The organism is Archangium sp. (assembly GCF_036277355.1).
GTDB lineage: Bacteria > Myxococcota > Myxococcia > Myxococcales > Myxococcaceae > Archangium.
The window spans coordinates 1-55,643 of record NZ_DASUNC010000009.1 but is presented as its reverse complement, the minus strand read 5'-3'; the positions used below and the strand labels follow the sequence as shown (position 1 = coordinate 55,643).

53 protein-coding genes are annotated in these 55,643 nt (G+C 68.8%); 28 read left to right on the top strand and 25 right to left on the bottom strand.

Annotation, left to right across the window (positions count from 1 at the left end; genetic code table 11):
* The first annotated feature begins 61 nt into the window (after positions 1-61).
* Positions 62-409 carry a hypothetical protein gene (locus tag VFZ09_RS01955; protein ID WP_329725727.1) on the top strand — a complete coding sequence of 116 codons (348 nt, stop codon included), beginning with the start codon at positions 62-64 and terminating at the stop codon, positions 407-409.
* A gap of 55 nt (positions 410-464) precedes the next feature.
* Positions 465-1,835, top strand: a complete 1,371-nt coding sequence (locus tag VFZ09_RS01950) for an FAD-binding oxidoreductase (protein ID WP_329725726.1) — start codon at positions 465-467, stop codon at positions 1,833-1,835.
* 6 nt (positions 1,836-1,841) lie between these two features.
* Here VFZ09_RS01950 and VFZ09_RS01945 read toward each other — a convergent pair whose 3' ends face one another.
* The 6 genes from VFZ09_RS01945 to fusA form a co-directional block, all read right to left on the bottom strand.
* Positions 1,842-2,210 (bottom strand): hypothetical protein, encoded by a 369-nt coding sequence (locus tag VFZ09_RS01945; RefSeq protein ID WP_329725725.1) that lies wholly within the window; start codon positions 2,208-2,210, stop codon positions 1,842-1,844.
* A gap of 149 nt (positions 2,211-2,359) precedes the next feature.
* On the bottom strand, positions 2,360-3,067 hold the full coding sequence (locus tag VFZ09_RS01940) for a glutathione S-transferase family protein (RefSeq protein ID WP_329725724.1): 708 nt from the start codon (positions 3,065-3,067) through the stop codon (positions 2,360-2,362).
* A gap of 48 nt (positions 3,068-3,115) precedes the next feature.
* Entirely contained in the window at positions 3,116-4,738 is a 1,623-nt protein-coding gene (locus tag VFZ09_RS01935) for an ABC-F family ATP-binding cassette domain-containing protein (RefSeq protein WP_329725723.1), read from the bottom strand.
* Positions 4,739-4,744: 6 nt separating this feature from the next.
* Complete coding sequence (locus tag VFZ09_RS01930; protein ID WP_329725722.1) at positions 4,745-6,670, bottom strand: ABC-F family ATP-binding cassette domain-containing protein; 1,926 nt, start codon at positions 6,668-6,670, stop codon at positions 4,745-4,747.
* Positions 6,671-6,716: 46 nt separating this feature from the next.
* Positions 6,717-8,171, bottom strand: a complete 1,455-nt coding sequence (locus VFZ09_RS01925) for a DEAD/DEAH box helicase (protein ID WP_329725721.1) — start codon at positions 8,169-8,171, stop codon at positions 6,717-6,719.
* 136 nt (positions 8,172-8,307) lie between these two features.
* Complete coding sequence (fusA, locus tag VFZ09_RS01920) at positions 8,308-10,422, bottom strand: elongation factor G (protein ID WP_329725720.1); 2,115 nt, start codon at positions 10,420-10,422, stop codon at positions 8,308-8,310.
* Between the two features lie 324 nt (positions 10,423-10,746).
* On the opposite strand from fusA, the gene VFZ09_RS01915 reads away from it, so the two are divergent.
* The gene (locus VFZ09_RS01915; RefSeq protein WP_329725719.1) at positions 10,747-11,070 is read left to right on the top strand and encodes a hypothetical protein; all 324 of its coding nucleotides are present in this window, start codon (positions 10,747-10,749) and stop codon (positions 11,068-11,070) included.
* A 12-nt stretch (positions 11,071-11,082) separates the two neighbouring features.
* Here VFZ09_RS01915 and VFZ09_RS01910 read toward each other — a convergent pair whose 3' ends face one another.
* Together VFZ09_RS01910 and VFZ09_RS01905 are read right to left on the bottom strand one after the other, a co-directional pair.
* On the bottom strand, positions 11,083-11,898 hold the full coding sequence (locus tag VFZ09_RS01910) for a pseudouridine synthase (RefSeq protein ID WP_329725718.1): 816 nt from the start codon (positions 11,896-11,898) through the stop codon (positions 11,083-11,085).
* Between the two features lie 28 nt (positions 11,899-11,926).
* A complete protein-coding gene (locus VFZ09_RS01905) occupies positions 11,927-12,151 on the bottom strand; it encodes a hypothetical protein (RefSeq protein WP_329725717.1) in 225 nt (74 codons plus the stop codon).
* A 165-nt stretch (positions 12,152-12,316) separates the two neighbouring features.
* Here VFZ09_RS01905 and VFZ09_RS01900 point away from each other — a divergent pair, with 165 nt between their 5' ends.
* A complete protein-coding gene (locus VFZ09_RS01900) occupies positions 12,317-13,300 on the top strand; it encodes a DUF1028 domain-containing protein (protein ID WP_329725716.1) in 984 nt (327 codons plus the stop codon).
* Between the two features lie 6 nt (positions 13,301-13,306).
* Here the strand turns inward: VFZ09_RS01900 and VFZ09_RS01895 are convergent, their stop codons facing one another.
* The 3 genes from VFZ09_RS01895 to VFZ09_RS01885 form a co-directional block, all read right to left on the bottom strand.
* Entirely contained in the window at positions 13,307-14,044 is a 738-nt protein-coding gene (locus VFZ09_RS01895; RefSeq protein ID WP_329725715.1) for an RNA methyltransferase, read from the bottom strand.
* Between the two features lie 12 nt (positions 14,045-14,056).
* The gene (locus VFZ09_RS01890; protein ID WP_329725714.1) at positions 14,057-15,127 is read right to left on the bottom strand and encodes a tetratricopeptide repeat protein; all 1,071 of its coding nucleotides are present in this window, start codon (positions 15,125-15,127) and stop codon (positions 14,057-14,059) included.
* Positions 15,128-15,193: 66 nt separating this feature from the next.
* A complete protein-coding gene (locus VFZ09_RS01885; protein ID WP_329725713.1) occupies positions 15,194-16,123 on the bottom strand; it encodes a type VI immunity family protein in 930 nt (309 codons plus the stop codon).
* 980 nt (positions 16,124-17,103) lie between these two features.
* Between VFZ09_RS01885 and VFZ09_RS01880 the strand changes: the two genes are divergently transcribed.
* The gene (locus tag VFZ09_RS01880; protein ID WP_329725712.1) at positions 17,104-17,433 is read left to right on the top strand and encodes a hypothetical protein; all 330 of its coding nucleotides are present in this window, start codon (positions 17,104-17,106) and stop codon (positions 17,431-17,433) included.
* A 33-nt stretch (positions 17,434-17,466) separates the two neighbouring features.
* Here the strand turns inward: VFZ09_RS01880 and VFZ09_RS01875 are convergent, their stop codons facing one another.
* Together VFZ09_RS01875 and VFZ09_RS01870 are read right to left on the bottom strand one after the other, a co-directional pair.
* Positions 17,467-18,783, bottom strand: a complete 1,317-nt coding sequence (locus VFZ09_RS01875) for a porin (protein WP_329725711.1) — start codon at positions 18,781-18,783, stop codon at positions 17,467-17,469.
* A 294-nt stretch (positions 18,784-19,077) separates the two neighbouring features.
* Complete coding sequence (locus VFZ09_RS01870) at positions 19,078-20,196, bottom strand: CDP-alcohol phosphatidyltransferase family protein (protein WP_329725710.1); 1,119 nt, start codon at positions 20,194-20,196, stop codon at positions 19,078-19,080.
* Positions 20,197-20,417: 221 nt separating this feature from the next.
* Between VFZ09_RS01870 and VFZ09_RS01865 the strand changes: the two genes are divergently transcribed.
* Positions 20,418-21,845 (top strand): hypothetical protein, encoded by a 1,428-nt coding sequence (locus VFZ09_RS01865; protein ID WP_329725709.1) that lies wholly within the window; start codon positions 20,418-20,420, stop codon positions 21,843-21,845.
* 75 nt (positions 21,846-21,920) lie between these two features.
* Complete coding sequence (locus VFZ09_RS01860) at positions 21,921-23,555, top strand: DUF5722 domain-containing protein (RefSeq protein ID WP_329725708.1); 1,635 nt, start codon at positions 21,921-21,923, stop codon at positions 23,553-23,555.
* Between the two features lie 263 nt (positions 23,556-23,818).
* Here VFZ09_RS01860 and VFZ09_RS01855 read toward each other — a convergent pair whose 3' ends face one another.
* Together VFZ09_RS01855 and VFZ09_RS01850 are read right to left on the bottom strand one after the other, a co-directional pair.
* Positions 23,819-24,013 carry a hypothetical protein gene (locus tag VFZ09_RS01855; protein ID WP_329725707.1) on the bottom strand — a complete coding sequence of 65 codons (195 nt, stop codon included), beginning with the start codon at positions 24,011-24,013 and terminating at the stop codon, positions 23,819-23,821.
* A gap of 110 nt (positions 24,014-24,123) precedes the next feature.
* Positions 24,124-25,374, bottom strand: a complete 1,251-nt coding sequence (locus tag VFZ09_RS01850) for a phosphatidylserine/phosphatidylglycerophosphate/cardiolipin synthase family protein (RefSeq protein ID WP_329725706.1) — start codon at positions 25,372-25,374, stop codon at positions 24,124-24,126.
* A 142-nt stretch (positions 25,375-25,516) separates the two neighbouring features.
* Here VFZ09_RS01850 and VFZ09_RS01845 point away from each other — a divergent pair, with 142 nt between their 5' ends.
* Positions 25,517-25,987: a hypothetical protein gene (locus VFZ09_RS01845; protein ID WP_329725705.1), complete on the top strand. Its 471-nt coding sequence runs from the start codon at positions 25,517-25,519 to the stop codon at positions 25,985-25,987.
* A 56-nt stretch (positions 25,988-26,043) separates the two neighbouring features.
* Here the strand turns inward: VFZ09_RS01845 and VFZ09_RS01840 are convergent, their stop codons facing one another.
* Positions 26,044-29,559 carry a tolB protein precursor protein gene (locus VFZ09_RS01840; RefSeq protein ID WP_329725704.1) on the bottom strand — a complete coding sequence of 1,172 codons (3,516 nt, stop codon included), beginning with the start codon at positions 29,557-29,559 and terminating at the stop codon, positions 26,044-26,046.
* Positions 29,560-29,739: 180 nt separating this feature from the next.
* On the opposite strand from VFZ09_RS01840, the gene VFZ09_RS01835 reads away from it, so the two are divergent.
* Together VFZ09_RS01835 and VFZ09_RS01830 are read left to right on the top strand one after the other, a co-directional pair.
* Positions 29,740-31,212: a hypothetical protein gene (locus VFZ09_RS01835; RefSeq protein ID WP_329725703.1), complete on the top strand. Its 1,473-nt coding sequence runs from the start codon at positions 29,740-29,742 to the stop codon at positions 31,210-31,212.
* Positions 31,213-31,221: 9 nt separating this feature from the next.
* Complete coding sequence (locus VFZ09_RS01830) at positions 31,222-32,319, top strand: EAL domain-containing protein (protein WP_329725702.1); 1,098 nt, start codon at positions 31,222-31,224, stop codon at positions 32,317-32,319.
* Here VFZ09_RS01830 and VFZ09_RS01825 read toward each other — a convergent pair.
* The 9 genes from VFZ09_RS01825 to VFZ09_RS01785 all read right to left on the bottom strand — a co-directional run bounded on the left by VFZ09_RS01825 (position 32,310) and on the right by VFZ09_RS01785 (position 41,398).
* Positions 32,310-32,888: a hypothetical protein gene (locus VFZ09_RS01825; protein ID WP_329725701.1), complete on the bottom strand. Its 579-nt coding sequence runs from the start codon at positions 32,886-32,888 to the stop codon at positions 32,310-32,312. The genes VFZ09_RS01830 and VFZ09_RS01825 overlap by 10 nt on opposite strands.
* A gap of 115 nt (positions 32,889-33,003) precedes the next feature.
* Positions 33,004-33,462, bottom strand: coding sequence for a hypothetical protein (locus tag VFZ09_RS01820; RefSeq protein WP_329725700.1), 459 nt, complete (start codon positions 33,460-33,462; stop codon positions 33,004-33,006).
* A 136-nt stretch (positions 33,463-33,598) separates the two neighbouring features.
* A complete protein-coding gene (locus tag VFZ09_RS01815; RefSeq protein ID WP_329725699.1) occupies positions 33,599-35,155 on the bottom strand; it encodes a hypothetical protein in 1,557 nt (518 codons plus the stop codon).
* A complete protein-coding gene (locus VFZ09_RS01810) occupies positions 35,152-35,940 on the bottom strand; it encodes an outer membrane lipoprotein-sorting protein (protein ID WP_329725698.1) in 789 nt (262 codons plus the stop codon). The genes VFZ09_RS01815 and VFZ09_RS01810 overlap by 4 nt, the downstream gene beginning before the upstream one ends.
* A gap of 5 nt (positions 35,941-35,945) precedes the next feature.
* Positions 35,946-37,247, bottom strand: coding sequence for an ABC transporter permease (locus tag VFZ09_RS01805; RefSeq protein WP_329725697.1), 1,302 nt, complete (start codon positions 37,245-37,247; stop codon positions 35,946-35,948).
* 4 nt (positions 37,248-37,251) lie between these two features.
* Positions 37,252-39,351 (bottom strand): ABC transporter permease, encoded by a 2,100-nt coding sequence (locus tag VFZ09_RS01800; protein WP_329725696.1) that lies wholly within the window; start codon positions 39,349-39,351, stop codon positions 37,252-37,254.
* Positions 39,352-40,113: an ABC transporter ATP-binding protein gene (locus VFZ09_RS01795; protein WP_329725695.1), complete on the bottom strand. Its 762-nt coding sequence runs from the start codon at positions 40,111-40,113 to the stop codon at positions 39,352-39,354.
* A 44-nt stretch (positions 40,114-40,157) separates the two neighbouring features.
* Entirely contained in the window at positions 40,158-40,682 is a 525-nt protein-coding gene (locus tag VFZ09_RS01790; RefSeq protein WP_329725694.1) for a GbsR/MarR family transcriptional regulator, read from the bottom strand.
* A gap of 149 nt (positions 40,683-40,831) precedes the next feature.
* Positions 40,832-41,398: a hypothetical protein gene (locus tag VFZ09_RS01785; protein ID WP_329725693.1), complete on the bottom strand. Its 567-nt coding sequence runs from the start codon at positions 41,396-41,398 to the stop codon at positions 40,832-40,834.
* A gap of 206 nt (positions 41,399-41,604) precedes the next feature.
* Here VFZ09_RS01785 and VFZ09_RS01780 point away from each other — a divergent pair, with 206 nt between their 5' ends.
* The 18 genes from VFZ09_RS01780 to VFZ09_RS01695 all read left to right on the top strand — a co-directional run.
* The gene (locus tag VFZ09_RS01780) at positions 41,605-41,883 is read left to right on the top strand and encodes a hypothetical protein (protein WP_329725692.1); all 279 of its coding nucleotides are present in this window, start codon (positions 41,605-41,607) and stop codon (positions 41,881-41,883) included.
* A gap of 141 nt (positions 41,884-42,024) precedes the next feature.
* Positions 42,025-42,579, top strand: coding sequence for a hypothetical protein (locus tag VFZ09_RS01775; RefSeq protein ID WP_329725691.1), 555 nt, complete (start codon positions 42,025-42,027; stop codon positions 42,577-42,579).
* Positions 42,580-42,673: 94 nt separating this feature from the next.
* Positions 42,674-43,111, top strand: coding sequence for a tetratricopeptide repeat protein (locus tag VFZ09_RS01770; RefSeq protein WP_329725690.1), 438 nt, complete (start codon positions 42,674-42,676; stop codon positions 43,109-43,111).
* A 25-nt stretch (positions 43,112-43,136) separates the two neighbouring features.
* Positions 43,137-43,541, top strand: a complete 405-nt coding sequence (locus VFZ09_RS01765) for a hypothetical protein (protein ID WP_329725689.1) — start codon at positions 43,137-43,139, stop codon at positions 43,539-43,541.
* Positions 43,542-43,550: 9 nt separating this feature from the next.
* Positions 43,551-44,381, top strand: a complete 831-nt coding sequence (locus VFZ09_RS01760; protein WP_329725688.1) for a sigma-70 family RNA polymerase sigma factor — start codon at positions 43,551-43,553, stop codon at positions 44,379-44,381.
* Positions 44,263-44,805, top strand: a complete 543-nt coding sequence (locus VFZ09_RS01755; protein ID WP_329725687.1) for an ATP-dependent helicase HrpB — start codon at positions 44,263-44,265, stop codon at positions 44,803-44,805. Before VFZ09_RS01760 ends, VFZ09_RS01755 begins: the two co-directional genes overlap by 119 nt.
* Before the next feature lie 138 nt (positions 44,806-44,943).
* A complete protein-coding gene (locus VFZ09_RS01750; RefSeq protein WP_329725686.1) occupies positions 44,944-45,726 on the top strand; it encodes a type III secretion protein in 783 nt (260 codons plus the stop codon).
* 58 nt (positions 45,727-45,784) lie between these two features.
* Positions 45,785-47,362, top strand: coding sequence for a hypothetical protein (locus tag VFZ09_RS01745; RefSeq protein WP_329725685.1), 1,578 nt, complete (start codon positions 45,785-45,787; stop codon positions 47,360-47,362).
* Positions 47,363-47,386: 24 nt separating this feature from the next.
* Positions 47,387-48,058: a FliH/SctL family protein gene (locus VFZ09_RS01740; protein ID WP_329725684.1), complete on the top strand. Its 672-nt coding sequence runs from the start codon at positions 47,387-47,389 to the stop codon at positions 48,056-48,058.
* A 3-nt stretch (positions 48,059-48,061) separates the two neighbouring features.
* Complete coding sequence (sctN, locus tag VFZ09_RS01735; protein ID WP_329725683.1) at positions 48,062-49,378, top strand: type III secretion system ATPase SctN; 1,317 nt, start codon at positions 48,062-48,064, stop codon at positions 49,376-49,378.
* Positions 49,379-49,437: 59 nt separating this feature from the next.
* Entirely contained in the window at positions 49,438-49,929 is a 492-nt protein-coding gene (locus VFZ09_RS01730; RefSeq protein WP_329725682.1) for a flagellar assembly protein FliH, read from the top strand.
* Positions 49,930-49,957: 28 nt separating this feature from the next.
* Complete coding sequence (locus tag VFZ09_RS01725) at positions 49,958-50,860, top strand: flagellar hook-length control protein FliK (protein ID WP_329725681.1); 903 nt, start codon at positions 49,958-49,960, stop codon at positions 50,858-50,860.
* A complete protein-coding gene (gene sctQ / locus VFZ09_RS01720; protein ID WP_329725680.1) occupies positions 50,857-52,239 on the top strand; it encodes a type III secretion system cytoplasmic ring protein SctQ in 1,383 nt (460 codons plus the stop codon). Before VFZ09_RS01725 ends, sctQ begins: the two co-directional genes overlap by 4 nt.
* Before the next feature lie 110 nt (positions 52,240-52,349).
* Complete coding sequence (locus VFZ09_RS01715) at positions 52,350-52,976, top strand: flagellar biosynthetic protein FliO (protein WP_329725679.1); 627 nt, start codon at positions 52,350-52,352, stop codon at positions 52,974-52,976.
* Between the two features lie 12 nt (positions 52,977-52,988).
* Complete coding sequence (sctR, locus tag VFZ09_RS01710; protein WP_329725678.1) at positions 52,989-53,831, top strand: type III secretion system export apparatus subunit SctR; 843 nt, start codon at positions 52,989-52,991, stop codon at positions 53,829-53,831.
* Between the two features lie 7 nt (positions 53,832-53,838).
* On the top strand, positions 53,839-54,102 hold the full coding sequence (fliQ, locus tag VFZ09_RS01705; protein ID WP_329725677.1) for a flagellar biosynthesis protein FliQ: 264 nt from the start codon (positions 53,839-53,841) through the stop codon (positions 54,100-54,102).
* Positions 54,099-54,917, top strand: coding sequence for a flagellar biosynthetic protein FliR (locus tag VFZ09_RS01700; RefSeq protein WP_329725676.1), 819 nt, complete (start codon positions 54,099-54,101; stop codon positions 54,915-54,917). Before fliQ ends, VFZ09_RS01700 begins: the two co-directional genes overlap by 4 nt.
* Before the next feature lie 15 nt (positions 54,918-54,932).
* Positions 54,933-55,643: EscU/YscU/HrcU family type III secretion system export apparatus switch protein (locus VFZ09_RS01695; protein ID WP_329725675.1), on the top strand; the 711-nt coding region annotated here is incomplete at its 3' end.

Genomic DNA, 55,643 nt, shown 5'->3' with positions numbered 1-55,643 from the left:
CTTCTGGAGTCAACCCCGGGCTTGACAGCGATGTGACTCATGGAGTCACATCCGCTGTCGCATGCCCTCCCTCCGTCACGAGGCCTTCGTGGTGAACGACGCGGCACGCACCGCCCTGGAGGCACTGATGCGCAGTGGCACCTACGAGTACCAGAGCGAGTTCGCCCGGCGGTACCTCGCCCAAGGCCGGCAGGAAGGCCGGCAGGAAGGCCGTCAGGAAGGCCGTCAGGAGGGCCGTCAGGAGGGAGAAGTGATCGCCCTGCTGGAGGTCCTCGAAGCCCGCGGCTTCCAGGTGGATGAGCAGGACCGCCAGCGCATTGCCGCCTGCACCGACCTCGAGCAGCTCAAGCGTTGGCTCCGCAAGGCCGTGTCCGTGCAGTCCGTGCGGGAGCTCTTCGTGCCCGCGTGAGCGGCGACTCCGAGAACATGGTCCGCCTGGCGTTCACTCGATAGCATCAGCGCCCATGAGCGTGGACCTGTTGCGTGAGCTCGCGGCCGTCCTGCCGCCCGAGGCACTCGTCACCGACCCGGATGTGCTCGAGTCTCACCGCCGGGACCAGGCAGGGTGGGCTTCGGCGGGCTCTCCGCGCGTCCTCGTCCGTCCTGGTTCGACCGCCGAGGTCCAGGCCGTGCTCCGGGTGGCCTCGGCCCTGCGTGTCCCCGTGGTCCCCCGTGGGGCAGGCTCGGGGCTGTCGGGTGGTGCCAACGCCGTGGACGGGTGCATCGTGCTCTCGCTCACGCGGATGAACCGCATCCTGGAGATCGACCGGCGAGGTCTGTGTGCCGTCGTCCAGCCCGGAGTCATCAACGGGGCGCTCAAGGCGGCCGCGGCGGAACTGGGGCTCTGGTACGCGCCGGACCCCGCGAGCTGGGAGTTCTCGACCCTGGGCGGCAACCTCGCGACCAACGCGGGCGGCCTGTGCTGCGTGAAGTACGGCGTGACCGGAGATGCCGTGCTCGGGCTCGAGGCCGTGCTCGCGGATGGCTCCGTCGTCCGGACGGGCGGCCGCATGATGAAGAACGTCGCCGGTTATGACCTCACCCGGCTGTTCGTCGGCTCCGAGGGCACGCTCGGCGTCATCACCGAGGCCACGTTGAAGCTCCGGCCACGTCCGCCCCGGGCCACGACGCTGGTGGCCTCGTTCCCGACGCTCGTGGGCGCGGGTGCGGCGGTCACGGAGATCATGGCCGAGCTCCGGCCCTCGCTCCTGGAGTTGATGGACCGCACGACCGTCCGCGCCGTCGAGGCCGCCCGGCCCATGGGCCTGGACATCGACGCCGCGGCGCTCCTGCTGGCGCGCTCGGATGCCGGGGGAGAGCAGGGCGTGGCCGAGAGCACGCGGATGGCGGCCATCTGCGAGGCGGTGGGGGCGACCTTCATCGCGAACTCCTCCGACGAGGCCGAGGGCGAGCTGTTGATGGGGGCGCGCCGCTTCGCCTTTCCCGCGTTGGAGCGGCAGGGCTCGACGCTGCTCGATGACGTGGGGGTGCCGCTCTCACGCATCCCGGACCTGCTCGCGGTGGTCGAGCGCATCGCCGAGCAGCGGGGAGTGCTCATCGGTACGTTTGGCCACGCGGGCGACGGGAACATGCATCCCACGATCGTCTTCGACCCGAACGACACCAGCGCGGTGGCACGGGCGCGGGCGGCGTTCGACGACATCCTGCACGCGGTGCTCGAGCTGGGGGGAACCATCACCGGCGAGCACGGAGTCGGCTCGCTCAAGCGGCCATTCATCGCCCGGCAGCTCGGACCCGAGACCCACCGGCTCCACCTCACCATCAAGAGCGCGATGGACCCGCTCGGCATCCTCAACCCCGGCAAGCTGCTCTGAGCGCGGCTAACGCGGCACCAGGACGCACTGCCCGAGCTCCGTGTCGCACACGGGGATGAGCTCTCTGGGGTCCAGACAGTCGGCGGTGACGCACTCTCCCGGCTGGCAGACGATGGAGGCCTGCTGGGCCAGGGTTCGCGCTCGCCGCTGGAACTCGGTGAGGTTGGCCCTCGTGTTGACGGCGCCGAAGCACTGGAACGCGCCCAGGCAGTTCTGCCCACCCGCCAGGGCGAGCAGATCGATCTTCTGACAGGTGTCGCCAGCGCCGCACCGGGCGTAGTGGGAGACCAGCTCCGTGGCGCCCTCCTGGAGTTGCTCGCAGTTGGCGCACCCCGACAGCCACACCGCCCCCGCCGCCATGCACGAAACGAGCATCCGTCTCATTCCCACACCCCCGCGTGCCTCGGTTCAACCGCCCGTGGAACGGACGGACCCTGGACACGCGGGAGCCCTCGCGCATCGCCCCAAGGGGATGTCGGCAGCGCGCTGTTCCTCGGTGTACAGACGGAGCCCGCCGAGGGGGTCTACTTCTGTCCGTTCGCGAAGTAGCGCTTCTGGATGCGCTCGCAGTAGCGGACCAGGTTCTGCTGCTGCTGCGTGTACTTCCGGAGCGGCGAGTCCACCGGGAACAGCAGGATGCTCGCGATGAAGGCGTAGAGCGCCGCGTCGAACGAGGTGGGGTTGTCCCCCAGGAGGAACGGCTTGTCGCCGAGCACCGCCGCCACCGCGGAGACGTCCGCCTTGCCCATCTCCAGGATCTCCTCGGGGCGGTGGCGGCCCATGCCATGGGCGTGCATCGCCTTTCCGACTCCCCGGCGGATCAGCGGCACGATGGCCTTGCCGACGACGGGCGGGAAGAGGGCCTCGAAGAGGGGTTTGTAGAGCCGCCAGCCCTCGTCGGAGATCCAACGCTCCTGGAGGATGTTCCAGTAGAGGCTGTCCTCCAGCGCGCGCCGGACCAGGTGGCCCTTGGCGACATCCTCCGCGCCGAGCTTCCCGTCGAGCGTGTCGCCGTGCTTGCGCTTGAGGTGCTCGATGATGAGCTGGGAGTCACCCAGGTACGAGCCATCCTCCTCGATGAAGGGGATCTTCCCCTTGGGAGCCTTCCCCCCGGCGGCCGGCTTCGCCGTGTAGGGGATGCCGGCCATGCGGAGATAGGTCTCCAGCTTCAAGCAGAAGGGGCTGATGTCGCTGAGGCCGAACGCGGACGGGCCTTTGTGCAGGGTGAGCATGGAGGGGAATCCTCCATGCCCGGGTGCGGCCCGTCCAGAACCCAGCGGTCAGCTGCGCAGGCCGGGGGCCTCGTGGCCGGTGCGGGCCACGTACTCCGTGTAGCCGCCGCCGTACTGGTGGATGCCCTCGGGCGTCAGCTCCAGCACCCGGTTGGACAGCGCGCCGAGGAAGTGCCGGTCGTGGCTCACGAAGAGCATGGTGCCCTCGTAGTTGGCCAGCGCGGCGATGAGCATCTGCTTCGTCGCCATGTCCAGGTGGTTGGTGGGCTCGTCGAGGATCAGGAAGTTGGGCGGATCGTAGAGCATCTGCGCCAGCACCAGCCGCGCCTTCTCGCCACCGGAGAGCACCTTGCACTTCTTCTCGATCTCATCGCCCGAGAAGCCGAAGCACCCGGCCAGCGCGCGCAGCGAGCCCTGCGAGGCCCGCGGGAACCTGTCCACCAGCGAGTCGAACACCGTCTGGTCCGGCTTGAGCAACTCCATGGCGTGCTGGGCGAAGTAGCCCATCTTCACGCTGCCGCCCACGCTCACCGCGCCGTCGTCCGGCTTGGACTCCCCGGCGATCAGCTTGAGCAGGGTGGACTTGCCCGCGCCGTTCACGCCCATCACGCACCAGCGCTCGCCGCGGCGCACGAGGAAGTCCAGGCCGTTGTAGATGCGGCGCTTGCCGTAGCCCTTCACCACCCGCTCCAGCTTGGCCACGTCGTCGCCCGAGCGCGGCGCCTGCTGGAACTCGAACACCAGCGTCTGCCGGCGCTTCGGGGGCTCCACCTTCTCGATCTTCTCCAGCTTCTTCACCCGGCTCTGCACCTGGGCCGCGTGCGAGGCGCGGGCCTTGAAACGCTCGATGAACTTCAGCTCCTTGGCGAGCATGGCCTGCTGGCGCTCGTACTGCGCCTGCTGGTGCTTCTCGTTGAGCGCCCGCTGCTGCTCGTAGAACTCGTAGTTGCCCGAGTACGTCGTCAGCTCGCCGCCGTCGATCTCGATGATCTTCGTCACGATGCGGTTCATGAACTCGCGATCGTGGCTCGTCATCAGCAACGCGCCCTCGAAGCCCTTGAGGAAGTTCTCCAGCCAGATGAGCGACTCGATGTCGAGGTGGTTGCTCGGCTCGTCCAGGAGCATCACGTCCGGGCTCATCAGGAGGATGCGGGCCAGGGCCACGCGCATCTTCCATCCGCCGGACAGGGCGCCCACGTCCCCGTCCATCATCTCCTCGGAGAAGCCGAGGCCCGCCAGAATCTCCCGCGCCCGGCCCTCCAGCGCGTAGCCGCCGAGCTCCTCGTAGCGTCCCTGCACCACGCCGAAGCGCTCCACGAGCTTGTCCATCTCGTCCATGCGCTCGGGGTCCGCCATGGCCGCCTCGAGCTGCTTGAGCTCGGCGGCCACCTCGGACACGGGGCCCGCGCCGTCCATCACCGCCGCCACCGCGCTCTGCCCGGACATCTCGCCCACGTCCTGATCGAAATAGCCGACCGTGACGCCGCGATCCACGGACACCTGCCCCTCGTCCGGGTGCTCCCGCTGGACCACCATCCGGAACAGGGTGGATTTGCCCGCTCCGTTCGGGCCCACCAGACCCACCTTCTCGCCCTTGTTGAGCTGCGCAGACGCCTCCACGAAGAGGATCTGCTGTCCGTGCTGCTTGCCGATGTTGTCGAGACGAATCATGGGACCTCAGACTCCGGAAACCAGGTTCTGCAACTCCTGCCAGCGCGCGTAGAGGCGTTCGACTTCCGCCGCCGTCGCGTCCAGCTCCTTCTGCACCTCGGCCGCCTTCGAGCCGCTGGAGTAGATGGTGGGATCCACGAGCTTCGCTTCCAGCTCCGCCTTGCGTGTCTCCGCGGCCTCGATGGCCGCCTCCATTCCGTCCAGCTCGCGCTGCTCCTTGTACGAGAGCTTGCCCGGCTTGCGCGCCTGCTTCGATTCGGCCACGGGGGCGGGCTCGGCCTTCTTCGCCGCGGGGGCAGGGGCGGCCGCGGCGCGGGCCTGGGCCTGCTCCTTGAGCCGCCGGTACATCGCGAAGTTGCCCTCGTAGCGCACCACCTTGCCATCGCCCTCGAAGGCGAGGATGGAGGTGGCCACCTTGTCGAGGAAGTACCGGTCGTGCGTCACCAGCAGCACGCTGCCGGTGAAGTTGAGCAGCAGCCCCTCGAGGATGTTCAGCGTGACGATGTCCAGGTCGTTCGTCGGCTCGTCCAGCACGAGGACGTTGGCGCCCTCCAGGAAGAGCCGCGCGAGCAGCAGGCGGTTGCGCTCGCCACCCGACAGCGCCTTCACCTTCATGCGCTGCATGGGCACGGGGAAGAGCAGGTCATCCAGGTAGTCGCGCAGCGCCACGCGCTGGTCGCCCAGCTCCACCCAATCGTCCCCGCGAGGCGAGGCCGCCTCGTACACCGTCTGCTCCGGGTCCAGCGAGGCGCGGGTCTGGTCGTAGTAGGCGACCTTCGTGTTCTTGCCGATGACCACCTTGCCGGAGTCCGGAGGCAGCTCGCCGAGCAGCACGCGCAGGAAGGTCGTCTTCCCCACGCCGTTGGGCCCCACGAGGCCCACGCGCTCGCCGCGCTGGAGCATCAGGTTGACGCCCTTGAGCACTTTGCGCTCGCCGTAGGACTTGTGGACGCCCTCGGCCTCGATGACGGTGTGGCCCAGCCGGGGCGCCTGCATCACCTGCAGCCCCGCCACCTTCGGCCGCTGGAAGCCCTTCTCCTCCATCAGCTTGCGCGCCCGCTCGATGCGCGCCTTGCTCTTGGTGCGCCGCGCCTCCGGGCCCTTGCGCAGCCACGCCACTTCCTGGGCAATCCAGCGCTCGCGCTTGTGCTGGGCGGTGGCCGCGTTCTCCTGGGCCACCAGCTTCTGCTCCACGTACGCCTCGTAGTTGCCCGGGTACGAGACGACGCCCTCTCCAGGCTGGATCTCCACCATCCGATCCACCAGCCCGTCCAGGAAGTAGCGGTCGTGCGTCACCAGCAGCAGCGAGCCGGGAAGCTTGTCCAGCTCCTCTTCCAGCCAGTCCACCGTGTCCGCGTCCAGGTGGTTGGTGGGCTCGTCCAGCATCAGCATGTCCGGCCGCGTCAGCAGCGCACGGGCGATGGCCACCCGCTTGCGCAGGCCGCCGGACAGCTCGGCCACGGGCCGGTCCCAGTCCTTCACGCCGAGCCGGTCCAGCAACGTCTTCGCGTGGTGCTCGGTGTCCCAGCCGCCCAGCTGCTCGATCTTGTCCGACAGCGCCGAGAGCTGCTCCATGAGCTTGCCCTGCGCGTCGGCGGGGGTGGACTCCATGCGGCGGATGAGCTCGGCGTGTGTGGCCAGCGCATCCCTGAGGGGACCCTGGGCCACGCTCAGCTCCGAGGCCACCGTGGCGCCGGGAGCGAACTCGGGCTCCTGCGGCAGGTAGGTGACGCGAGCGCCCCGGCGCAGCTGCAACTCCCCCGCGTCCGCGCGCGCCACCCCCGCCAATATCTTCATCAGCGAGGACTTGCCGGAGCCGTTCACTCCCACCAGGCCCACGCGCTCACCTTCTTCGATGGTGAGCGTCAGGCCCTGGAAGACGGTACGGCTGCCGAAGGACAGTTGGACGTCGGCGGCGCGGAGCAGGGTCAAGGGTTCCTCTTATCCGGTGTGCGGAGGTTCTCGTCGCGAGCGCTTCTTACAGCCACTTGGGCGCGCGAGGCCTCTGGGAAACGGCGGCCGGTGCGGCAGGGGCCGGCGCCGAGGGGCGCTGGGCCTGCTGCTGGCTGGCCGGACGGTCGCTCCGGGGCGGACGCGCCGACTCCGAGCTCCGGGAGCCTCCCGCGTTCGCACCCCGGCCACCCCCACCGCCACCACCCCCCCGGCGGCCGCGTCCACCGCCGTTGCCGTCGCGGCGCCCGCCGTCACGGCGCTGTCCCTGCGGCGGACGGGGGCTCTGCTGCGCCCGGGCCGGTGCCGCATCGAGCGCGCCCTCGGCGGGGGGCGGCAGGTTCGAGCGGTACGCCTGGGCCTCCATCACCGGCACGCGCCGGCGGATGGTGCGCTCGATGTCCTTCAGGTACGCGCGCTCCTCGGAGTCGCAGAAGGAGAGGGCGATGCCCGCCGCACCCGCGCGGCCCGTGCGGCCGATGCGGTGCACGTACGTCTCCGGCACGTTGGGCAGGTCGAAGTTGATGACGTGGGTGATGCCGTCGATGTCGATGCCTCGCGCGGCGATGTCCGTGGCCACCAGCACCCGGCAGGTGCCGGACTTGAAGGCAGCCAGCGCCCGCTCGCGCGCGTTCTGGCTCTTGTTGCCGTGGATGGGCTCGGCGCCGATGCCCGCGGCCTCCAACTGCTTGGCCACGCGGTTCGCCCCGTGCTTGGTGCGCGTGAAGACGAGCACGCGCTGGATGGCCTTGTCCGTCTGCAGCAGGTGCACCAGCAGGCCGCGCTTCTGCTCCTTCTCCACGAAGTACAGGCGCTGGTCGATCGTCTCCGCGGTGGTGGCCACCGGCGCCACCTCCACCCGCACCGGGTTCGTCAGGATGCTGTTGGCCAGCCCCTGGATCTCCGGCGGCATGGTGGCCGAGAAGAAGAGCGTCTGCCGCTTCTTGGGCAGCGCGGCGATGACGCGCTTCACGTCATGGATGAAGCCCATGTCCAGCATCCGGTCCGCCTCGTCGAGGACGAAGACCTCGAGCGACTTGTAGGTCACGAAGCCCTGCTGCATGAGATCCAGCAGACGGCCGGGGGTGGCCACGAGGATGTCCACGCCCTGCTTGAGGGACTGCTCCTGGGCGTTCTGGCCCACGCCGCCGAAGATGACGGCGGAGGTGATGCCGGTGAAGCGCCCGTAGGCGCGGATGCTCTCACCGATCTGCGCGGCCAGCTCCCGGGTGGGGCTGAGCACGAGCGCGCGGATGGGGCGGCCGCGGGCGGGCGGCGTCGGGCGGCCCACGGACAGCCGCTGGAGGATGGGCAGCGTGAACGCCGCCGTCTTGCCGGTACCCGTCTGCGCGCAGCCGAGCACGTCCTTGCCCTCCAGCACGTGGGGGATGGCCTGCTGCTGGATGGGCGTGGGGGTGGTGTAGCCCTCGCCCTTCACGGCGCGCTGCAGGGGCTCGGCAAGCTTCAGGTCTTCGAAAGTCATGGATTCTCTTGAGTGGGGGATGGTCCCCGGGGGGCCCGCGACGCGAATCGCCAGCGGGCCCGAAAACAAAGAAGGCGCCCCCGGGGGAGGCGCCTTCCTTCAACAGCCTGGAACTGTCAGGCCGTGCAGCGCGGGACTACTTGCGCGCGGCCTGCTCGGCGGCCAGCTTCTCCTTGTACTGCGCCATCAGGGCCTCGGCCTCGTTGCGCGGCACCGGCGAGTACTTGGCGAACTCCATGGTGAACTCGCCCTTGCCCTGGGTGGCCGAGCGGAGGTCCGTGGAGTAGCCGAACATGGTGTTCAGCGGCACCTCGGCCACCACCGTCACGTAACCCTCGGCCGTTCCGGACTCGAGGATGGTGCCACGGCGCTGGTTGATCTGTCCCACCACCGAGCCCTGGAAGTCCTCGGGAGCCTGGACCTCCACCTTCATCATCGGCTCGAGGATGATCGGCTTGGCGGCCGCGTAGCCCTCGCGGAAGCCCATGATGGCGGCCGTCTTGAAGGCCTGCTCGGACGAGTCCACCGCGTGGAAGGCGCCGTCGTTGATGACCACGCGCACACCCACCACGGGGAAGCCGATGAGCGAGCCCTTCTTGATGGCCTCCTGGAAGCCCTTGTCGCACGCGGGGATGAACTCGCGGGGGATGGAGCCGCCCACGATGTCGTCCACGAACTCGTACTGCTGCACGGCGTCGGCCGGCAGGGGCTCCACGTAGCCGCACACGCGCGCGAACTGGCCGGAGCCACCGGTCTGCTTCTTGTGCGTGTAGTAGAACTCGCCCTTCTGGGAGATGGTCTCGCGGTAGGCCACCTGCGGCTTGCCGGCCACCACCTCGCAGTTGTACTCGCGCTTCATGCGCTCGATGTAGATCTCCAGGTGCAGCTCACCCATGCCGCGGATGATCGTCTGGCCGGACTCCTCGTCCCGGTTCACGCGGAAGGTGGGATCCTCCTTGGTGAAGCGGTTGAGGGCCTTGGAGAAGTTGGCCTGGGCGTCGCGGTTCTTCGGGCTCACCGCGAGCGAGATGACGGCGTCCGGCACGAACATGGACGTCATCGTGTACTGCACGGTGCCGTCGGTGAACGTGTCGCCGGAGGCGCACTCGACGCCGAACAGGGCGACGATGTCACCGGCACGCGCGTCGTTGATGTCGTTCATCTCGTTCGAGTGCATGCGGACGAGACGGGGGACCTTGACCTTCTTCTGGTTGGCCTGGTTGACGATGAAGTCACCCTTGCTCACCTTGCCCTGGTAGATGCGCATGTAGGTGAGCTGACCGTAGCGGCCGTCTTCCAGCTTGAACGCCAGACCGACGAAGGGCTTGTCCGGGTTGGACTCGAGGATGACCTTCGCCTCGCCGTTCTTCTGGTCCAGCGCCTCGTTGGTGATCTCCGCCGGGTTGGGCAGGAACGAGCAGATGGCGTTGAGCAGCAGCTGCACGCCCTTGTTCTTGTAGGCCGAGCCGCACATGACGGGCGTCATCTTGAGCGCGATCGTGGCGCGGCGGACCGCGGCCATGATCTGCTCGTTGTTGATGGCGGCGTCCGCCAGGAAGAGCTCACCGAGCGTGTCGTCCACCTCGGCGACCTTCTCGATCATCTCCAGGCGGTCGGCCTTGGCCTTCTCCACATACTCGGCGGGGATGGCCTCCTCGCGGATGGTCTCGCCGCTCTCACCGTCGAAGTAGAACGCCTTCATCTGGATGAGGTCGATGAGGCCCTGGAAGCGGTCCTCGGCGCCGATCGGAACCTGGAGGCGCACGGGGTGGTGGCCGAGCTTCTCCTTCAGCTGGGCGGCCACGCGCTCATAGTTGGCGCCCGCGCGGTCCATCTTGTTGACGAACGCGATGCGGGGAACCTTGTAGCGCTTCATCTGCCGGTCCACCGTGATGGACTGGGACTGAACGCCGGACACCGAGCAGAGCACCAGGATGGCGCCGTCGAGCACGCGCAGGGAGCGCTCCACCTCGATGGTGAAGTCCACGTGTCCCGGGGTGTCGATCAGGTTGATGTTGTACTCGCCCCACATGGCGTACGTGGCGGCGGACTGGATCGTGATGCCCTTCTCACGCTCCAGATCCATCGAGTCCATCTTCGCGCCCACGCCGTCCTTGCCACGCACCTCATGGATCTCGTGGATGCGGCCGGTATAGAAGAGGATGCGCTCGGAGAGCGTCGTCTTGCCCGAGTCGATGTGGGCGGAGATACCGATGTTACGAACCTTTTCGATGGGAACTTGGGAGGCCACGAGGGTCGGTCCTTCTGCTGATTGAAGTCCTGCGAGAACAGGGCAGGGGGCGCCCTTACTTCCCGGCGCTTGAAGTTTCCAGCCAAATCGGCATGGAGCCGGGGAGCCGTGTACTCCCTCTCAAGCCGGAGGGGAAGCCCCCCCGGTCGCCGGGCTGCTGGAGGAGCCCCGCCTACACTGGGGGTTCATAACCCCCAAGCTTCCCGAAAGCTTCTGTTGCCCAGGTGGATTTCCGGGGAGGGCGGTGGGATGAGGCGCCCGGACGGCCGTCCGGTGAGGTAGGAAGCGGGGACGGGGTCTCTTCCCCACCCGAGGAGGACGCACATGGCTCAGCCCGCTGGTTTCGACAGGGATATCGGCTACTTGATGCCCTTCCTGGATCGGGTCACCGCCGCGGCCGACACGCTCCCGGACGCCACGGCCCGCGAGGAGCTCAAGCGCCTCATGGCCGACGAGAAGGCGCGCTGGGCCCGGATCCAGCAGTTGCTGGGTGGGGCCGCGGGGAAGGGGACGCCGACGCCCGCCACGGCGGGGGCGCGTACTCCTTCCAGCGCGCCGGAGCTGGCCCGGGCCCGGGCGGATGGGATCAACCGGGAGCAGCCGCGCCAGGCGGGGCTCACCGTGGGCAGTCTGAAGCGGCAGTCCTGAGGGGGCGGCCCCTCACTCCTTATTACCGGGGGTATAGCGGAGGCCCTCGGTGACCTCGGCGTCGGTGAGGAGCCGGAAGGAGCCCTCGGGCACGTCCAGCTCCACGCCGCCCACGGCCTCGCGGTGCAGGGCGCGTACGGGCAGCCCCACCGCGCCGAGCATCCGCTTCACCTGGTGGTTGCGGCCCTCGGTGACGATGACCTCCACGGTGTGCACGTCGCGCAGCCGGACCTTCGCGGGCCGTGCGGGGCCGTCCTCCAGCTGCACGCCGTGGCGCAACGGCTCCACCTTGTCCTCGTCCGCCTCGCTGAAGACGGTGGCCACATAGCGCTTGGTGAGGTGCGTGTCGGGAGACGTCGCGTGCGTCACCAGCTTGTCGTCATTGGTGAAGAGGAGCAGCCCGGTGGTGCCCCGGTCCAGCCGCCCCACCGCGTGCCAGGTGAAGCCGGCCAGTTCCGGGGGCAGTTGGGGCAGGAGCACGTCATAGACGGTGCCCACCCGATGCTGGCCCACCGTGGAGGTGAGCAGCTCGGCGGGCTTGTGGAAGGCAAGGACGCGGGTGGGCGCCTCGAGCGACACGGGCAACCCGTCCACGCGCACGGCGGCTCCAGGGAGAACGGGGGCGAGGGGCTGCTTCACCACCTTGCCATTCACCGAGACGCGGCCGGCCTTGATGGCGGCCTCGGCCTCCTCCTGGGGCAGCACCCCGGCCCTCGCGAGCGCGCGGGCGAGCCAGTCCGGCTTGGCCTTGCCCTCCCAACGCCCCGGGTGGGCGTGCTTCTTGGCGGAGGGAGGCGGGGAGCGGCGTGCGGGGGGCTTGCGATTCATGGCTCGGGGCCACTGTAACGGCCACGAGTCAATGCCGCGAGGGTTCGTCGAAGGCGCCCCCCTCGGCGGAGCCGGGCGTGGCGCCGGGCTCGCCCTGGGGCATGCGGCGCTCCTCGCCCTCGGTGCCCTCGGCGGCGTTGGGCGTGCGCTTGGGCCCCTGCTCCTTCTCGTTGGGGGCCTCCCGGTTGGGGACATTGGGAGAGTCGTCGGGCCCGTCGCCGATGGACATCCGCTCGTAGGGCATGTGCCGCATGGTTGGCTCCTTCCAGGTTGGAATCTTCAGAGAAGGTAGGGACCCTGGGACGCACCTCACCGGGGATGCTTCCAGGCCGCTCGCTGGAGGGGAGGGGGACGCGGAGCGCTTGCGGCTGGACGCCCGCTCGCTCAGGCTCGCGGCCCCTTCCCTGGAGGCTTCATCGTGCGTTCCATCCTGTTGCTCGTCCTGCTCGCCATGCCCGCGCTCGCCGCGGAGCCGGCTCCGGTGCCCAAGCGGCCCGTGCACACCTACTCCATCGTCGCGAGGGATCCGGAGACGGGGGAGCTGGGCGTGGCGGTGCAGTCCCACTGGTTCTCGGTGGGCTCGACGGTGCCCTGGGCCGAGGCGGGCGTGGGCGCGGTGGCCACCCAGTCCTTCGTGGATCCGTCCTACGGGAAGCTCGGGCTGGAGCTGATGCGCGCGGGGCGCAGTGCTCCGCAGTCGCTGGCGGGGCTGCTGGCGGCGGACTCGGCGAGCCAGGTGCGGCAGGTGGGGATGATCGACGCGCAGGGCCGGGTGGCGGCGCACACGGGGGAGAAGTGTATCGCGGCGGCGGGCCACATCGTGGGGGAGAACTTCTCGGTGCAGGCCAACATGATGGAGAAGGACACGGTGTGGCCGGCGATGGCCAAGGCCTACCGCGAGGCGAAGGGGGACCTGGCCGAGCGGATGCTGGCGGCGCTCGAGGCGGCGGAGGCGCAGGGGGGCGACATCCGGGGCAAGCAATCGGCGGCGCTCATCGTGGTGTCGGGCAAGGCGTCGGGGCGGCCGTGGGTGGACCGGAGGTTCGATCTGCGGGTGGATGATCACCCGGCCCCGCTGAAGGAGCTGCGCCGGCTGGTGACGCTGCAGCGGGCGTACAACTTCATGAACGAGGGGGACCTGGCCATCGAGCGCAACGACACGCAGGCGGCGCTGAAGGCCTACTCGGCGGCGGAGGAGCTGGCGCCGGGCAACGCGGAGATGGTGTTCTGGCACGCGGTGTCGCTCGTCAACGTGGGCAAGGTGGACGAGGCGGTGCCGCTGCTCCAGAAGACGTACAAGGCGGACCCGCGCTGGAAGGAGCTGCTCGAGCGGCTGCCGAAGTCGGGGCTGCTGCCGGAGGACCCGAAGCTGATGACGAAGCTCCTGGGCCCCGCCCGCTGACAGGGGTTACTCGCCCCTGTTCCCCGAGCGCAGCCGTTTGGCCAGCGTGTGCAGGGCGGCGAGCCACAGCTTCGCCTCCTTGCGGGTGAGCCGGGAGCGGCGCAGGGGGGCGAACAAATCCCGGAGCCCGGTGCGGCCCCGGGTCTGCTCGTCCACGAGGAACCCCCCGGTCACGAGCGCCTCCTCCAGGGCGGACTCCACGAGGGCCAGCTCGGTATCCGTGGCCGCGACGGGAAGCGGAGCGGCGGGAGGCGGCGAGGCGGCGAGCGTGGCCATGCGGATTTCATAGGCGTACAGCAGCACGGCCTGGGCGAGGTTGATGGAGGGCTGCTCGGGAGCGGTGGGGACGGCGGACAGGTCGTGGCAGCGCTCGACCTCGGCGTTGGTGAGGCCGCTGCGCTCATCGCCGAAGACGAGGGCGACGGGGCCTTGAGCGGCACGCTGCACCATCTCCTCGGCCACGGCGCGAGGGGACAGCCGGCGCTTGCCCTCCACCTTGCGCGAGCTGGTGCCCACCACCCAGACGCAGTCCGCCACGGCGGCGTCGAGCGAGTCCGCGCGGCCCGAGGCCTCCAGCACGTCCTCGGCGTGGACGGCGAGCCGGCGGGCGGGGGCGAGGTCCTCGGCCTCGGGGTGGACCCAGGTCCACTCGGAGAGGCCGCAGTTCTTCATGGCCCGGGCGGCGGCACCGAGGTTCTCCGCGTTGCGCGGGCGTAGCAGCACCAGGCGGATGGGCAGGGACATGGGCCGCGCACCTTAGCGCGCCTCGGGCAGGCCAGGGCATCCGGAGGCCGCCGGGCGGCGCGCGTGGAGACCGAGCCGAGAAGCCGCCTCCGAGGCCGCCCCGCTCTGACCGTCCCTGACGAGCACGAGCCGCCATGCCTCCCGGGCTTCCTCGTGCCGGCCCAGCGTCGCGAGGCAGTCACCCCAGGCCAGCAAGCCGTCCCCACCCTGGCCCTTGTAGGGGTGTGCGGCGCCCGCCTCGAAGAAGCGCAGGGCTTCCTCCAGGCGCCCCGCGGCCAGGGTGATGCGCCCGAGCAGGAACAGCCCGTTGCGCGTGCTCGACACCCGGCGCGCGAGTTTCATCCCCCCGCGCGCCTCCCGCTCCGCTTCCTCGTACCGGCCCAGGGCCAGGAGTGCCGCGGCGCGGGTGAAGTGCACCTCGCTCCGATACACCCGGGACACGCGCTGGCGGTCCACGTGCTCGAGCGCGGCGAGCGCCTCCTCACCGCGCCCGGTGTGCGCGAGGATCCACGCCCGCTGGACGGGGAAGAAGTTCCACAGGAAGGGATACGCACGTGCCGGCTCTTCCAGGGCGGACAGGCGCGCGCTGGCGGCCCCCCAGCCTCCGAGGTTGTAGACGGCCTCGACGAGGTTGAACCGGACCATGGCCCACTCATTCCGCTCGGGGGACGGCACCTCGGGAGCCGGTGGACCGTGCCAGCCCCGCTCGATGTCGAGCGCCTCCAGGTAGCGGCCCGCGTTGATGAAGAGGTTGACCACGCAGGTGGCGCAGGGCAGGCAGCCATCCGCCCTGGCATGGACCGCGAGGCGGCGGGCACCCGCGAGGGCCGTCTCGGTATGGCCGAGCGCCGAGTACGCGTAGAGCTCCTCGCGCCACAACCTGGCCCTCATCCAGGCGTCGAGGGGAAGCCACTTCAGCAGCCAGGCGAGAGCGAGGGTCGCGCGGAAGGCGCCCCATTCGCCGCACCATGTCGTGAGATCCAGGAGGAGCCGATGCACCTGGCCCCAGAGCAGCAGCGAGGCCACGAGGACGAGCAGCAGCTCGGGGGGAAAGGGGGAGAAGCCCGCGATGGCGAGGGTCATGGCCGGTATGCCTCCGTACCGGGACACTCTACCTGATTGGGCAGGTGGGCGGGGCGACTTTTCAGGTCATGTGTCGAGGAAGCGGCGCTGCCATCGTCGAGTGAGGTCCCGGGAGGTGGGCTCTTCGTACAGATAGGGCTCCAGCACCCGGGCCAGGGCGCGGTACGACCGCATTTCTCTCTTCTGCTCCACATCGCCCGCTTCAGGCCATTGCCCCATCGAGACCATCACCTTCTGTGTGCTCAACTGCTCGATGGACACCTCTGGGTGATGGGTCAGCCGTGCGCGAATTCCTCCTGCGCCTCCGAGTCGTCCGAGCAATGTCTGTCCATAGAAGTTCAGCCAGTAGGCTCCCCGTACCTTCTCACCCAGGTTCATGGATGTGGTGCTGAGGTCCTGTATGTCCATCCCCGGGTAGCGGAAGCATTGCTCTTGGATGAGCTGCATCACCGGCTTGCTCGGCAGGAGATGGTTGAACGCAAGACTGACGTAACCAGAATCGAGGGGGACCTCGCGTGCAATCGCCACGGCGAGTTCCTTGACGTGCTCGGGGCCGTGCTCCTCCAGATACTCCGTGGGCAACCAGAATGAAACCGCGCTCACGAAACCTGGCGGGTCGAGGTCTTCTCGTGACCTGCCATGGTATTCGAAGCGAAATCCGCCCACCTGATTCTCATGCTCCTCCAATTGCAGGATGCAACTGGAAGGTGCTCTCAGCTCGTCGCGAACCTTCTCCCACTGTGCATCATCGAGAGGCCGTACAGCTCCCGCCCAGCCCTTGTATTCCTCGGAGGCCAGATCGCCTCCCATGTCCACGTACCAGCCCAGCTTCTCGTGCCCCACCGCATCGAGGTAGAGGTTCAGGGCGCGCATGATGGTCCGTGAGATGGTGTCATGCGGGCGCCGCATGAAGAGGCAGAGGATGAGTCCCTCTCGCAGGACCAGTCTGCCATCCGGCAGGCTTTGCCTGAGTCTCGGGTAGTGCTCGCTCACCATGTGGGCTCCCGAATGACTCCGTCCAATGGGGTGACGCGGTAAGGTGACTGTCCCAGGGCGCGCTGGTACATCTCTCCTTGTGTACGGCCCTGATAGGGATGCCCTTTGGGGTACTTCCTCCAGAAGGGCGGGTTCGTCTCCGGGCAGGGAAACTTGAAGTCGTAGACAGCCCAGACTTCGAGAGGATCTCCCGTGTGGATGACGACATCGGGCTCCAAGGTGCCCTCGAGCTCTTTCTCACGCCCTTGTCGCACGAGCCTTCCTCTCGCTTCCTTGCTCACGAGACTCGTTCGTCCTGTCGCGGGGTTGAAACTGTAGCGTTGTTCCAGGCTGAATTGCCCGGGAATCAGTTGTCTCAATGCCAGGTCGGCGCACTCGCGGGCTTCCTGGTGCTTCTCCAACCCCCAGCGCATCGCCTGTGTTACAGGCCGCTGGTGGGACTCGCCATGCTGTGGTTCCGGTCACCCCCGGAGCACGTCGTCGAAGGGTGGCGCTTCGCTCCCTGGTTGTCCCCAGCGGAGGCCCGGGAGCGGCCCACCCTCCTTCAGCCGTGTCAGGGTGACGAGCAGTGTGACCCTCCGTTCGTGTGTTTCCATGACCCGCGCATCCAGCAGCGGCAGTGCACGGGCTCGGGTTGCGAGTCGGACTCCTGGTGTCCACCCCAGACCGCCTGCCGGGCCATTCCCCTCCGAGGCAGGGACAGGATGGCCCTGCGCACCTGTGCCCATGAGGGCCTGCGCAAGGAGGGAGAGCGGTGTCTGCGTTTCGTCCAGTGGCCCATGAGGGAACGGGCCTGTGGGGAGGGGCTCGTCTGCTCGGTTTCCGGCTGGTGCGGCCGGCCGTGCGTGCCCGGAAACGAGGGGACATGCCCGGAAGGCTTTTTCTGTGCTCGTGGGGACCCTGACGGGCCCGTGTGCCAGCCCACCTGTGAGGGCCGTGCGTGTCCCGAGGGCCTGGAGTGCGTCCGGCGGGAGGGGGGCGTGTCGGTGTGCCTCGCGGTGTACGGGCGCTCGTGCCATGGCGACGAGCCCTGTCCCGAGGGGACGGTGTGTGAGACGGAGCCGTTGCTCACCCTGGTGGGGCAGGCCCGGAGGTCGTGCGTCCGGACCTGTGGACACGAAGGTGCCGAGAGCTGTCTGGAGGGCTTCGTCTGCCACCAGGGCCGGTGCCGGCCGCGCTGCTCCCTGACGCGGCCCGATTCCTGTGGGACCCGGTTCTGCGTCTCCACCGACGACGAGGGCAACGGCATCTGCCTGTTCTCGCCGGAGCAATGGGACATGGACATCGAGCCGGCCCGGGATGGCGGGTGAGCTCGCTCATCCCGGGCTCGGACAACTCCGAGCTCAGAACGAGGCGTCGAGCTGGAGCCGCGCGAGATGCCGGCCCGCGGAGCGGTCGTGGCCGAAGATGTAGAAGTAATCGGTCTGCAGTTTGAACGCGTGACCGTTCAGGTAGACGTTGAGTCCACCCCCCACCTGTCTCCCCTGCGTGTTGACCTGGGTGACGAGCGCGGGGTCCGTCCCCGCGAACGCGAACAGGTGGTCCCACCGGGCGGCGACCTCGACCAGCGGGGACACCATCAGGCCGGCCTGGAGGAAGTAGCCCCAGCCGGAACGTGAGTACTCCCGGATCGCCGCCCCGCTCGCGTTGGTCCCCTCGAGGACATCGCGCCCCGCGTTGCGAAGCACTGCCTCGCCGAGGAACGAGAAGCCGCCGTACTTGAAGACCACGTCGGCGGCGGCGTGCCGGTAGTCCAGCGTCCCGAGCGTCAGCGCGTTGCCCGTGGTCGACCTCTGGCGGTTCGTCCCCTGGTTGTAGCCACCGGCGAGCCCGATCGCGAGGCGCGGCCTGGGCAGCCGCTGCAGGTCTCCTTCCTGATCATCGTCGAAGGCGCCCCACGGACGGAGCACCAGGCGCGCCACGTAGATGCCCCCCGTCGCCTGGGGGCCGAACCGGTTGCGTCCCTCGCCGCCGCCGACGAAGAGGTGATAGCCCAGCAGGCCATTCAGCCCACCGAGGTCGTTCGAGTACAGCATCAGACCGACATCGCGATCCAACGTCAGCTCCTGCACCACCTGCTGCCGGTCCACGAGCTGGAGCGCGAACTCCCGGATGGTGCGGGCCCGGTCGAACGGAACGAAGTACTGCCCGACGCGCAGGTTGAGATCGCGCACCTTCGTGTAATCGATGAACGCATCGAAGATGGGAGAGGAACTGCCCGTCTCGAAGTCGTTGCCGCCGAAGGCGAGCTGAATGGTGTACTTGAGGTCGGTGGTGAGGACATGCCCCTGGGTGATCAGGCGCAACGTCTTCACGTTGATCTCGTTGGTCGTCTTGTCCTTCTCCCGGGCGAGCGTCTCCCGCAGCTGCGCTCGCGCCCTGACCGTGATGCCAAAGCGGCCGTCCTCGGTCGTGACCGTGAGTCCCTTGCCCGGCGCGGCCGATACGGAGACGCCCTCCTCCCGCTGGCTCTGGAGCAGGCGGACCTGTTGCTCCAGCTCCGCCAGCCGCTCGGCGGTGGCGGCCGGTGCATCCACCGCTGGGGCCGGCGCTGGCTCCTGGGCGCTCGCGGGCCCGTGGACCAGGACCGCCGTCATGGCCAGCACGAGGGCGGCATGCGCGCGCACGCCCTTCGTGTTGCCGGCCTCCTCTCGTTTCATGTTCGCAGCTCGCATTCCTGACCTCTCCTGGGGTGACCCGGACCGAGGCACGGCTGCGATCGAGCATAGAAGCTCGAAAGCCCACCGGGCCCTCGCGGGGGGTGGGCTTTCTCTTCCTCTGTCGTGCGGCGGTCCTACTGCCGCTCGACGGAGGGGAGACCCACCGTCAAGGCAGGACAGCGGCAGCTGCAGGGGTGACGCGGAGGAAGCATGTGCATCCAATATAACGGATGAACCTCCGCCAGCAAGGAGATTCCCGCCAGGCACCCGGGGAGCGCTCCCCCCGGCGGGCCTTCAGGCCGCGAGCTTGTTGCTCACGGTGTGCGGCACGGGCCGGTGCGTCGAGGGCAACCAGACCAGCGGGAAGCCGATCTCCGGGTACTGGGAGATCATCTCCCGGAGGTAGCGGCACATGCTGAGGACCATGCTCAGCACCATGACCCCCAGCAGGCCGTGGTGGAGCACGGGCTGGAGCGCCTGGGGCAACGCGGACAGGGGGAGCACCAGGAGGAAGAGCACGCACTCGGCGGTGAGCCACGCGGGCGGCTTGTTGACGAGCTGGCGCGCATGGACGCCCACCGCGAGGCTGCTCATGGCGAGGGCGACCAGGGCCCGGGCGGAGAAGACATCGCTCCAGTCGCTCAGCCACGTCACGTACAGGCCGAGGATGAGCGCGGGCGCCGTGAGGATCCGCACGTAGAAGCGCGGCGAGGAGAGCGGCGAGCGGTACATGAGCACGAGGTCCTGCAGCAGCGACCAGGCCCCCGCGCCGAAGGCCACGAGGCTCAGGATCGCATAGGTGAGCTGGAAGGCGGGCTGCTCGAGGATGGCCACGCCGAAGACGCAGACCGACAGCCCCAGGAAGAGACAGAAGACATAGTTCCAGAGGTGGTTGATGTAGGGATCGCGCATGACCCCCGTGGCGAAGTAGCGGCACAGCCCGAGGTAGAAGAAGAGCTGCCCGGTGGCGGTGAGCAGGATGTAGGGCAGGAAGTAGACGCCGTGCCGGGGGCCGAGCTGGGCCACGATCATCACCGCCATCGCCGAGTTCATGACGTCGACCCAGTGGTCCCAGAAGTGGCGGGCGGTGGACTGGGTCCCGTTGCGCCGGGCCTGGGTGCCGTCCATGGCATCCAGGCAGAAGTGGAGCACCCGGCAGACCACCCAGAGCGCATACATCCATTTCGCGCGCTCGAAGGTGTGCACGGCGGCGAGCAGGAACAGGTGCAGCAGCAGCCCGGGAATGCCGAGGACGACCGGGGAGAGCCGGTAGGGGAGATGGTGGACGGCGAAGTGCCGGCACTCCTCCCGGACCACCCGGATGAGCGCATCCTCCTCCAGGCGCTTGTAGCTCTGCTGCGTGTCGAGGACCAATACATGGGGCTCCAGCGCCCGTGCCTGTTGCGTGCTCATGGCCAGTGTCCGTTCACCCGGGCCGGTGTCGTTGCCCTGGGTGTGGCGAACAATGCGAGGGATGGGGCTCGAGCGCGGTGCGCGGCGTCACACGAGGACTGTGGCCCGCGTCACAGCCCCGAGGGCGGATCCGGGGCGGCGCCGGAAAAAAATCGGAGGCCTTGCCCGCCGGAGCGGCTCACGGGTCCAACCCATCAGACAGCGCACGAAAGGGAAATCCCATGAGCCACAAGCGTTTCAATCAGGTGTGTCTGGTGGCGGCCGCCGCCTCTCTGCTGGGTGCCTGCGAGGGCGGGCTCACGGCCGCGGAAGCGCCGCACTCCGACCGTGGCGGTATCGGAATGGAAACGCCGGTGCCGGCTCCGGGCGCCGACGAGTCTCCGGCCACGGGCTCCATCGACATCCGCCGCTCGCTGGCCGTGACGGAGAAGAGCATCCTGGCCCGGTTCGGGGGACGGCGGGTGTTCAGCAAGCTGGTCGCGGACCATGGCGGGACGGGCTTCACCCCCGAGCAGCTCTTCCGCCAGCTGTGGGACACGCAGAACCCGGCGCCCGGGCAGCCGGATCTGGCGGGCATGCCGCACTGCACCGACATGGGCAACACCCTCAACGGCTTCCCCTACGTGTGCCGCCCGAGCGAGGGCGGACAGGCGCGGCCGGGCTCGGTCATCAACCTGGACAGCTATGCGGCGGTGGGTCTCTACAACCGCTTCGATCTGGCGCCCGTGGACGGCTCGAACTGCGGCGAGTACCGCATCGTCCTGGCGAAGCTGCCCTCGGCGCCCGCCAGCCGCAACTTCATGATCTTCGAGGCGGTGCTGCCCAACCCCCAGCCCGAGCTGGGGCTCGAGGGCTGCCGGCCGGTGGCCGACTTCTGGGCCGGGCTGTCCGCTGACGCCGATCCCGCGTCGCGCGCCAGCAAGCTGGAGGCCTTCTACTTCACGGGGTTGCCGGGCTTCGAGCCGGTGGTGGCCATGAACCACTACGGCAACAACCCGGGGAGCCTGGGCCAGGTGCGCACCAACCAGTTCCTCCAGGGCGGCCCCACCGCGCCCCCGATTCCGTGGATGATGCGCGAGTTCAAGCTGGTGAGTGACTGCACCTCGCAGCCCTCGTGCACGCTGAAGTTCGTTCCGGCGACGGTGAAGACCAACCCCTTTGGCGGGCTGTTCAACCCGGCGTCCACGGACCCGCGGGCCTCGGCCTTCCAGAGTCACTTCATCTCGCAGGTGGCGAGCCTGGCCATCAACGACATCAACCGCTTCAACCACTCGGTGCCGGATCAGTTCAACGCCGCCCAGAGCGACTCGCAGACCCGGGGCGGAGCGGATGACTACCTCGCCCAGTTCGGCCCGGGCCCGAGCCCGTTCCACCAGGCCATCGGCCAGGAGCTCGCCCGCGTGGGCAGCACGCTGACCCCCCATGACATCGTCGCGCGTGCCCAGGCCCTGTCCTGCGGCGGCTGCCACCAGCGCAACAGCGGCAGGCCCGTGGGCGGTGGCCTGACGTGGCCCGCCTCGGCCAACTTCGTCCAGAGCACGGAGAACGATGATCCGGCGGACCCGGGCCGCTTCGCCATCTCCCCCGCGCTCCGGGACCAGTTCCTGCCCCAGCGCAAGGCCGTGCTGGAGCGCTTCCTCAATAATTGAGTTCGGCCTTCAATCCAGGTTGAGCTTGATTTTCAGGTTTTGGAGCAATATGCGGACCTCTCAACGGAGGTTCGCATGAGCGGTGGACAGACGAGGCCGTGGGCAGCAGCGCGGATGATGAGCTTCATGGGAGTGCTCGCCATGCTGGGAGTCTCGAGCATGGCGGGTCCGGCCGCGGCGGCCATGGCCCCGCTGGCGGCGCTCCAGGCCGAGGTGACGGCGAACCTGCCGTACCCGACGCGGAGCGAGTACCGCATCAAGGGCCTGCAGCCCGACTTCTGGCCGAGCTACGACGAGGTCACCGGCAACAACACGGGCGGCGTGGCCATGAACCTGACGTGGTTCACCTGGGAGCCCACCGCGAAGGCGCCTCCGTGTGCTTCGAATGAAGTGGAGTACAGCGGGCGCTGCTTCGTGGTGGATGCGGCGGTGGACTCGGCCATCCGGACCTGGACGGCGCGTGGCGTGGTGGTGACGGCGGTGGTGTACGGCGTCCCCGCGTGGGCGCGAGCGGGCCGGGTGTGCACTCCGGCGGGGCCCGGCTTCGAGATCTTCTGCGCGCCCAACAACGCGGCGGACTACGGGCGCTTCGCGGGCATGCTGGCCTGGCGCTACAACGGGCTGAATGGCAACGGCCGCATCGCCGACTTCGTCATCCACAACGAGGTCAACTCGAACGTCTGGTTCGACGTGGGCTGCGGGCAGGGCGCGGGGGCCTGCAACACCCAGACGTGGCTGGACACCTACGCCGCCAACTACAACGCGGCCTATGACCAGGTCGTCGCCTGGCAGCCCGCCGCCAAGGTGCTCATCTCGCTCGAGCACCACTTCGGCCCCGAGTTCGACCAGCCGGGCGCCAACGAGCCGCTGCTCTCGGGCATGACGTTCCTGAGTGGCTTCGCCGCGCGGGTGGGCTCGCGCGCGTGGCGGGTGGCCTATCACCCCTATCCGCCCGATCTGCTCAAGCCGCAGTTCTCCGCGGACGACTACCCCCGGGTGACGTACGGCAACATCGGCGTCCTGGCCGGGTGGCTCCGCAAGACGTTCCCGAACGTGCCGTCCTCCTGGGAGCTCCAGCTCACGGAGAGTGGCGTCAACTCGCTGTCGCCCAACTCCTCGGAGGCGGCGCAGCAGACGGGCGTGTGCAACTCGTTCCGCAACGTGCTGGGGACGCCCGGCATCGAGAGCTACATCTACCACCGCATGAAGGACCACCCGGACGAGGTCTCCAGCGGTCTGGGCGTCGGGTTGCGCCGCGCGGATGGAAGCGCCAAGCCGGCCTGGACCACGTGGGCGCTGGCCAACCGGAATGACCTCAATCCGCCGCAGCTCTCCTGTGGCTTCGAGGACCTGCCCTACACGCGCCTGCGCCGGAGCTACAACGCGACGCGTGGGCACTGGGCCTCCACGCGTCTGCCGCCGCCGGGCTTCACCGTGGAGTCCTCGTGGCGGCTGCTGCGCGCTCCCCAGCCGGGAACGCGGATGCTCTACGAGTGCCGCGTGGGCGATCACAACCTGCTGACGCCGGATGTGAACTGCGAGGGTCTGCAGCCGCTCGGGCCGGTGGGCTACGTCTACACGTCCCAGGTGGCGGGCACGGTGCCGCTCTACCGCTGCCGGATCTCCTCCAACGGAGATCACTTCGTCTCGCCCGCGTCCAACTGCGAGGGGCAGACCGTCGAGTCGCTCCTCGGGTACGTCGTTCCCTGAGACAGCCTTCTTCCGTGGACGCCAGTGGGGAATCCCCTGGCGTCCCGGCCCTCACCCGGCTGCCTGGTCCTCCTGACCGGGCATTCGCCGTGCGTACCCTCGGAACGAAGCTCCCACCCGAGGGTTCGCCCGATGAGACACAACCGGCTCGAGTCCTTCGCCCTGCTCGCGGCTTCGTGGGTGACCACGGCCGCGTCCGCCTGTCCCAACTGCGAGACCTCCCAGGTGGTCAAGGCCTCGGTCCTGGGTGAGGACTTCTGGCGCTATCTGATGCTCCGCCGCAGGTTCGTGGTCAGCACCATCCCCCCGAGCAGCACCGGCGTGCTGCCCCGGTTGCGCAGCTCCACCCAGCCCTCGCGCGCGTCCAGCGCCTCCAGCACCAGCCCGGGCTTGCGCATGCGGTAGCGCTCCAACTCCTTCAGGACGAACGCCCGGCGCAGGCGGACGAAGTCCCTCATCCAGGCGCGGCCCTTCTGGAACTTCAGTGGATGCCCCCGGCCCGCGGGATGGGAAGCGGGTTCTCCCAGGTGGGAGGGCCGTTGTCCGCTCGGGGCTCGGGACTACCCGCTCAGCGGCAGCCGGTGGCCGAGGGAGGAAGCGGGGAGCCGACACGGTCCAGCCACCCGCGCTCCCGCCACTCCTCCTTGCGGACCTCCACCGCGTGCGACAGGTCCCGCTCGAAGCTGTCGGCGAGCGCCCGGGCGAGTGGCGCGTCCTCGACGACGAGCGCCCCCTCCTCGAGCATCGCGCTCGCGTTGGGCTCCAGGTTGTTGGAGCCCACGGCGGTCAACTGGTCATCCACCACGAGCGTGCGGGCATACAGGGGCGCGGACTGGTACTCCCAGAGGCGCACGCCGCTCTCCAGCAGGCGCTCGTAGGAGGCGCGCTGGGCGGCGAGCACGCCGGAGGTGGCCTCGTCGCCGGGCACGAGGATGCGCACGTCCACGCCCGCGCGGGCCTTGCGGATGAGCGTGTCCACGGTGGCGGCGGTGGGGACGAAGCAGGCGTTGGTGAGCCACAGCCGGCGCCGGGCGGCGGCCATGAGCACCTGCACCATGCGCTCGGAGTGGCTGAGCGACGGGGAGCCGGTGCTCGCGACGAAGCCCGCACGCGCCTCGCCGCGCGGCTCGAGCGTGGGGAAGGCGGACTCCGGGAGCAGTCCTCCGCCCGCTTCCAACCAGTCCCGGGCGAAGGCCTGCTGCAACTGGCGCACGGCCGGGCCCTCCACGTGGACATAGGTGTCGCGCCACGCGTTCACCGGTGTCTGCCCGGTCCGCCATTCCGGGCCCACGCCGGAGCCTCCGGTGAGGCCGCTGCGCCCGTCGCGGATGACGAGCTGGCGGTGGTTGCGCGCCTCCAGCCGCTCATCGTTGAACACCACCTCCGAGCCGACGAAGGGCCGGAAGGCGCGGACGTCACACCCGGCCTGGACGAGCCGCGGCTCCACCGTGTCCTGGAAGCCCGGGCTGTGGAGGGAATCCACGAGGATGCGGCACACCACGCCCGGCTGGCGCCCGGAGAGCGCGCGCAGCAGGCGCTCCGAGGCCTCGCCCGGCTGCCAGTTGGAGGCGAGCAGGTGGATGGACTCGCGGGCCTCGCGGATCTCCGCCTCGAGCCGCTCGAGGATGCGGGCGTCCTGCACCAGCTCCACCACATGGCCCGTGCGCAGCCCCACGCCCACGGACTGGTACAGCGCGAGCGACAGCTCCGGCCCCGAGTCCGCCACGTCATCGTAGACGCGCAGGGCTTGGGGGTAGTCGCGGTGGACGCAGGCGGTACCGAGCAGGCAGGCGAGCAGGACGCGTGGAAGACGATTCACGGCGGCCAAGCTAGGCATCCCCTGGCGAGCCGAGCAGGGGGGAGCGGCGGGCAGACGGCCGGGCCCGGTGCGCTGTCCTGACCCGGGTGCGGCTGCATCCCTACCTTCGCACAGATGACCTGCCAGCCTGGAGGGAGGCGAGATGGAGTCCTGGAACCGGACGTCGGCCGACTCGGTGCGTACCCACACACCGGACGGGGTGAACCGGCGGATTGATGCGCGGGTGGAGAAGTGCGTCCAGGGCATGGCCGAGCACATGGATCGCTCGGTCATCAGCACCTACCTGGAGAAGCTGGAGCGCGAGTGGGACCTGAACCGGGTGGTGACGGTGGCGGCGTCCGCGGTCTCGGTGCTCGGCCTGGTGCTGGCGGCGAAGGACGGCCCCCGGTGGAAGCTCGTGAGCGGGGTGGCCGCGGGGCTGCTGTTGCAGCACGGCCTGCTCGGCTTCGGTCCGCTCTCGGAGCTGGTGAGGGCGCTGGGGGTGCGGACGCGGCGGGAGATCGACCTGGAGAAGTTCGCCCTCAAGGCGCTGCGGGGCGACTTCGAGCGGATTCCCCACGACGGCGGCCCGCTGGCCCGGTCCAACGCCGCGCTGGTGGCGGCGCAGTCCTGAGTGGACCGGGGTGAGGGTCTCTTCAGCCCCCACCCCGGACCGTGACGGCGCGGCCGTCAGAACCCGCCGACGTTGGGTCCCCCGAGCGTCACGGGAGGCCCGGGGATGCGCTTCTTCTGGGCGCCGGGCGGGTCGCCGTGTCCCTTGAAGAGGTAGCCCTCGAGCCCGGCGAGGCCGATGGAGAACTGCGTCACCCACTTGTCGGCCGGCCGGCCCACGGGGGCGTTGATGTCGAACGGGTAGGCGAAGTGCAGGCGCAGGAGGATGGGACCGAGGCCCACGTTGACGCCCACGGCGGCATCGAGCACGCGCCGGTTCCACAGCTCGCGGGCCGTGCCGCCCACGCCGCCCACGTCGAAGCCGGCCACGCCCATGAGGGAGTTGAGGAAGGCGATGCGGATGAGCGCATCCAGCGGCACGCGCAGCTCCAGCGTGGAGTACAGGTAGTGCTGGCCGAGCAGCCACTGCTCGTTGCCGAAGGGCACGCCGCGCAGGGTGTCGAAGCTGGAGAGGTAGAAGGACTGGGAGAAGCGTCCACCGAAGCTGGTGCCCGCGCCGCCGCGCAGCATGATGTGGGTGCTGCCCAGCGGGATGGGGAAGTAGCGCTCCGCGTCCAGGCGCAGGTTGCCGTAGAACTGGCCGTTGAAGGGCTGGACGCCGGTGGTGATCTCGCTCAGGAACGAGGTGCCGGAGATGGGCACCCCCGTGTAGTGGTAGCGCAGCGTGTTGTAGCCGAAGGCCAGCGAGCCCTCCGTCTGGAAGCGCATGCCCGGCCTGTTGCGCTGCCACTCCGAATACAGGTCTCCGATGCCGTTGATCTCCTGCAGGTTGAGGAGGAAGGCGGTCGTCGGATCCAGGAAGTACGAGGCGCCACCGATGCTGAGGTTGCCTTCCAGGAAGGTGAAGGTGCTCAGCGGATAGCGTGCCAGGGAGGTGGCGCCGAAGAAGCGCTCACCCGCGACGAGTGCGTAGTAGGGCAGCTGGTTGCGGTAGCGGCTCAGCGTCTGGTCCAGCCGGAAGCGCAGGGACTGGAAGAGGCCCAGGCCGTACATGGTCCGCTGGGACTGGTTGATGTACAGCAGGTAGCCGTCGGTCAGGTCGAACGAGCCGTACACGGCCACCTGCAGCATCAGGGCGTGGTTGCGCATCCGGTCCGCGGCCGAGGCGAACACCTGGCCGTAGAAGCCGCCGCCACCCGCGCCGGCGAAGCCCATGATGGGGCCCAGGTCGATGTTCTCCCGGGCGAAGGGCTTGTAGGGCTCGGCGCCCACCAGCGAGCGCTGGGGCAGGGGGCTCGGCGGGCCCGCCTCCGCCTTGGAGGCCTGTGCCACCTCGAAGTTCATCAACTGCTGCGAGCGCAGCAGGGCCGGCTTGCGCTCACCGGACACGTGGTAGAGCAGCCACAGGTTCCCATCCGGAGCGGGGCTCGGCTCGAAGAGGCCGGTGGTCACGTCCGTGCGCCGCACGATGCCGCCACCGCCGGTGTACTCGTGCAGGTCCGAGCGGCTCTTCTCGTACGCCACGAAGAAGAGGCGGCCGTCGGGCATCACCGTCGGATCATTGTGGTCCCTCGCCTCGGTGGTGAGGCGCTCCACCTTGTCGGCGGCCTCCGGCTTCACCCGGAAGAGGTTGTAGTAGCCGTGCGAGGTGGCGTCCGAGGTGAAGACGATGCCCGCCGGGCCCCAGGTGAGGCTGCGCTCGGCGTACACGTCATGGGTGATCTGCCGGGGCTCCACGTCCAGGCCCTGATCCAGCGGCAGCACGTACACGTCGCGCGTGCCCGACTCGTTCAGGCCGATGAAGGCCAGCTGCTTGCCATCCGGCGAGAAGGCCGGCGAGTACGCGGCGATCAGCCCGTGGTCCGCGAGCTTGTAGGACACGCGCTCGCCCAGCTCGAAGCGCACCTTGAAGGGCGGGTCCTTGCGCAGCCCGGAGGGGTTGTTGAGGTAGGGGCTGCGGCCCATGGACGGCAGCGCGCCCGTCATGGAGATGGGCTCGGCGGTGTGCTTGAAGTTCTGGACGTAGAGGATGTCGCGCGAGAGCGACTCGGCCACGAAGACCAGCTTGTCGTCCGTGAGGGCGAAGTTGCGCCCGAACACGGGGTGCAGCGACTCGTAGCCCGGCACGCCGTCGCCCTGCACCTTCACGCTCTCCTGGGGCGCGCGCGGATCCAACATGATGAGCTGGCTCTGGCCCGTCTCCGGGATGATGCTCCGGTACATGATGATCCGGCCATCCGGCGAGCTGTTGAGCGAGGTGACGATGCCCCGGCGCTCGCGCAGCACGTCGATCTGCGGCGTGGACTGCTCGGCCTTGAGGTAGGTGCGGTAGGCGCGCTGCTTCAGCCACGCCTCGAACTTCGCGGCCACCTTCTGCGGATCATCCCCGGTGAGCATCTCCACCAGCCCCTCGAACTGCAGCTCCGGCGTGTTGGCCGTGCCGGAGACGAGCTTGGGCGAGTTGTCGATCACCTTCTGGATGAAGCCCCGGCCGTACGTCTCCTCCAGGAACTCGCAGCGCGCCTGGCCCACCTTGTAGATCCACAGGAAGCCGTAGGGCCCGGGCGACCAGAAGTCGAGGAAGGCGTACCCGCGCATCAGGTCCGGGTTGATGAGCAGATCCCTCACCATCATCTCGCCTTCGGGGTCCAACCCGCCCTTGGCGTAGAACTCGGCCAGACCCTCGATGAACCAGAGGGGGATGGCGTTGAGCGGGTCTCCGGACACCTTGGCCTGCTCCGCCAGGAAGCGGACCTTCTGGATGGTGAACTGGTGGGCCATCTCGTGGGAGCTGATCTCCCCGAAGAGCCGGTGGTCACCCAGGTAGGGCAGGGCCAGCTCCAGGTTGCCCTGGGTGCTGGTGACACCCAGCGTGCCCTCGGACACCGCGAAGACGTTGGTCTGCAGGAACTCCTGGTAGCTGCTGTAGAGGATGTACGGGAACGTCTGCGTGGGAACGAACTGGAAGCGATCGACGAGGTAGCGGTAGGCCTCCTCGAGCTGGGGCGCGGCGTACTGGGCCACGTTCCGTTCGCTCTCGTAGAAGTAGAAGCGGACACCGCCGCTCTTGGCGCCCAGCGACGTGGCGTAGGCGGGGCCGCCGCCATCCGGGGTGCCGCCGTCGGCGGACAGGGCGATGGGGACGTAGAGCTCACCGCCCGTGGCGATGGGCGTGCCTCCATCCCGCTGATTGTCGGCCACGGGGGTGGGGCTGCCCGGCTCCACGGACTCCACGGGGCTGCCACCGGTGCCCTGCTCGCCCTGCTTGCCTCCCTTGGGCACCTGCGTCGCGTCGGCGGTGGGGACGCCCGGCCCGCGCATCTGCGGGGTGGTGGGGGAGGCGGGGGTCGGACCTCCCGGCGCGCCCGGTGGCTGCATGTGGGCCCGGTGGGCCGCTGGGGCGGCTACACCCTCGGCCTCGGGGCCCACGAGGATGTCCATGTGCTTCCACTCGAACTCATACGTGTGCACCGGCGAACGTTGAGCCCGTCGCGGAATGACATAGACCTGGGCCAGGGCGGCCTCTGAGAGGACGAGGGCCAAGAGGGTGGCGGTGAGAAGACGTCGATTCACAGGGGCGACCTCCCGGGTGGGGAGACGAGGGACTGAGCGAACCTAGGCAGGCTTCCTCATATAGACGAGTGGGCAGCCGGGCGCTTCTGTATGATTGCTCAGCGTTGCACGTCCCCGCGTCGCCGGGTGTTGGGTGAACCAATGCTTTCGCATCCCTCTGGCGCCCGGTATGGATGGCGCATGAATCGTTCTCTGGTGGTCATGGCGGGAGCCCTGCTCCTCGCCCTTCCTGGATGCCCGAACACGGCGGAGGAGAAGCACGAGTGCGATCTCCCGGCCTTCGACCTGTCCGCATGTGACCGGTCGGGTTTCGCCGCCGTCCAGGCCGATGGGGTCTGGAAGACGAACGTCACGATCGACGGAGTGGGCACGCCGACGGCGTTCTTCCTGACGCCGGATCAGTCCCAGTCCCTGCTCTTCGTCACCCCGCTCTCGGAGCGCACCGTGGAGGGGGAGACCTTCTACCTGGCCGCCGACTACGAGCGCTCCTTCTCCACGCTCCGCATCGCGCTCGCCGGCTGCGAGGCCCCGGCGCCCCATCAGGTGAAGGGGCAGTTCCGCCGCTGCGTGAATGGGGAGAAGGACCTGGAGGGCACCTTCGAGGCGGTGCGCGTCCAGCGGCCCGCGGGCGAGCAGGAGGCGTCCGGGGTGGAACTCGTGTCGGAGATGGCCCTGCCGCGCGGCATGGCCATGGACGTCTTCGTGTCGGGTGGGTACGCCTACGTGACGGCGTTGTCCGAGGGCCTCTTCATCTACGATGTGAAGAACCCGGCGGCGCCCAGGAAGGTGGCGGAGCTCACCCCCACGTCGGACACCTGGTACCGCTCCTGGGTGAAGGGCACGACGCTCTATGTCACCAGCCAGACCGAGGGCCTGCTCGTCTATGACGTGACCACGCCCGAGGCGCCCAGGTGGCTCACTTCGCTGCCGGGGGGGAGCTCCGTCCTGGCGGGGTGGGGCCTGTTCGTGGACGGGGACCGGCTCTACATGATGTCGCCGTCGCCCCGGGCCGAGGTGCTCATCTTCGATGTCTCCAAGCCCGCCTCGCCCTCGCTGCTCACGCGCTACTTCGTGCCGCAGAGCGACGCCCTGAAGGGGGAGTACCCGGTGGACGGGGTGGTTTTCGGCAATCGGCTCTACCTGGGTCACTGGGCGTATGGGTTGGCGGTGGTGGGGGTGACGAATGTGGCCGCCCCGAAGTTCCTGGGGCGCTTCGGGTACGACAACGCCACCAGCCGCACGGTGGCGGTGGGCTCCATCGGGGACCGGACCATCGCCTTCGAGGCGAGCGAGGGCTGGAACTCCCGGCTGCGGGCCCTGGAGGTGTCGGTGTCGGTGGACGCGAACATGTCGGAAGTTGCCCACATCACCGAGGTCGGCCGCTTCGAGATGGGGCCGGCGTCCCCGGTGCTCGGTTTGACGCTGGTGGGCACGAAGTTGTACGTCGCTCATAGCCAGGACGGTCTGCGTGTCCTGGACATGTCCAACCCGAGCACACCCCGGCAGATTGCCTACTACAATACGTGGCGGGAGACGGATTCAGGCCGGGGACGCGCGTTCCTGGACGGCCTCACTGGCGTGAAGGTGCCCGGCGACGGGTACGTGTACGCTACCGAGACGTCCTGGGGATTGCTCGTCTTCCGTGAGCAGTGAGTGAGGCGCATGAGCCAGACCGTGTCGAAGTCGTGTGAGCGGTGCCAGTCCCTTCCAGAGAAGCTGGAGCTGGAGGGGCCGGGCCGGCTCTTCCTCTGGCTGCCGCTGGGCCACAGCTACGGCAAGCTGGTACGGCAGTTGGGAGACTCCGGGCGCCAGCACCAGGCCATGCCGGATGATCGCTGCGTGGCGGTGCGGCTGGAGGGCGCGCAGCTGGGTTCCTTCGTGGCCGACGTCATGGGCGCGCTGACGGGCGAGGAGTCGCGGGCCACGCGCGCGCTCTTCGTCGAGGGCGAGGGCGAGCCGGGCCTGGGGGACTTCCCCCGGGTGGGCTCGCTGCCGCAGCTCTTCACCCTCAGCCGCTCGGGCTGGCTGGTGGACATGCTGGCCGAGAAGCGCATCACCAGCCACTACCAGCCCATCGTGAACGCCAAGGACACGCGCCAGGTGTACGCCTACGAGGCGCTGTTGCGCGGCCTGGAGCGGGACGGGGCGCTGGTGTTCCCGGGCAAGATGCTGACGCTGGCGCGCGACGCGGATCTGCTCTTCCAGCTGGACCTGGCGGCGCGGCTGTCCGCGGTGCGCGAGGCGGCGCGGCTGGGACTGAAGGTGCCCATCTTCATCAACTTCACGCCCACGGCCATCTACGATCCGGCGTTCTGCCTGCGCTCCACGGTGGCGGCCATCTCCGAGGTGGGCATGCCGCCGAGCAACGTGGTCTTCGAGATCATCGAGTCGGACCACACGCCGGACGCCAACCACCTCAAGTCGCTGATCGCCTACTACCGGCAGGCGGGCTTCCGGGTGGCGCTGGATGACCTGGGAGCGGGGTACTCGTCGCTGAACCTCATCCACCAGCTGCGGCCGGACATCATGAAGCTCGACATGGAGCTCGTCCGGGGCATCCACCAGGACTCGTACAAGGCGTCCATCACGGAGAAGCTGCTGGAGCTGGCGCAGAAGCTGGGCATCCTCACGGTGGCCGAGGGCATCGAGACGCCCGAGGAGCTGCGCTGGGTGCGCGAGCACGGGGTGGACTTCGTGCAGGGCTACCTCATCGCGAAGCCGAGCAGCCCGCCCACCATGGTCACGCCGCACTACTCCTGATTGACGAGCGAGGCGCCCGAGCGCTGGAGGCTGAGCCTCCAGGCCTGGTGCAGCTCGAAGCCGGCGCTCTGCAGCTCCAGGCGGGCCCGGTAGATGTCGCGCTGCTCCACGGCCTCCTCGAGGGTGGTGAGCCGGCCGAGCGCGCTCTCGATGAGGCGCGCGGTCTCACCCCGGCCGCTCCCGGCGGCGCTGGCGAGGGCCTCGGAGATGTCCTGCCGGGCGTAGGTGAGCGCGGGGCCCACGGAGAAGTCCCCCTTCTCGAGCAGCTGGTCGGCGGTGATCATCCACTGGTAGCCGCTGCTCATGCTCCGCACGCTCTGCTGCCGGAGCTGCTCCAGGGCCTGGGCGCGGGCGCCCACGAGGGCCTCGCGTTGCTCCACGGTCCGCAGCCGCTCCTGGTCCTGCTGCTGCTGGCTCTGTTGGGCCTCCAGCTCGGTTCGAAGGAGCTCCACCTGGGCGCGCAGCTGCTTCACTTCCGCCTCGCGGGCGGCGCGCTCCAACTCCTCGAGGGTGGGGGGAGAGGGGTTCTGTCCGAGCAGCAGCGTCAGGGAGAGGGCGAGAGGGCTCATCTCCCCAAACGTGTCCACCGCTGGACGAACCGGTACAGCCCGGAGGACGAGCCTCCGTCCCGCCGTCCGAGGGGCGAGCGGACGAAGTGCCCGCCCCGGCCGGACGTGTGCCGCATCAGCCCTCGAAGGTGTCCTTCATGCGGTTGACGGCGGCGCTGCTCATCTGGTCGATGGTCTGCTTGAAGGTCTGCTGCATCAGGACCTGCTTCATCATGACCTTGGAGGCCTGCTCGAAGACCTTCTCCGGGGAGGCGTTCGGGTTGGCCTTGAGCCACGTGGCCATGTCCTTCTGGATGCCCTCCAGGGCGCGGCCCTTGAAGCTCTTGCCCAGGCTCTCGATCGTCATGCCGTAGCCCTGGGCCTTCTTCTCACCCACGAGCTGCGCGAGGGAAGACATCACGTCCTCCAGCTTGGAGTCGGTGTTCACGCCGAGCTTGAAATCGGACCCGAGATCGCTGGCGGACTTCACGCCCTTGAGATCCTCCGCGGACGGAGGCTGGATCGTCGGGCCCGCCGTACGGGCCGCCGTGGTGGCGGCGAAGGAGGAAGAGTTGCTTCCGATGCGGGTGGACATGGCAACACCTTTCGGGAAAGACACGAATGCTTTGAAGGCATTATCGCCCGGTCCCCGGGGAAGTTGCGTGAGGGGGGGCCGAATTCTTCCCGTTTCCCGGCAGTGACCCGATAAGGCCCCTGATTCCAGGGGCTTATCAGAGGTCGATGCGCAGGCCCACGCCGGCCTGGAGCGTGGGCGGGGCGATGTGGATGGGAGGGATCTCCTGCTCGCCCCGGCGGATGGCCGGCAGGTTGAGGGCGAAGCGGAACTCGCCGCCCTTCTGGCCGTAGTTGAGGGCGACGAAGGCCTCGACGCTGAGGTAGCGCAGGGCCCGGTGCGTCACGTCCAGGCGGGTGATGAAGGAGCGATCCGAGAGGTTGCCCAGGTTGGACAGGATGAAGTTGGTGTTGTCCCAGGAGCCCGGTCCGGCGAGCAGCCCGTAGAGGGCGGCGTAGTGCTGGCCGATGAAGAAGGGCTGATACTGCCCCTGGAAGAGGAGGTACGGGTAGACCAGCGAGGAGGAGTAGCCCGTGGGATTGTAGAAGTACTCGACGCCCACGGTGGCGGTGTCGTTCTCCGAGTAGGCGAACGTCCAGGTGGCGCCGGTGCTCAGCTGGGGGATGTACGAGCCCTCCAGGTAGGTCGTCTCGATGGGGATGGAGCCGAGGTCGAGCGGTGGGCCGTCCCCGTTGACCTGGCTGAACAGCTCCTCCAGGGAGACCCCCGCGGGCAGCCGGTAGATGGGGGTGTCGGAGCCCCTGCGGATGGCGAGCTCGCCGTAGATGTCGATGGGGCCGAGGCCGGAGGAGAAGTCGAAGCCGAAGCGGGGCTTGCGGCCGCGCTGGAGCACGGCATCGAAGCCCAGCTCGGTGGAGCCGAGCACCACCTCGGCGCGGGCGGCGCCACCGACGCGGCCGAGCGTGTCGGCGGGGCCGGCGTTGTCGAGCAGGCCGATGGCGTAGAAGTTCCACCCCTTGGCCTCCCAGGGCACGTGCACCTTGAGCATGGTGGCGCCGGTGCGCGCGTCGAAGAGGGCGAGCGGATCCCTTCGCTGGGGGCTGAGGAAGTCGGTGGGGTTCCAGAAGCGCGAGGGGCCCCACTTCACGTGCTGCTTGCCGGCGGTGATGAAGAGGGCGCGGCCCAGGTCGAAGCGCAGCCAGGCCTGGTCCAGCAGCACGCGCGGGTCCGCGGCGGCCGCGCCGGGTGCCGCGGGGAGGAGGCTGCCCGAGCCCTCCCTGCGCGTTGGATCATAGGTGAGCCGGCCGAGCACGAAGCCGCGGAGCCGGTCGGTGGGGCGCGCGTCGAAGTACCCGTCCACCAGCATGGGGGCGGAGAAGGAGGTGTTGCCGAAGGTCACCCCCTCGCTGCCCTGGGAGAGGGCGCGCAGGTAGAAGCGCCCGCCGATCTTCAGCGGGTCCTCGACGGCCTCCTCGGTGTCGAAGGCGTTGGTGGCCGAGGGCCCATCGAGCGCCTGCGCGTCCCGGTCCGCGGGCCGGGAGTCCCGGGCCTCGGGGGCCGGAGCCGTGGCCTCGGGCGAGTCCCCGAAGAGGGCGCTCTCGCCGGGGCGTGCCGCGTCCGCCGGAGCGGGCGAGGCCTCCTGTGCCTCTGGCGTCTCACCGCCGAAGAGGTCGGCCTCGTTGGGGCGCTCCTGGGCGAGCGCCGGCAGCGCGGTGAGGACCGCGGCGAGCGCCAGGGTGGTGCGGGTGCTCATCGGCTTTTGCTCTCGAGCCAGGCCTTGGTGAAGATGTTCTCCTCGAGCGGCTTGAGGTCCACGTTCTTCACGACGATGACGGTGGAGTTGGCCTTCTCCACCTCGTCATAGAAGCGCATCTCCTGGGGGAACCAGACGTCGGCCTTCTTGGACTCGCTGAAGACCTTCATCCACTTGGGGTAGTAGGAGGTGCGCATCAGGCGCTTGGAGAGGGCGAACTCCTGGCGCTTGAGGATGTTGGACGTGTCCTTGTCCACCCACAGGTGCACCACGGGGTAGGCCACGTCCACGCCCGGCCTGGCGGTGAGGACGAGCTTCCATGCGGTGAACTTGCCGAGCTTCTCCTCGCCCTCGAAGGCCGGGTCGAACTCCTCGGCGAGCCGGGACTCGTCGAAGTCGGCGCGGCGGCTGTCGGTGCCGGCGATGCGCTCGCGCTCGGTGCGCCGATCCCACTTGCCGGTGTTGGGATCATAGCTCCAGAGGTTCTTCTCCAGCCGCATGTAGCCCTTGCCGGCCTCGCCCTTGGGCCTGGTCATGAGGATCATCAGCTGATCCTTGGCGTCGCGGCGGTACACCACGGCCTCGCGCACGACGTCCGTTTTGTCCTTCTCCTTCTGCTCGATGTACATCAGCGACTTGTAGTCGCCGCCGTTGCGCTGGCGGTCGTCGAGCGTCTCCAGCAGCTTCTTGAGCTCGGCCGGGTCCTTCATGTCGGCGGCCCGGACGGCGGGAGCGGCGAGGAGCACCGTGGCGAGCACGGCGCCGAAGAGGTTGCGCAGGGTCATGGTCGTCACCCGATGTGGTGCATCGCCGTGACGGGCTTCATCCGCGCGGCGAGGAAGGAGGGAATGAGCGAGACGAGGGTGGTGCACAGCGTGATGATGAAGACGGAGCCGGCCACGGCGAGCGGGCTCACGGCGAAGCGCAGCTGCTCGGACATGATGATGACCTGGACGGCCATGGGCATGGTGACGTGGGCGGCGTTGAGTCCCAGGCACACGGCCAGCCCCAGCAGGGCGCCGGACAGGGTGCCGAACAGGGCCAGCAGGAGGGCCTCGAGGAAGAACATCAGCACCACCCACCCGCGCTGCATGCCGATGGCGCGCAGGGTGCCGATCTCCCGGGTGCGCTCGCGGATGGCGATCCACAGGGTGTTCATGACGCCCACGCTGATGATGACGAGCAGCAGGGCGAGCAGTCCCACGGTGAGCCCGTTGAGCGCCTTCACGGACCAGGTGATGAAGGAGATCTCATCCTCCCAGTTGGTGATGTCCAGGCGCTGACCCGTCCAGGCCTCGCGGTTGACGGACTCGAACTTCATGAAGAACGGGTTGGGGTTGTGGTCGAGCACCTTGTAGCCGAGCTCGGGCAGCCGCTTCATGAGGCGGGCCTGGACGGCGGGGACGTCGGCGGTGTCCTTGAGGTAGAGGTGGAGGGCGCCGGTGGCGTCGTCGCGCATCTGGTAGAGGGCGCGCAGGGTGGAGTTGGGCAGGTAGCAGAAGACGGAGCTGAGCATGCCCACGTTGGCGGCGATGGCGGCCACGCGCACGTCCACGGTGTTGCTGGTGCCGCGCATGGTGGGGGAGGAGAGGGTGACGGTGTCGCCCACCTTCACCTCGAGCTTCTTGGCCTGCTCCTCGAAGAGCAGCAGGGTGTTGGGCTGCTCCAGGTCCTCCATCCGGCCCTCGCGGAGGATGAGGGCCCTGCGGAAGCCCGTCTCGTTCTTGACGTCGATGCCGCCCAGGACGAGGTCCATGGAGCGGGTGTCGCTGACCACCTTGGAGTAGCCGCGGCCGCGCTGGACCATGTAGTCCAGCTCGGGCACCTCCTGGAGGAGCTGCTTCTGGAGGGGGGGGACCGCGGTGACGACGGGGGCGGACTGGCCGGCGGTGACCTTGTAGAAACCGGCCACGTTGACGTGGCCCGTCATGAGCGTGGTGGCGGTCTCCACCGTCGTGGTCTGGATGCCGTTGGCCAGGCCCATGAGGATGACGAGCAGCGCGGTGACACCGGCGATGGCGCCGCCGAGCAGCAGCGTGCGGCGCTTGTGGGAGCCGAGGTTGCGCAGGGCGATGAGCAGCAGTTGGAACATGGCGTCACTCGTCCGTCTGCATCGCCTGGAGGGGCGAGACCCGGGTCGCGAGGTACGCCGGGTAGAAGGTGGAGAAGGCGGACACCCCGAGCACGATGACCAGGGCGGTGATGATGTTGGAGGCCTGCAGGGTGGGGAAGAGGCGCGGGCCGGAGAAGAAGAAGTAGAGCGACTCGTGGAACGCGGGGATGCCCATGACACCGAGCCCCTTCACGGCCAGGGTGCCCAGCAGCGCGCCCGCCGCGCCGAACACCAGGCCCAGCACGGTGGTCTCCAGCAGCACCATGCCCAGCACGAAGCCCCGCTGTGCTCCGATGGCGCGCAGGGTGCCGATCTCCCGCACCCGCTGCAGCGTGGCCATCATCACCGCGTTGTTGATGATGACCACCGCCACCACGAAGGTGATGAACACGGCCGCGTAGAGCACCAGCTTGGCCACCAGGATGATCTGCCCGACGAGGTCCGAGGCCTGGTGCCAGGAGACGACCTTGAGCGGCAGCCCGGCCTTCTTCGACGCCTCCTGGAGCTCCACCAGGGTCTGCTCCAGCATGTCCGGGTTCTTGAGCATCACCGCGGCATGGAGCACCACGCCGTCGTCGATGTCCTGCTGGGTGTACTTGCGCGGGGCCTGCTCCTGCTGCTGCCGGGCCTGGGACACGCCCTCGAGCTGGGCGTCCACGTCGATGGAGCCCGAGGCGGTCTCCGCCACCAGGGTGCTGTCTTCGCCGAAGAGGGCGGCCTCGGCGTCCTCTCGCTTCACGTCGGTGACGCCGCTGGCCGCCTGGAGCTTCTCCAGCTCGTCCTTCTGGTCCACCGTCAGGTAGCCGTACAGCTCGCGGAAGGTGATGAGGTCCATCAGGCTGAGCGAGCCGGCCAGCTGGGACTTCTCCATGCCGGTGAAATCGAAGGTGCCGTACACCTTCACGTTCGCGCTCCGCGCGTAGCCCGTGCGCGTGAAGGCGGTGATGGTCAGCTCGTCCCCGAGCCGGAGGCGGTAGAGGTCCAGCAGGGGCACCAGCTCCGCGTAGAACTGCTGGTAGCGCGTGTCGAAGTTGGTGTCGTCCATGGTGAAGAACGCCACCAGCAGCTTCTCCAGCTCCGTCTCCTGGCTCCCGAGCGCCTTCTGCAGCCGCGCGATGGCCTGCTGCGTCTTGAGGGGATCCAGCTGGAAGAGGAGCTCGCGCGTCTGGGTCTGGTTCTCCTTCAGGCGGCGCTGGAGCTCGGGGTCGTCGGCGATCTTCCGGTGGTTGACGTCGCGGGCCTCCTTGATGAGGTCCAGCCGGCGCGCCGTCTTCAGCTTGTAGAACTCCTCGTAGGAGAACTTGGGCAGCAGCAGGCCGCGCTGGCCCTCGGGCACGGCGGTGCCGTCCACGATGCGCATCCGGTCGAAGGTCTTCTGGAAGTTGACCAGGTCGGTGCCCAGGTAGCGCAGGGGAATCATGTCCCCGTCCGTCACCAGCGGGGCGATGCGGTTCTCCAGCAGCTCCAGCGAGGCGAGCGGGTCCTTCTCGAAGCCGTCCCAGAACTCCGGGGTCCGGGCGCGCTCCAGGGCCCGCAGGTCCGCGGGGTCCATGGCGTTCTCGGCGGCGATGGCGTTGCGCCGCTCCAGGTCCTTCTCGAGCAGGGCGATCATCTGGCGCACGTGGGACTTGAGGCTGTCGATCTGCGCGCGCAGCCCGGGCGTCTCACCCGCGGCGGCCTGCTTGTAGAGATCCCTCAGGCGCGCGAGCGTCAGGTCCACCGTGTTGCCGGACATCAGCAGGGTGGAGTTGGTCCCCATGGGGACCACCGTCTTCACGTTGGGGTGCTGCTCCAGCACCTTCTTGATGTCGGAGAAGCGCTCGATGACGCGCAGGTCCGCCTCGCCGCCCATCTTCCCGTAGAGCGCCAGCGAGTCCTTGGACTTCTCCGAGTACACCTGGAGGTGGCCCGCGACGCTGCCGATGATGCTGCGGCTCATCGACTCGTCCAGGCTGTCCACCACGGCGCCTCCCACCACCACCAGCACGGTGCCGAAGAGGATGATGCCGCCGATGATGACGTTGACCCAGCTGGCGAACAGGTTGCGGAAGGCCACCTGCACCAGCAGCTTGAGCTGTCCCATCTAGTGGCCCTCCGCCCCCGCGGCCATGGCCCGCTGGGCCTCGGCCGGGGTGATGCGATCGAGGATCTTCCCGTCCGCCAGCCGGATCACCGCGTTGGCGTGGTTCATCACCTTGGCGTCGTGGGTGGAGAAGATGAAGGTGGTGCCCTCCTTGCGGTTGAGCTCCTTCATCAGGTCGATGATGTTCTGGCCGGTGACGGAGTCCAGGTTGGCGGTGGGCTCGTCGGCCAGCACCAGCTTGGGCCGGGTGACGAGCGCGCGCGCCACCGCCACGCGCTGGCGCTGGCCACCGGACAGCTCGTTGGGCCGGTGCTTCACGTGCTTGTCCAGGCCCACCTGCTCCAGGAGCGTCATCACCCGCTGCTGGCGCTCCTTCGGGTTCAGCTTGCGCTGCAGCAGCAGGGGGAACTCCACGTTCTGGTAGACGCTGAGCACCGAGACCAGGTTGAAGCTCTGGAAGATGAACCCGATGGTGTGCAGCCGCAGGTCCGTGAGCTGCCGCTCGGAGAGCGTCTTGGTGTCCTGGCCATCCACGCTCACCACGCCCGAGCTGGCCGTGTCCACGCAGCCGATGAGGTTGAGCGCCGTCGTCTTGCCGCTGCCGGACGGGCCCGCGATGGAGATGAACTCGCCGGGGTATACCTCCAGCGACAGGCCCCGGAGCGCGGGCACCTGCACCTTGCCCAGGGTGTACGTCTTGGTGACGTCGGTGAGGGAGACGATGGGCCGTTTGGCGCCAGAGACGGCGGTGAGCTGGGTCATGGCTGGGTCGGTCCTTTCCGAGACCGGGGAAGGGGTGGGGGAGGTTACCGGGTGCCGCTGCGGCGCTGACGCGGAGAGGGCGGGGAAGGGGTGGTCTGGCTGCCGGGTCTGCGAGCGAAGCGGGCGCGCCAACGCTCGGCCGCACCGGACAGCTCCTGGCGGTAGAAGCCGCAGAACTCCACCGCCTCGCGCAGCTTGTCGCGTTCCTTCAATCCGGGCATGGCGAGTGCGTCCTGGCACAGTTGGCCCAGGGCGTCCATGGCCGTGACGGCCATCTCGAGCCGGTGGTCCCAGCCCGAGCTGTTGAAGACGTAGTAGTGGCGGCGATCCCCTGGGATGCTGGCGGGGTCCACCAGGCCACTGGCCTGCAGCTGGCGCACGTTGGTGGAGACCGAGGCCGGACTCACCCTCAGCAGCCGGGCGACCTCGCCCAGCGCGAGCGGCTTCTCGGCCAGCAGCAGCAATCCGAGGATGCGGCCGCCGATGCGCGGCACGCCCTGGCGCTCGAAGAACAGGCCCATCGACTCGATGAACTGCTCTTCCCCGGCGTCCAACCCGTCCCGACGCATGCGCGGCCCTTTCCGGAGCGGAAATCGCGCACCCGTCTACTGGCGTCAGGACATTCAGTCAATACTGAATGAATTGATGAGCCCGCGGCACCGGTGCGGCGCCGCGGGCTCGAGGACTTCATCCTCACGAGGGACGTGGGGGTGAAGGGCTAGTACTTCACGTCGCCGGAGCCGCCCTTGTCGCCGGCGCCGCCGCCCACGTCACCGCCCATGTCCTTGTCCTTGTTGATGTCCTGGTTGATGCCCGTGTCGCCTTCCAGGCCGCTGCCGCCCGTGTTCGCGTTGTCCAGCGAGATGCTCTTGGCCACGTTGTCCGTGCCCTTGATGTCGAAGCTGGCGCGCACCTGCTGGCCTTCCTTGAGGTCCTTGACCCGCTTGACGCTCGGATCCTGGAACTGGGTGTCCTTGTCGATCTTCAAGGGGATGATGCCGTTGTCCGTGCGCAGGCTGACCTGGTTGCTGCTGCTCTTCACCACGGTGCCGGTGACCTGCTTCTCGCCCATCATGCCCATCTGACCCGACTTGCCCATGTGCCCGGTCTGGCCCTGCATGTGGCCGGTCTGGCCCTGGTCGCCCGCGCCGCCGATGTCGCCGCTGCCCATCTGTCCGCTGGTCTGGCCCTGCTGCTGGCTCTTGCCCTTGTCGTCATTGGCCAGGGCCACGCCAGAGCTCAGCAGCGCCACGGTCGCGAACAGCCCCACGATCTTCTTCGTCATGAGATTCTCCCTTTGAGGCGGTGGCCGTGCCCCCCATGGACGTGCCCCCCGCTGGGCAAAAGCTAGGTGCACTCTGGGTAGCGGCCAGGGACGCCCCGGGAAGTGGGAGTGCCTGAGCCCTCCCCGGGCGTCTTTTGTTGGCGCGCCGCCTCGTTCGTAGGGCAGGCGGCTTGAACCCGGAGGGCGTTTTCCCCTACCTTTCCCTCATGCCTCCCCCGTCCAAGCAGCAGCCCGCGCCCGTCGCCGAGCCCCTGCCCACGCCTTCCTTCCCCGCCATCGAGTCCTTCATCGAGTCCGCCAGCGCCGAGGAGGTCCAGTCCCTCTTCACCCCGGTCAAGAGTGAGCTGGCCAACCTCAAGGGCCCCAAGGCCGAGCACGCCAAGAAGGTCCAGGCCGCCATCTCCCGCACCGAGGAATTGCTCGGCGTCCTCCTGGAGACGCGCGAGCGGCTGGTGGCCGAGGCCAAGGGTAAAGGCCGGAGATAATTGAGGTTTTCCGGCCCGGGCCGACTTTCTGGTGGATCAGACGCAACTGGGGCGGACGATCACCGATAATTCAGGAAAAGGGAGCGCTGGAATCCCCGTGCTCCACGAAGCCTTGGCCGTTCCATCGTCTGGAGAGGAACCATGAAGATCGACAGCAACCTGAACATGCCGCGGATGTCCACCAACGTGACCACGGCCCGCGTGACCCCCGACACGAGCTTCGCCGCTCGCGTGCAGAACGGTGTCGGCACGGCGGCCAACATGGTGGCTGGCGGCGTGGGTGTGGTGGCCAACATGGTGCCCGGTGGCTCCGTGGTGTCCGCGGCGGTGTCGTCGCTCACCACCTTCAGCAACTCCAGCGGCTCCGGCTCGGCCCCGTACTACGGTGCGGCCCTGGGCTCCGGCGCGGCTCCCATGAACACCACGCTCAACGCCGGTGGTGGCAGCGCGCTCGTGTCGGGCTCCACTGCCATCAGCGCCTCGGGCGGCAACAGCGGCCAGGTGAACCTGCCCAGCGGCGGCAGCGGCGTGGGCAGCGAGTTCAACGGCGAGATGCAGGGCATGTTCGCCGAGCAGAAGAAGCTGCTGGGCCTGCAGGTCGCCATGCAGCGCGAGAACCAGGTGTTCAGCACCATCTCCAACGTGCTGAAGACCCGGCACGACTCGGCGAAGAACTCCATCGGCAACATCCGCTAGCGCCCGGCGCTGGCGGTCTCACGGGTCCGGTGCCCCGGGGAGGACGAGGCCTCGTCCTCCCCATGGCCGGGCCGGAAAAGGAAGCAGACGTCACATGGCGGAGACTTCGGAGATCTCGGGCAGCCTCGTGCCGCTCGCCAGGCGGGAGGCGATGATCCTCCTCGAGGCGGGGTACCTGTGGCTGGACATGGGCCAGTTCGACAAGGCGCGCGAGATCTTCGCCGGCGCCGCGCTGCTGATGCCCAGGAGCGAGGTGCCCCAGCTGGCGTTGGGCTCGCTCGAGTTCGCCCAGGGCCGCCATGACAAGGCGCTGCAGGCCTACCGGGCCGCCCAGCGGCTCGCCCCCAACTCCGCGCTGCCGCGGGCACATGTGGGCGAGGCCCTGTTGTTCATGGGCAAGGTGCCCGAGGCCCTCAAGGAGCTGAAGGCCGCCATCGATCTGGATGCGGATGGAGATGGGGGACGGCTGGCCCGCGCCCTCATCGAAGCAAAAGAAGCGGGGGCCCTGCCTCCGCCCGCCGCGAAGAAGTAGACTGTATTGACGGAAGGAGATGCCGATGTCGGTCGGTGGAGTTGGACGAGGGGGCGGAAAGGGACGGGCTGGAGGCGCCAAGGGCCCCTCCGGCAAGGCGCCGGCCGGCAAGGCAGGGGCGACGAGTTTTGGTGGCGCGGTGGATCGCACCGCGGGGCTGGTGGGCCCCTCCGGAGCCGTGGGCTCCGGCAACGTTCAGGGGCCCCAGGCCGCTGACCCCATCACCTCCCAGGCGCTCGCCATCGCCAAACAGCTCAAGAACGGGGACTTCAAGAACAAGGAAGAGGCGACCAAGAAGCTCGTCGCCGAAGTGCTCAAAGAGAAGCTGCGGATGAAGTCGTCGGCGCTCACCAGCAAGATCGCCGATGCCTTGCAGGATGACCCCCGACTGAATCAGGCCCTCGAGCGGTTGTGGTCGAAGGCCGAGTGAGCGCCCCGCTTGGCTCTCGGCGAAGACAAGAAGGTCCTGCTGGAGAAGTACGGCCCCTACGTGCGGTCCCTCGCGGCCACCGTGCGCAGGCAGTTCTCCGCCCAGCTCGAGCTCGATGAGCTCATCGCCTACGGCCAGATTGGCCTGCTGGAGGCGGCGGATCGCTTTGATCCGAAGGTAGGAGCCAACTTCCTCACATTTGCCCACTACCGCATCAAGGGCGCCATCTACGACGGCCTGCGCAAGATGGGAGTTCTCAAGGGCAACGACGCGCGCAGCTCCTACATGGGAGAGCGCGCGACGGCCTATCTGGGAAATCTTTCGGATCGCGAGCAGGGAGGAGGCAACCGCGGGGGGTCCATTGACGATGATGTCATGGAGATCTCCAACGCGGTGGCGGGACTGGCGATGGTGTTCGCGACCAGCCTCGAAGGTGCGGACACCCTCGGCTTCTCGGACGAGTCCCTTCCGGCGGATCAACGGATGGAGCTCGAGCAGCAGCGGGTGAGGTTGCGGGCGGCCATCGAGAAGCTGCCGGAGAAGGAGAAGCGGCTTCTGCAGGGCTACTACTTCCAGGGCAAGACGCTGGAAGAGGCAGGGGCGGAGATCGGGCAGTCGAAGAGCTGGGCGTCGCGGCTGCATGCGCGCGCCATCGAGCGGCTCAAGGAGCTTTTGAACGAGGAGGACTCTTCCTCCCCTGAGGATTCAAGGAGGCAATCACATGGCGGGTCCGATGGCCGGCGTCTCGGCGGCGCAGATCGCTCAGCAGAAGTTGCAGGATCAGGGCGCGCAGCAGGTCAACAAGCAGGGGGCCTCGAAGTTCGACGCGGCCCTCGCTAACAAGGCCCAGGCCGCGGGCGGGCCGGAGCAGGTCCAGGCCACCCAGGCCACTCAGGCGACCCAGCGCGCCGAGCAGATCCGCCACACCGAGTCCGTCAACAAGACGGAGAAGGCGGCGCTCAACAAGGTGAACACCGCCGGCCAGGAGCCCGCCACCGCGCGCGGCGCCGAGGCCGTCACCGGCAAGCAGGAGGCCAACAAGGTTGGCAACATGCTGTCGCACGTGGTCGGCGAGCTGGAGAAGGGCCAGGTCAACATGGACAAGCTCATCCAGGCCGGCGCCTCCGGGAAGACGTTCTCCAACGCCGAGCTGCTCTCGCTCCAGGCCGGCATGTACAAGTACACGCAGGAGCTGGACCTGACGAGCAAGGTCGTCGAGAAGGCCACCAGCGGTCTGAAGGACACCCTGAAGACCCAGGTCTGAGCGAGCGGCCGGCCGAGCCGGCTCCTCTACCCCGAAGGGCGTCTCCTCGAAGCGAGGGGGTGCCCTTCCTCGTTTTCCAGGCTGTTTCGGGTTGGGTCTTGTTGCGAGGGAGCCGGCCCATCTAAGCTAGGCGCGCCCATGACGCTCCGACCGTACGCGCTCGCCGCCCTCCTCGCTCTCGCGGTGGGGACCGGCTGTACCATCGACCTGCAACACGACCTGAATGAACAGGACGCCAATGAGATCTACGTCCTGCTCAGCAAGAACGGCATCGCCGCCACGAAGATGAAGGAAGAGGGCGGCAACGAGCTGCGCTTCCGGATCCAGGTGCCCAAGGCGGACGCGGCCCAGGCCGCCGAGCTGCTGCGCGCGTATTCGCTGCCGCGGCCCATGGAGAAGGGGCTGAACCACTTCGCCAAGGGCGGCATGGTGCCCACCGCCACCGAGGAGCGCGCCATGCTGCTCAAGGCGCTCGGCGGCGAGGTGTCCAACGCGCTCAACCAGATCGACGGCGTGCTGGAGGCGCGGGTCATCGTGATGATCCCCGAGAACAACGACCTCACGCAGCCGGAGAACAAGCCGGAGCCGTCGGCGTCGGTGTTCATCAAGTACCGGCCGGGCCTCAAGAACGAGTCGCCCATCAAGCGTGAGGACGTGCAGCAGTTCGTCTCCACCGCGGTGCCGGAGCTCAAGCCCGCGGCGGTGACGGTGCTGCTGACGCCGGCGCTGGCGCCCGACGCGGAGGTGGGCCCGGAGAGCCGCCTGCAGGACGTGTTCGGCATGCGGATGACGGCCTCCAGCGTGAGCCAGTTCCGGATGATGGCGGGCGTGGCGGTGATGATCATCCTGGCCGCCATCGGCCTGGCGGTGTGGCCCATGCTCCGCGGGGATGCCGCTCCCGCGGCGGGCCGTCGGAAGTAGTCGCGCGAGCGCCCTGCGCGCTCTTTTCCTGGAACGCCTTCCACCCGCGGGGTGACCGTTGGATCAGTTCTTCACCTCGCTGAGCAAGCGACAGACGATGATGCTCCTGACCGCCATCACCTTCGGTGGCCAGGAGGGCGTCGCCGCGCTGGAGCATCTGCCCGAGGAAGAGGCGGAGCTGCTCCAGCACCGGGCCCAGGAGATCCTCCAGATTCCGCGCGAGAAGCGGATTCCCCTGCTGGTCCAGGAGATCAAGCGGCTGGTGAAGGACCGGCGCGGGCAGCTGTGGAGCGCGGACCCGGAGCGTCTGGCGGGGCTGCTCAAGCGCGAGCGCGCCGCCCTGGTGGAGGTGATGTTGCGCGCGCTGCCGGGGCAGCTGGCCGAGGCGGTGCGCTCCCACCTGCCCAACACGGGGAAGGTGAAGCTCACGCGCGAGGTCCGGCCGCAGGTGCTGGACATCGTGCGCTGGAAGCTGGAGGAGCGGCTGTCGCGCGAGGCCTCGGCGCACGTGCCCTTCAAGTTCACCGACGTGCTGCTGCTGCAGACGCGCGAGCTGCTCACCATGAGTGACCGGCTGGGCGCGCGCGTGCTGGGGCCCGCGCTGGCGGGCATTCCGGAGGGCGAGCGGGAGCCGGCCTTCGCCGTGCTGCCTCCCCACCTGCGCCAGCTCGCCACGCGCGCCGTGACGGCGAATGCCCCGCGCAAGCTCGCCGAGGAGGACGCCCGGGCGCAGCTGGACCTGTACGGCGGCATGGACAACCTGGCCTCCGCCATCCGGGGCGCGGGCGTGCACCGGCTGGCGCGGGCCAGCGTGGCGCAGTCCGCCGAGTTCGCCTCGCGCCTGGTGGAGAAGCACCGCAGCGAGTTCGGGCAGATGCTCGCGAAGTGGGTGCGCGAGGAGCGCGCCAAGCCGTCGACCCGCGGGGATGGGGGCCGCACGGACATCGTCACGGACCTGGAGCGGCTCGCGGCCCGGGGTCTCATCGAGCGCCCGGTACGGCTCACCCCTCCGCGTCCGCCCGCCCTCGGCCCTCCGCCCTCGCTGGCCGGCAAGCCGGCGGTGGTGGCGCCGCCCCCCGCGAGCCGGGGTCCCGCCGTGTCCCGGGAGATGCGCGCGGGCGCCAGCTCGGAGGCCTCGGTCCGCCGGTCCGCCTCCTCCCAGTCCGTCAACGTGCGGAGGGATCCCATCGCCGAGCGCGAGGCCCGCCGGGCCGGGGCCAGCTCCAGCTACGGGGGCCGCCAGGACGCGCCGCCCGAGTCCTCGCCCTCGCGGGTGAGCCGGGTGACCCCTCGCAGTGCCCGGGAGGGGGCGGACGTGAAGCCAGATCCCACCGGAGCGCGCATCGGCCCGCCGCCGTCGCGGCCCCCCACGAATGTGGGCTCCCGGTCCCGGGTCGCCGAGGTTCCCGAGCAGGATTCAGAGGTCTCCCGCATCATTCGTTCCCCCGTGGCACGCTCGCAGAGCCGGAGCGCTGTATCCCGGGTCGAGGCCGAGCCTGATCGGCCGCCCAGGGTGCTGAGGACCAGCACCTCCCTCCCGGCGGTGAAGGCGGACGGGTCCCAGGTCCAGCGGCGCCCGCAGCAGCCGGGCGGCCCGGGTACGAGTGGGCGTGGACCGCGGGGCGGAACGCGCTAGCATCCGGCGCACAAGGAGCTTTCCATGGCGATCGGCAAGGTGATCAAGGGCGATTCGGGGGCCGAGCCTCTACCCGGTGGGGACAGGCCGGTACTGCGTCCTCCGCGCCCGGGCGTGATGAACGCCGAGGTCTTCGATGCCCGGCAGACCGCCCAGGGCATCATCGAGGAGGCCCACCGCGAGAAGGAGCGCATCCTCGCGGAGGCCCAGCGCGAGCGCGAGGACCTGCTGGCGAAGACGCGCGAGCAGGGCCGGCAGGAGGGCCTGGCGCAGGCCACGGAGACGCTGCTGCGCGCGAAGATGCAGGCCGGGGAGATCCTCGCCCAGCAGGAGCGCGACGTGGTGGCCCTGGCGTGCAAGATCGCCGAGAAGATCATCGGCCGCGACGTGGAGCGCGACCCTTCACTGCTGGCGGACATCTGCGCCAAGGCCATCGAGGAGCTGCGCAACGCGCGGGCGGTGGTGCTGCGGGTCAATCCCAAGTCGGCGGCGGTGCTGCGGGCCCGCAAGGCGGAGCTGATGGAGCTCATCGGCCGGGCGGTGGACGTGTCCATCAAGGAGGACGCGGACGTGGCCCCGGTGGGCTGCATCGTGCAGACGGAGTTCGGCAAGGTGGACGCGCAGCTGCCCACCCAGTTCGAGATGCTGCAGAACGTGCTCTTCCCGGACCAGGGCAAGAAGGACGGTCCCGCCTAAGCCATGGCTCTCGATCTCCAGCGCTACTTCTCCCTCATCAAGGAAGCGCCGCTGTACCGGGTGCAGGGCCGCGTCACCGAGCTGACGGGTCTGGTCATCAAGGCGAGCGTGCCCGGCGTGCGCGTGGGCGAGCTCGTCCTCATCAAGGGCCACGGCGGCCGCAACGCGGTGAAGGCCGAGGTGGTGGGCTTCCAGGGTGACGAGGTCATGCTCATGCCCCTGGGCGAGCTGCTCGGCATCGGTCCGGACAGCGAGGTCATCCCCACCGGCAGGCCTCTCTCCATCAAGTGCGGGGAAGGGCTGCTGGGCCGTGTGCTCAACGGCATCGGCGAGCCCATGGACGGCAAGCCCCTGCCCACCGAGGGCCTGTTCGACTGGTCCGTGGACCGCGACTGCCCGGACCCCTTCAAGCGCCAGCGGATTGAACGGCCGCTGCCCCTGGGCGTGCGCTGCATCGACGGACTGCTCACCGTGGGCGAGGGCCAGCGCGTGGGCCTCTTCGCCGGCTCCGGCGTCGGTAAGTCCACGCTGATGGGCCAGATAGCGCGCAACACCAAGGCCGACCTGTGCGTGGTGGCGCTGATCGGCGAGCGTGGCCGCGAAGTGCGCGAGTTCATCGAGGACGCCATGGGCGAGGAGGGCATGAAGCGCTCCGTGCTGGTGTGCGCCACCTCGGACCAGCCCAGCCTCGTGCGTCTGCGCGCCGCCTACGTGGCCACGGCCATCGCCGAGTACTTCCGCGAGCGCGGCGGCAACGTCCTCTTCATGCTCGACACGGTGACCCGTCTGGCCCGTGCCCAGCGTGAGATCGGCCTCGCCATCGGCGAGCCCCCGGCCCGCCAGGGCTACCCGCCGAGCGTCTTCTCCATGCTGCCGCGCATCCTCGAGCGCACGGGCAACTCGGAGAAGGGCAAGTGCACCGCCATCTACACCTGCCTCGTGGCCGGCGGTGACATGGAGGAGCCCATCGCCGACGAGGTCCGCGGTATTCTCGACGGTCACTTCATCCTCAACCGTGCCCTCGGCGAGCGCAACCAGTGGCCCGCCATGGACGTGCTCGCCAGCCTCTCCCGTGTGATGAGCGGCATCGTCTCCAAGGAGCACAAGAAGGCCGCGGGCAAGCTGCGCGAGACGCTCGCCACGTACGAAAAGCAACGCGACCTCATCCTCCTGGGCGCCTATCAGTACGGAACCGACCCCCGGACGGACTACGCCATCGACAAGTACGACGCCATCATCGACTTCCTCAAGCAGGACACCCACTCCAACAGTGGATTCGACGAGACCGTCGAGCAGCTCATCGGCTTGTTCGAAGAGTGACAGGGGAGGGTGACAGGGGAGGGTGACGGACCCGGGGTTTTCCAGGTTAGGATGGGGCCATGCCCCCCTACCGGTTGCAGACCCTGCTCGAAATGCGCGAGCGCGCCAAGGAGGAGGCCGAGCAGGCCTTCTCCGACGCCGTCAAGGCGCTGGAGAAGCAGAAGGCCGAGCTCAAACGCCTGGAGCAGGAGCTCGAGACGCGCAAGGCCGAGCGCAAGCAGAAGGTCATGGCCTACCTCCAGGGACTCATGGCCAAGGGGACCACCGGTCCCAACAGCTTCACGATGATGAACCGGTACGAGGAGCGCCTCAAGGACGAGGAGGCGCAGCTCGCGCTGGAGATCGAGCGCCAGAAGGAGGTCGTCAAGACGGCCGAGAAGCTGGTGGAGCAGCGCCGTCGCGAGATGGCCGAGGCCGCCAAGGAGCTCAAGGCCATCGAGAAGCACAAGGAGAACTGGACGAAGCAGATCCGGGCCGAGCGCCAGGCCAAGGAGGAGCTGAACCAGGAGGAAATCGGGAACACCTTGTTCCTGATGCGTCAGCGCAAGTAACCTCCAGGCCCCCCCAGGTGGTGTCGAGATGAGCCGAGTCGAAGACGATCGTCAGGCGCAGAAGGCCGCGGAGCGGCTGGTCCAGGAGAAGCGTCTCCAGGAGTCCAAGGCGAAGCAGCGCCAGGAGGGGGAGTCCTCCTTCTCCAAGCTGGTCCAGCAGCAGAAGTCCGCGCAGGCGCAGCAGCCCCCGCAGCAGAACCTGGGCAAGTCCGTGCTGGCGCGTCTGCAGCAGGAGGGCAAGGCGGGAGACCTGCGCGGTCAGCAGCGCCAGACGGGCATGTCCGAGGGCCAGGTGTCCGGGGGCCGCCAGCCGGAGTCGCCCCAGATGGCGCAGGCGAAGAAGCAGGACCAGGGCGTGACGCAGACGCGCGTCGAGTCGCGCGCGGCGGACGCGAAGAACACCAGCGAGGCCCTGGACGAGCGCGGCGAGGCGCTCGACAAGGACAGCGAGAGCGCCGCGATGGGCGTACAGGCCCGGCGCGAGGGCAAGGGCTCGCTCAAGGCCGACGCGGACGGTGGGGGCAAGGGCGGCGGGGACGGCAAGGACAAGAAGGACGGCGCCGAGGCGGCCGCCAGCTTCCGCTTCAACCCCGCGCTGATGGCGCCCGTGCCGGTGGCCAAGCCCAAGCCCACGTCGGGCTCGGAGCGGCTGCGCGCCATCGCCAATGAGATCGCCCAGAAGATCGTCGAGCGCGTGCGCGTGGGCACCAACGCCGCGGGCAACGCGGAGTTCCAGATCGACCTGCGCAACGACGTCCTCAAGGGCCTGTCCATCAAGCTCAGCGCGAAGAACGGGAAGATCCACGCCACCTTCAGCGGCAGCGACAAGGAAGTGCTGAAGATGCTCGAGGGGCAGCGTGAGACGCTGAAGAACGCGCTGGCCGGACGTGGCCTCACCCTCGAGGAGCTGCGCGTCGAGGCGAAGTCATGAGCAGTCTCGACCTGGACGACGAGTCCGGTCCGCAGGAGCGCACCATGGTGGTCGACGCGAGGCAGCTCAAGCGTCCGGCCGCCCCGGCTGCCCCGGTCGTTCCGGGCAAGCCGTGGAAGCCCTACGCCTTCCCCCGGTTGGAGAAGGTGTCGCTCAACGAGTCCCGGCTCACCTCGCGCCTCAAGTGGCTGACGCCGAAGGCCGAGGCCGCCGAGGCGCTGTGCACCCGGCTCAAGGGCCTCTTCGACACGCAGGTGGGCTTCCTGCTGGAAGGGGTCCGGGCGATCGGTCCGGGCGAGCTGCGCCGTCACCTGGCGGAGCCCACCTTCCTGTCCTTCCTGGTGCCCGGTCCGCATCGCGGGCGCGCGGTGCTGGAGATGGAGCTGCCCCTGGCGCACGCGGCGGTGGACGCGCTGCTGGGTGGCGCGGGCGAGGCCGTGGGCGTGCGGCCCCTGACGGACATCGAGGAGGGCGTGGCCAGCTTCGTCATCCTCGAGGCGCTCAAGGCGCTGGTGCCGGGGATGGATCCGAGCCAGCCCAAGCTGCGCCTGGAGGGCGTGGCGCGCGGCCTGGACGAGGCCGTGACGCGGCTGAGCGAGGACGGGCCGGTGTTGGTGATCCAGCTCCGGGCCCGGCTCGGCTCGCAGGAGGGCATGGTGCGCCTCTTCGTGCCCTCGGGCGTGCTGGACGTGATGGAGCCGGCGCAGGCGGCCGAGCAGCGCCGGGCCGCGTTGCATGCGGACATCCAGACCCACCTGGGCCGGCTGTCCTCGGTCCGCACCTGGCTGCGGGCGGAGATCGCCCAGGCGGAGATCTCCAGCCGCGACCTGGCGAGCCTCCGGGTGAAGGACGTGGTGCTGGTGGATGCGTTCTCGGCCCGGCCGGACCGGGGGGAGAATGGCACCGCCCGGCTGCTGCTGGGGCTGGCCCGCAAGGGCTGCCTGGCCGCGGACGTGTTCCTGGAGGATGGCCAGTACCGGGCACGCATCACCGGGCTGGTGCCGGGAGATCAATCCTTCCCGAGGCGCGTGCCCTCCGAGGCGGATGAGTCCGCGGCGGAGGCCCTGGGAGAGACGGGGGACGAGGAGTTCACCAACCCCGAGATGCGCAACCCTTTGGCGGAGAGTGGTGCCTTGGACGACAGAATGGATTCGGGCGACCTGCTGGGTGACATCCCGCTGCAGATCTCCGTGGAGCTGGCGCGGGTGCCGGTGACGGCGGACCAGGTGGTGGCCCTGCGGGTGGGCCAGGTGGTGGAGCTGCGCCGGGCGCCGGGAGAGCCGGTGGACCTGTCGGTGAATGGCAAGGTGATTGCCCGGGGCGAGCTGGTGGAGGTGGAGGGGCAGTTGGGCGTCCGGGTCCTCTCGCTCGCGGGCTGAGAGGAGCGCGGCGCGTGTGGGGTGACCCGGGCAGGCAGGCAGAGGAGCGGGGCAGGGCGGCGGCGGCCCGTGGCGGTCTCCTGCCCGATGCACTAGCCTCGCACCCCACCATGGCAGTGTCTTCCGTGTTTCCCCCGCGTCCGGTCTGGCTGGTGTGCGCGTGCGTCCTGCTGGCGCCGCTGGCCCGGGCCGATGCCCCCGCCCCGAGCGCTCCGCCGGCACAGGCCGCCCCCGCGGCGCAGGTGGCGCCCGCCGCCGCGCCGCCGGCTTCCGTGGATGAGTTCGGCGCGCCCTCGCAGCGGCCACCGGGCCTGGACGAGGAGCCCGAGAGCCTCGGGTGGATGCTGATGCGCACGCTGCTGCTGTTCGGCGCGGTGGTGGCCTCCATCTACCTCACGCTCAACGTGGGCCTGCGCAGGCTGATGGGCTTGCAGGGCGTGCCCGCGGGGCGGCCCTCGGTGGTGTCGGTGTTGGAGCGGGTGCCGCTGGACCAGCGCCGCACCCTCTTCGTGCTCAAGGCCGCGGACGAGTACCTGCTGGTGGGCGGAGGCGAGAGCGGCCTCCAGCTGCTCTCCAAGCTCGACACCGCGGCGGTGGAGCGCATCCGCTCCGAGACTCCGCCGTCCAACGTCATCTCCCTTTCTCCCTTCCTGCGGAAGCTCCTCGCCCGCCGCGACGCCACGCAGCAGCAGACTTCCGCTACCCAACCGAGCGGCACCGAGCCGCCGGGCGCCTGATCGAGACGACTCGTGAGATTCACCAACGTCCGCCTCCCCGCCCTCCGCCTGTCGCCCTGGCTCTTCGCCGTGGTGTTCGCGCTGGAGCCCTTCCTCGCCTTCGCCCAGCGCAACAAGCGCGGGGGTGGTGGGGCCGCCGCCGCCGCCGACGTCGCCGTGAACGTCGACGCGGTGAGCCCCGACTCCTTCGCCTCGCGGCCGCTGGTGCTGATGCTGGCGCTGGCCGCGCTGTCGCTCGTCCCCTTCGTGTTGATGATGGTGACGAGCTTCGTGAAGATCTCCGTGGTGCTCTCCATCGTGCGCTCGGCACTGGGCACCCAGCAGATTCCTCCCACCCAGGTCATCACCGGCCTGGCCATCATCCTCACCGTCTACATCATGGCCCCGGTGGGACAGGCCATGTACCGGGCCGCGGAGGTGGACATCCTCTCCAGGGGACCCTCGCTGCTGTCCTCGGAGTCGGTGGGCACCTTGTTGGAAGCGGCCAACAAGTCCAAGGAGCCGCTGCGCGCCTTCCTCATCAAGAAGGTCACCGCCAAGGACCGGGCGCTCTTCTACAACCTCGCCAAGAAGATGCGCACCACCGAGGAGGACAAGAAGGAGCTGACGGACAAGGACTTCATGACCATCGTCCCGGCCTTCGTGGTCTCCGAGCTCAAGGAGGCCTTCCAGATCGGCTTCCTGCTCTTCGTGCCCTTCATCGTCATCGACATGGTGGTGGCCAACATCCTGCTGGCGCTGGGCATGCACATGCTCTCGCCCACCACCATCTCCATGCCCTTCAAGCTGCTCCTCTTCGTCCTCGTCGACGGCTGGTACCTCATCGCCAAGGGCCTGGTCGTCGGTTACCTGTGAGACGCACATGCACCAGCTGAACTCCATCCTCCAGCAGGCGCTCTACCTCGTGCTCGTCGTCTCGGCGCCGCCGGTGCTGATGAGCCTCCTGGTGGGCTTCATCATCGCCGTCTTCCAGGCCACCACGCAGATTCAAGAGCAGACGCTCTCGTTCGCTCCCAAGGTCATCATCGTCTTCGGCGTGCTCGCGCTCGCGGGCCCGTGGATCGGCCACCAGCTGGTCCGCTTCACCTTCCACGTGTTCGATCAGTTCCCGGCGCTGATCAAATGAACGTCTCGGAAGTCATCGCCCGGATGACGGAGCAGGCCAACCTCTCGCTCGTCATCTTCACCATGGGCCTGCTGATGTGCCGGATCATGCCGGTGCTGGTGCTCTCCCCATTCCTGGGCGGTGAGGTCATCCCCCCGGAGATCAAGATGGGCGTGGGCGTCATGCTCTCCGGCGTGCTCTTCCCGGCCGTCAGCGCGCGCATGGGGGCCATCCCCACCAGCGCGTTCCCCTACATCGGGTTGATGCTCAAGGAGATCTTCATCGGCGTGGCGCTGGCCTCCATCGTCAACGTCGTCTTCGAGGCGGCGCGCGTGGCCGGCAACCTCGTGGACACCATGTCCGGCAGCAACAACGCCCAGCTCTACGTGCCGCAGCTCGGCACGCAGGTGTCCATCTTCGCCAGCCTCAAGGTGCAGCTGGCGGTGGTGCTCTTCCTCACCCTCAACGGCCACCACCTGGTCATCGAGGCGCTCGCCGAGAGCTTCTCCATCGTCCCGCTGGACCGCTTCCCGCGCTTCAGCCAGGGCGAGTGGGCCTTCTTCGAGCTCTTCATCCGCTCCTTCGCGGACCTGCTGAAGATCTCCCTCGCGCTCGCCGCGCCGGCCATGCTGGCCGCCTTCCTCACGGACATGGCGCTGGGCGCCGTCAACCGCGTGGCGCCCCAGGTCCAGGTGTTCTTCATCTCCATGGCCATCAAGCCCCTGGTGGGCGTGGTCATCGTCTTCATGTCGCTCGGCCTCATCATGGAGCGGATGCAGACGGAGTTCGCCTCCATGCTGGCCATGCTCCGCCACGCCATCCGCCTGCTCGGCTGATCCAGGGTCCTCGCCATGTCCGACGAGAAGACAGAAGAACCCTCACAAAAGAAGCTCGACGACGCACGCAAGAAGGGCCAGGTCTGGAAGAGCAAGGACCTGACGGCCGTGTTCGGCTTCGTGGTGGGCCTGGGCGTGGTCAAGGCCACCTGGTCCACCGTGGAGGAGCGTGTCACCGAGCTGTTCCACTTCAGCTTCGATCACATCGCGCACCCGGAGAACCTCGAGGCGGCCACCGGTCAGCTGATGACCATGGGGCTCAGCGCGGTGCTCCTGCTCACCCTGCCGGTGGTGGGGGCGGTGGCCGTCATCGGCGGCCTGGTGGAGTTCCTCCAGGTGGGCTCGCTGTTCACGATGGATCCGCTGATGCCCAAGCTGGAGAAGCTCAACCCCATCGAGGGGTTGAAGAACCTCTTCACCAAGAAGCAGATCGTCGAGCTCATCAAGAACCTGACGAAGATCGGCATCGCCGCCTACGTCACCTACGGCGTGGTGCGCGACTCCATGCCCCTGGTGGTGGAGACGGTGCGCCGGGACATCCCCACCATCCTCGCCATCATGGGCGAGCTCACCTACCGCGTCGCCGTGCGCGTGGGCATGGTGTTCTTCCTCTTCGGCATCTTCGACGTCTGGTGGCAGCGCAAGTCGTACATGAAGGACCAGATGATGTCGAAGGAGGACGTGAAGAAGGAATACAAGGAGAGCGAGGGCGATCCGCACAACAAG

Coding starts and splice junctions, on each gene's coding strand:
- VFZ09_RS01820 (WP_329725700.1), bottom strand. CDS start 33,462: ATGTCCACCCGCATCGGAAGCAACTCTTCCTCCTTCGCCGCCACCACG.
- VFZ09_RS01905 (WP_329725717.1), bottom strand. CDS start 12,151: ATGCGGCACATGCCCTACGAGCGGATGTCCATCGGCGACGGGCCCGAC.
- VFZ09_RS01795 (WP_329725695.1), bottom strand. CDS start 40,113: ATGACCCAGCTCACCGCCGTCTCTGGCGCCAAACGGCCCATCGTCTCC.
- VFZ09_RS01815 (WP_329725699.1), bottom strand. CDS start 35,155: ATGAGCACCCGCACCACCCTGGCGCTCGCCGCGGTCCTCACCGCGCTG.
- VFZ09_RS01765 (WP_329725689.1), top strand. CDS start 43,137: ATGTCGGTCGGTGGAGTTGGACGAGGGGGCGGAAAGGGACGGGCTGGA.
- VFZ09_RS01790 (WP_329725694.1), bottom strand. CDS start 40,682: ATGCGTCGGGACGGGTTGGACGCCGGGGAAGAGCAGTTCATCGAGTCG.
- VFZ09_RS01945 (WP_329725725.1), bottom strand. CDS start 2,210: ATGCTCGTTTCGTGCATGGCGGCGGGGGCGGTGTGGCTGTCGGGGTGC.
- VFZ09_RS01885 (WP_329725713.1), bottom strand. CDS start 16,123: ATGGTGAGCGAGCACTACCCGAGACTCAGGCAAAGCCTGCCGGATGGC.
- VFZ09_RS01870 (WP_329725710.1), bottom strand. CDS start 20,196: ATGAGCACGCAACAGGCACGGGCGCTGGAGCCCCATGTATTGGTCCTC.
- VFZ09_RS01910 (WP_329725718.1), bottom strand. CDS start 11,898: ATGAATCGCAAGCCCCCCGCACGCCGCTCCCCGCCTCCCTCCGCCAAG.
- VFZ09_RS01730 (WP_329725682.1), top strand. CDS start 49,438: ATGCCCCCCTACCGGTTGCAGACCCTGCTCGAAATGCGCGAGCGCGCC.
- VFZ09_RS01845 (WP_329725705.1), top strand. CDS start 25,517: ATGGAGTCCTGGAACCGGACGTCGGCCGACTCGGTGCGTACCCACACA.
- VFZ09_RS01750 (WP_329725686.1), top strand. CDS start 44,944: ATGACGCTCCGACCGTACGCGCTCGCCGCCCTCCTCGCTCTCGCGGTG.
- VFZ09_RS01895 (WP_329725715.1), bottom strand. CDS start 14,044: ATGTCCCTGCCCATCCGCCTGGTGCTGCTACGCCCGCGCAACGCGGAG.
- sctQ (WP_329725680.1), top strand. CDS start 50,857: ATGAGCAGTCTCGACCTGGACGACGAGTCCGGTCCGCAGGAGCGCACC.
- VFZ09_RS01835 (WP_329725703.1), top strand. CDS start 29,740: ATGAATCGTTCTCTGGTGGTCATGGCGGGAGCCCTGCTCCTCGCCCTT.
- VFZ09_RS01935 (WP_329725723.1), bottom strand. CDS start 4,738: ATGATTCGTCTCGACAACATCGGCAAGCAGCACGGACAGCAGATCCTC.
- VFZ09_RS01785 (WP_329725693.1), bottom strand. CDS start 41,398: ATGACGAAGAAGATCGTGGGGCTGTTCGCGACCGTGGCGCTGCTGAGC.
- VFZ09_RS01700 (WP_329725676.1), top strand. CDS start 54,099: ATGAACGTCTCGGAAGTCATCGCCCGGATGACGGAGCAGGCCAACCTC.
- VFZ09_RS01715 (WP_329725679.1), top strand. CDS start 52,350: ATGGCAGTGTCTTCCGTGTTTCCCCCGCGTCCGGTCTGGCTGGTGTGC.
- sctN (WP_329725683.1), top strand. CDS start 48,062: ATGGCTCTCGATCTCCAGCGCTACTTCTCCCTCATCAAGGAAGCGCCG.
- VFZ09_RS01940 (WP_329725724.1), bottom strand. CDS start 3,067: ATGCTCACCCTGCACAAAGGCCCGTCCGCGTTCGGCCTCAGCGACATC.
- VFZ09_RS01865 (WP_329725709.1), top strand. CDS start 20,418: ATGAGCCACAAGCGTTTCAATCAGGTGTGTCTGGTGGCGGCCGCCGCC.
- VFZ09_RS01770 (WP_329725690.1), top strand. CDS start 42,674: ATGGCGGAGACTTCGGAGATCTCGGGCAGCCTCGTGCCGCTCGCCAGG.
- VFZ09_RS01755 (WP_329725687.1), top strand. CDS start 44,263: ATGGCGGGTCCGATGGCCGGCGTCTCGGCGGCGCAGATCGCTCAGCAG.
- VFZ09_RS01780 (WP_329725692.1), top strand. CDS start 41,605: ATGCCTCCCCCGTCCAAGCAGCAGCCCGCGCCCGTCGCCGAGCCCCTG.
- VFZ09_RS01890 (WP_329725714.1), bottom strand. CDS start 15,127: ATGACCCTCGCCATCGCGGGCTTCTCCCCCTTTCCCCCCGAGCTGCTG.
- VFZ09_RS01800 (WP_329725696.1), bottom strand. CDS start 39,351: ATGGGACAGCTCAAGCTGCTGGTGCAGGTGGCCTTCCGCAACCTGTTC.
- VFZ09_RS01830 (WP_329725702.1), top strand. CDS start 31,222: ATGAGCCAGACCGTGTCGAAGTCGTGTGAGCGGTGCCAGTCCCTTCCA.
- VFZ09_RS01860 (WP_329725708.1), top strand. CDS start 21,921: ATGAGCGGTGGACAGACGAGGCCGTGGGCAGCAGCGCGGATGATGAGC.
- VFZ09_RS01725 (WP_329725681.1), top strand. CDS start 49,958: ATGAGCCGAGTCGAAGACGATCGTCAGGCGCAGAAGGCCGCGGAGCGG.
- VFZ09_RS01950 (WP_329725726.1), top strand. CDS start 465: ATGAGCGTGGACCTGTTGCGTGAGCTCGCGGCCGTCCTGCCGCCCGAG.
- VFZ09_RS01740 (WP_329725684.1), top strand. CDS start 47,387: ATGGCGATCGGCAAGGTGATCAAGGGCGATTCGGGGGCCGAGCCTCTA.
- VFZ09_RS01955 (WP_329725727.1), top strand. CDS start 62: ATGCCCTCCCTCCGTCACGAGGCCTTCGTGGTGAACGACGCGGCACGC.
- fliQ (WP_329725677.1), top strand. CDS start 53,839: ATGCACCAGCTGAACTCCATCCTCCAGCAGGCGCTCTACCTCGTGCTC.
- VFZ09_RS01805 (WP_329725697.1), bottom strand. CDS start 37,247: ATGTTCCAACTGCTGCTCATCGCCCTGCGCAACCTCGGCTCCCACAAG.
- VFZ09_RS01810 (WP_329725698.1), bottom strand. CDS start 35,940: ATGACCCTGCGCAACCTCTTCGGCGCCGTGCTCGCCACGGTGCTCCTC.
- VFZ09_RS01915 (WP_329725719.1), top strand. CDS start 10,747: ATGGCTCAGCCCGCTGGTTTCGACAGGGATATCGGCTACTTGATGCCC.
- VFZ09_RS01825 (WP_329725701.1), bottom strand. CDS start 32,888: ATGAGCCCTCTCGCCCTCTCCCTGACGCTGCTGCTCGGACAGAACCCC.
- VFZ09_RS01875 (WP_329725711.1), bottom strand. CDS start 18,783: ATGAAACGAGAGGAGGCCGGCAACACGAAGGGCGTGCGCGCGCATGCC.
- VFZ09_RS01925 (WP_329725721.1), bottom strand. CDS start 8,171: ATGACTTTCGAAGACCTGAAGCTTGCCGAGCCCCTGCAGCGCGCCGTG.
- VFZ09_RS01775 (WP_329725691.1), top strand. CDS start 42,025: ATGAAGATCGACAGCAACCTGAACATGCCGCGGATGTCCACCAACGTG.
- VFZ09_RS01855 (WP_329725707.1), bottom strand. CDS start 24,013: ATGAGGGACTTCGTCCGCCTGCGCCGGGCGTTCGTCCTGAAGGAGTTG.